The 40,515-nt window shown below is 61.0% G+C and carries 45 protein-coding genes; 18 read left to right on the top strand and 27 right to left on the bottom strand.

The window, feature by feature from the left end:
* Positions 1-109: 109 nt before the first annotated feature.
* The 4 genes from IV098_RS10330 to IV098_RS10315 form a co-directional block, all read right to left on the bottom strand.
* Positions 110-1,054: a DMT family transporter gene (locus IV098_RS10330; protein ID WP_296889326.1), complete on the bottom strand. Its 945-nt coding sequence runs from the start codon at positions 1,052-1,054 to the stop codon at positions 110-112.
* Between the two features lie 169 nt (positions 1,055-1,223).
* Positions 1,224-2,624, bottom strand: coding sequence for an efflux transporter outer membrane subunit (locus IV098_RS10325; protein WP_296888826.1), 1,401 nt, complete (start codon positions 2,622-2,624; stop codon positions 1,224-1,226).
* A gap of 16 nt (positions 2,625-2,640) precedes the next feature.
* Positions 2,641-5,730 carry an efflux RND transporter permease subunit gene (locus tag IV098_RS10320; RefSeq protein ID WP_296888824.1) on the bottom strand — a complete coding sequence of 1,030 codons (3,090 nt, stop codon included), beginning with the start codon at positions 5,728-5,730 and terminating at the stop codon, positions 2,641-2,643.
* Positions 5,731-5,741: 11 nt separating this feature from the next.
* Positions 5,742-6,881, bottom strand: a complete 1,140-nt coding sequence (locus tag IV098_RS10315; protein ID WP_296889325.1) for an efflux RND transporter periplasmic adaptor subunit — start codon at positions 6,879-6,881, stop codon at positions 5,742-5,744.
* A 345-nt stretch (positions 6,882-7,226) separates the two neighbouring features.
* On the opposite strand from IV098_RS10315, the gene IV098_RS10310 reads away from it, so the two are divergent.
* Positions 7,227-8,120 carry a LysR family transcriptional regulator gene (locus IV098_RS10310; protein ID WP_296888822.1) on the top strand — a complete coding sequence of 298 codons (894 nt, stop codon included), beginning with the start codon at positions 7,227-7,229 and terminating at the stop codon, positions 8,118-8,120.
* A gap of 132 nt (positions 8,121-8,252) precedes the next feature.
* On the opposite strand, the gene sigJ is transcribed toward IV098_RS10310, so the two are convergent.
* Positions 8,253-9,182, bottom strand: coding sequence for an RNA polymerase sigma factor SigJ (gene sigJ, locus IV098_RS10305; RefSeq protein ID WP_296888820.1), 930 nt, complete (start codon positions 9,180-9,182; stop codon positions 8,253-8,255).
* A gap of 166 nt (positions 9,183-9,348) precedes the next feature.
* Positions 9,349-10,416: an alkene reductase gene (locus IV098_RS10300; protein ID WP_296888818.1), complete on the bottom strand. Its 1,068-nt coding sequence runs from the start codon at positions 10,414-10,416 to the stop codon at positions 9,349-9,351.
* A gap of 74 nt (positions 10,417-10,490) precedes the next feature.
* Between IV098_RS10300 and IV098_RS10295 the strand changes: the two genes are divergently transcribed.
* Positions 10,491-10,976 (top strand): MarR family transcriptional regulator, encoded by a 486-nt coding sequence (locus tag IV098_RS10295; RefSeq protein WP_296888816.1) that lies wholly within the window; start codon positions 10,491-10,493, stop codon positions 10,974-10,976.
* A gap of 118 nt (positions 10,977-11,094) precedes the next feature.
* Here the strand turns inward: IV098_RS10295 and IV098_RS16350 are convergent, their stop codons facing one another.
* The 7 genes from IV098_RS16350 to IV098_RS10270 all read right to left on the bottom strand — a co-directional run bounded on the left by IV098_RS16350 (position 11,095) and on the right by IV098_RS10270 (position 14,247).
* Positions 11,095-11,478 (bottom strand): DUF4260 domain-containing protein, encoded by a 384-nt coding sequence (locus IV098_RS16350; protein ID WP_367114184.1) that lies wholly within the window; start codon positions 11,476-11,478, stop codon positions 11,095-11,097.
* A 25-nt stretch (positions 11,479-11,503) separates the two neighbouring features.
* Positions 11,504-12,034 carry an alpha/beta fold hydrolase gene (locus IV098_RS10290; protein ID WP_296888814.1) on the bottom strand — a complete coding sequence of 177 codons (531 nt, stop codon included), beginning with the start codon at positions 12,032-12,034 and terminating at the stop codon, positions 11,504-11,506.
* A 46-nt stretch (positions 12,035-12,080) separates the two neighbouring features.
* A complete protein-coding gene (locus IV098_RS16345; protein WP_367114183.1) occupies positions 12,081-12,272 on the bottom strand; it encodes a DUF1330 domain-containing protein in 192 nt (63 codons plus the stop codon).
* Between the two features lie 122 nt (positions 12,273-12,394).
* On the bottom strand, positions 12,395-12,715 hold the full coding sequence (locus IV098_RS10285) for an antibiotic biosynthesis monooxygenase (RefSeq protein ID WP_296888812.1): 321 nt from the start codon (positions 12,713-12,715) through the stop codon (positions 12,395-12,397).
* 85 nt (positions 12,716-12,800) lie between these two features.
* The gene (locus IV098_RS10280; protein WP_296888810.1) at positions 12,801-13,394 is read right to left on the bottom strand and encodes a DUF1697 domain-containing protein; all 594 of its coding nucleotides are present in this window, start codon (positions 13,392-13,394) and stop codon (positions 12,801-12,803) included.
* The gene (locus tag IV098_RS10275; RefSeq protein ID WP_296888808.1) at positions 13,378-13,779 is read right to left on the bottom strand and encodes a VOC family protein; all 402 of its coding nucleotides are present in this window, start codon (positions 13,777-13,779) and stop codon (positions 13,378-13,380) included. Before IV098_RS10275 ends, IV098_RS10280 begins: the two co-directional genes overlap by 17 nt.
* Positions 13,780-13,818: 39 nt before the next feature.
* Positions 13,819-14,247, bottom strand: a complete 429-nt coding sequence (locus IV098_RS10270; RefSeq protein ID WP_296888805.1) for a nuclear transport factor 2 family protein — start codon at positions 14,245-14,247, stop codon at positions 13,819-13,821.
* A gap of 6 nt (positions 14,248-14,253) precedes the next feature.
* Between IV098_RS10270 and IV098_RS10265 the strand changes: the two genes are divergently transcribed.
* From IV098_RS10265 to IV098_RS10240, 6 genes are all read left to right on the top strand, one after another.
* Positions 14,254-14,706 carry a MarR family transcriptional regulator gene (locus IV098_RS10265; protein WP_296888802.1) on the top strand — a complete coding sequence of 151 codons (453 nt, stop codon included), beginning with the start codon at positions 14,254-14,256 and terminating at the stop codon, positions 14,704-14,706.
* 168 nt (positions 14,707-14,874) lie between these two features.
* Positions 14,875-15,387 carry an ABC transporter permease gene (locus IV098_RS10260; RefSeq protein WP_296889323.1) on the top strand — a complete coding sequence of 171 codons (513 nt, stop codon included), beginning with the start codon at positions 14,875-14,877 and terminating at the stop codon, positions 15,385-15,387.
* Positions 15,384-16,442, top strand: coding sequence for a spermidine/putrescine ABC transporter substrate-binding protein (locus IV098_RS10255; protein ID WP_296888799.1), 1,059 nt, complete (start codon positions 15,384-15,386; stop codon positions 16,440-16,442). The genes IV098_RS10260 and IV098_RS10255 overlap by 4 nt, the downstream gene beginning before the upstream one ends.
* A gap of 210 nt (positions 16,443-16,652) precedes the next feature.
* Positions 16,653-17,015, top strand: coding sequence for an MTH938/NDUFAF3 family protein (locus tag IV098_RS10250; protein ID WP_296888796.1), 363 nt, complete (start codon positions 16,653-16,655; stop codon positions 17,013-17,015).
* 238 nt (positions 17,016-17,253) lie between these two features.
* Positions 17,254-18,978 carry a DNA polymerase/3'-5' exonuclease PolX gene (gene polX / locus IV098_RS10245; RefSeq protein WP_296888794.1) on the top strand — a complete coding sequence of 575 codons (1,725 nt, stop codon included), beginning with the start codon at positions 17,254-17,256 and terminating at the stop codon, positions 18,976-18,978.
* A 2-nt stretch (positions 18,979-18,980) separates the two neighbouring features.
* Positions 18,981-19,982 (top strand): CapA family protein, encoded by a 1,002-nt coding sequence (locus IV098_RS10240; protein WP_296888790.1) that lies wholly within the window; start codon positions 18,981-18,983, stop codon positions 19,980-19,982.
* A gap of 49 nt (positions 19,983-20,031) precedes the next feature.
* Here the strand turns inward: IV098_RS10240 and raiA are convergent, their stop codons facing one another.
* From raiA to IV098_RS10200, 8 genes are all read right to left on the bottom strand, one after another.
* Positions 20,032-20,580, bottom strand: coding sequence for a ribosome-associated translation inhibitor RaiA (gene raiA, locus IV098_RS10235; RefSeq protein WP_296888788.1), 549 nt, complete (start codon positions 20,578-20,580; stop codon positions 20,032-20,034).
* A gap of 206 nt (positions 20,581-20,786) precedes the next feature.
* The gene (locus tag IV098_RS10230; protein WP_296888785.1) at positions 20,787-21,596 is read right to left on the bottom strand and encodes a hypothetical protein; all 810 of its coding nucleotides are present in this window, start codon (positions 21,594-21,596) and stop codon (positions 20,787-20,789) included.
* Entirely contained in the window at positions 21,577-23,877 is a 2,301-nt protein-coding gene (locus IV098_RS10225) for a Lon protease family protein (RefSeq protein ID WP_367114182.1), read from the bottom strand. Before IV098_RS10225 ends, IV098_RS10230 begins: the two co-directional genes overlap by 20 nt.
* Positions 23,878-24,000: 123 nt before the next feature.
* Positions 24,001-25,353: a nicotinate phosphoribosyltransferase gene (locus IV098_RS10220; RefSeq protein WP_296888778.1), complete on the bottom strand. Its 1,353-nt coding sequence runs from the start codon at positions 25,351-25,353 to the stop codon at positions 24,001-24,003.
* Entirely contained in the window at positions 25,350-25,964 is a 615-nt protein-coding gene (locus tag IV098_RS10215) for an isochorismatase family protein (RefSeq protein ID WP_296888765.1), read from the bottom strand. Before IV098_RS10215 ends, IV098_RS10220 begins: the two co-directional genes overlap by 4 nt.
* A gap of 10 nt (positions 25,965-25,974) precedes the next feature.
* Entirely contained in the window at positions 25,975-27,405 is a 1,431-nt protein-coding gene (locus IV098_RS10210; RefSeq protein WP_296888763.1) for an RtcB family protein, read from the bottom strand.
* Between the two features lie 25 nt (positions 27,406-27,430).
* The gene (locus IV098_RS10205; protein WP_296888761.1) at positions 27,431-27,853 is read right to left on the bottom strand and encodes an archease; all 423 of its coding nucleotides are present in this window, start codon (positions 27,851-27,853) and stop codon (positions 27,431-27,433) included.
* Positions 27,854-27,897: 44 nt separating this feature from the next.
* On the bottom strand, positions 27,898-28,077 hold the full coding sequence (locus IV098_RS10200) for a hypothetical protein (RefSeq protein WP_296888759.1): 180 nt from the start codon (positions 28,075-28,077) through the stop codon (positions 27,898-27,900).
* Between the two features lie 78 nt (positions 28,078-28,155).
* Here IV098_RS10200 and IV098_RS10195 point away from each other — a divergent pair, with 78 nt between their 5' ends.
* The gene (locus IV098_RS10195; RefSeq protein WP_296888757.1) at positions 28,156-29,142 is read left to right on the top strand and encodes a ribose-phosphate diphosphokinase; all 987 of its coding nucleotides are present in this window, start codon (positions 28,156-28,158) and stop codon (positions 29,140-29,142) included.
* A gap of 203 nt (positions 29,143-29,345) precedes the next feature.
* Here IV098_RS10195 and IV098_RS10190 read toward each other — a convergent pair whose 3' ends face one another.
* The gene (locus IV098_RS10190; RefSeq protein WP_296888755.1) at positions 29,346-30,356 is read right to left on the bottom strand and encodes a hypothetical protein; all 1,011 of its coding nucleotides are present in this window, start codon (positions 30,354-30,356) and stop codon (positions 29,346-29,348) included.
* A gap of 184 nt (positions 30,357-30,540) precedes the next feature.
* On the opposite strand from IV098_RS10190, the gene IV098_RS10185 reads away from it, so the two are divergent.
* From IV098_RS10185 to IV098_RS10160, 6 genes are all read left to right on the top strand, one after another.
* A complete protein-coding gene (locus IV098_RS10185) occupies positions 30,541-31,041 on the top strand; it encodes a hypothetical protein (protein WP_296888753.1) in 501 nt (166 codons plus the stop codon).
* A 27-nt stretch (positions 31,042-31,068) separates the two neighbouring features.
* Entirely contained in the window at positions 31,069-31,233 is a 165-nt protein-coding gene (locus IV098_RS10180) for a hypothetical protein (RefSeq protein ID WP_296888751.1), read from the top strand.
* A 28-nt stretch (positions 31,234-31,261) separates the two neighbouring features.
* The gene (locus tag IV098_RS10175; protein WP_296888750.1) at positions 31,262-31,771 is read left to right on the top strand and encodes a type 1 glutamine amidotransferase domain-containing protein; all 510 of its coding nucleotides are present in this window, start codon (positions 31,262-31,264) and stop codon (positions 31,769-31,771) included.
* Positions 31,772-31,806: 35 nt separating this feature from the next.
* A complete protein-coding gene (locus IV098_RS10170; RefSeq protein WP_296888748.1) occupies positions 31,807-32,301 on the top strand; it encodes a BCAM0308 family protein in 495 nt (164 codons plus the stop codon).
* Positions 32,302-32,757: 456 nt separating this feature from the next.
* Positions 32,758-33,339: a LexA family transcriptional regulator gene (locus IV098_RS10165; RefSeq protein WP_296888746.1), complete on the top strand. Its 582-nt coding sequence runs from the start codon at positions 32,758-32,760 to the stop codon at positions 33,337-33,339.
* Positions 33,340-33,349: 10 nt separating this feature from the next.
* Positions 33,350-34,633 carry a Y-family DNA polymerase gene (locus IV098_RS10160; RefSeq protein ID WP_296888744.1) on the top strand — a complete coding sequence of 428 codons (1,284 nt, stop codon included), beginning with the start codon at positions 33,350-33,352 and terminating at the stop codon, positions 34,631-34,633.
* Between the two features lie 70 nt (positions 34,634-34,703).
* Here the strand turns inward: IV098_RS10160 and IV098_RS10155 are convergent, their stop codons facing one another.
* The 4 genes from IV098_RS10155 to IV098_RS10140 form a co-directional block, all read right to left on the bottom strand.
* Positions 34,704-35,243 carry an MOSC domain-containing protein gene (locus IV098_RS10155; RefSeq protein ID WP_296888742.1) on the bottom strand — a complete coding sequence of 180 codons (540 nt, stop codon included), beginning with the start codon at positions 35,241-35,243 and terminating at the stop codon, positions 34,704-34,706.
* Positions 35,244-35,341: 98 nt separating this feature from the next.
* On the bottom strand, positions 35,342-35,836 hold the full coding sequence (locus IV098_RS10150) for a L,D-transpeptidase (RefSeq protein ID WP_296888740.1): 495 nt from the start codon (positions 35,834-35,836) through the stop codon (positions 35,342-35,344).
* Positions 35,833-36,306, bottom strand: a complete 474-nt coding sequence (gene tadA / locus IV098_RS10145; RefSeq protein ID WP_296888738.1) for a tRNA adenosine(34) deaminase TadA — start codon at positions 36,304-36,306, stop codon at positions 35,833-35,835. Before tadA ends, IV098_RS10150 begins: the two co-directional genes overlap by 4 nt.
* Positions 36,303-37,286, bottom strand: a complete 984-nt coding sequence (locus IV098_RS10140; protein WP_296888736.1) for an integron integrase — start codon at positions 37,284-37,286, stop codon at positions 36,303-36,305. Before IV098_RS10140 ends, tadA begins: the two co-directional genes overlap by 4 nt.
* 135 nt (positions 37,287-37,421) lie before the next feature.
* Between IV098_RS10140 and IV098_RS10135 the strand changes: the two genes are divergently transcribed.
* Positions 37,422-38,018, top strand: a complete 597-nt coding sequence (locus IV098_RS10135) for a hypothetical protein (protein ID WP_296888734.1) — start codon at positions 37,422-37,424, stop codon at positions 38,016-38,018.
* 64 nt (positions 38,019-38,082) lie between these two features.
* The gene (locus IV098_RS10130) at positions 38,083-38,523 is read left to right on the top strand and encodes an SMI1/KNR4 family protein (protein WP_296888732.1); all 441 of its coding nucleotides are present in this window, start codon (positions 38,083-38,085) and stop codon (positions 38,521-38,523) included.
* Positions 38,524-38,865: 342 nt separating this feature from the next.
* Here IV098_RS10130 and IV098_RS10125 read toward each other — a convergent pair whose 3' ends face one another.
* A complete protein-coding gene (locus IV098_RS10125; protein WP_296888730.1) occupies positions 38,866-39,897 on the bottom strand; it encodes an IS110 family transposase in 1,032 nt (343 codons plus the stop codon).
* 118 nt (positions 39,898-40,015) lie between these two features.
* On the opposite strand from IV098_RS10125, the gene IV098_RS10120 reads away from it, so the two are divergent.
* Positions 40,016-40,408: an SgcJ/EcaC family oxidoreductase gene (locus IV098_RS10120; RefSeq protein ID WP_296888728.1), complete on the top strand. Its 393-nt coding sequence runs from the start codon at positions 40,016-40,018 to the stop codon at positions 40,406-40,408.
* The last annotated feature ends 107 nt before the right edge of the window (positions 40,409-40,515 follow it).

The raw sequence follows: 40,515 nt of genomic DNA, 5'->3' as shown, positions 1-40,515 counted from the left end.
GACTTCGGCAGTGAGCTGACCACAACTGCATGAGGCAAGGCGGTTTGGCATGCGAGTCTTTCAGGCACCTAACGTAAAGTGTCCATCCTAAATGACGCTTTATAAACCGTCATTCGTGATGGCGTTTCGGAAAATATGATTCACCGGCCCGCACCATGACGCCTTGCCGCGCGGGGAGGATCGCGATAATCATTCCTGTCAGCACTAGAGCGCCGCCGGTAATTTGCGCCGAGTTGGGCCACTCGCCGGCCGATGCGCCGACCAGCATGGCGAACACCGGCACGAGGTTCAGGAACAGTGAGGTCCTGCCGGCGCCGAGTTGCCGAATTCCAATGCCCCAGAAAAGATACGCCAACACCGTGCCGGCGATAGTCATGATGACGAGCGCCGAGAACGCCTGTGGTCCCGGCATGGAAAGGGCAGCCCCGCTAGCCGCCGCGATCGCCAACAACACCAGCGCACCAGTGCTCATCATCAGCGCCGTATTGGCGATGGCCGATGCATTGGGCGAAAAACGGCGCGAGCAAATATTGAACGCCGCCCAGGTCAGGTTAGCGCCCAGCATGAGCAGATCGCCCTCCACGATCTGAAGATGCTGCAAGCGGGCCAGTTCGCCATGGGTGATAACGATGGCCACACCAGAAAGCGCGATCGGTAGGGCTGCCCAATGCTTCGCGCTAACACGCTCACGCAGCGTTGCCGCCGCGAGCAAGGTGGTAAGCAGTGGGTTGGTCGCCATGATGAGCGCACCGTTGTCCGCCGAGGTTGTCTGCATGGCCCTAAAGAACAGGAGGTTGAAACCGACGATGCCGACCAGTCCTAGCAGCAGATAGTTCGCTGCATATCGCCGCGCCAGGCCAGCCAGATTTTCGCCTCGCCACCAGGCAAGGACGGACATCAGCCCGGCGCCAAACAGGAAACGCAACGCGCTGGCCCAATCGGGTGACAGATCCTCCAGCACCCAACCTGCAAGTACGAAATTCGCGCCCCAGAAGAAGGTGGTGATTGTGACGGCCAGGTAGACCCTGCCCGTCGGGATCGACATACGGGTCATATCCAATTCAGCAGTTCCTTTCTCGAATTCAGTAGGCCCCACCGCGACAAACGAGCCGGCCAGCGGGCCGATCCCCCTCGCAAGTGTTGGTCGCCATGGCACCTGGACCGATGCGGTGGATTTGGACGTTGCGCCGCGTATCTCCGCAGATCGCACGCCAGCCGTGACCTCAGCTCCATCCGCCGCCCAGCGCCTTGTAAAGCGACACCTGGTTCGCGAGACGCGTCAGCTGCACCGCGATCAGGCCCTGCTGGGCCGCATACATCTCGCGCTGCGCGTCCAGCACCTCCAGGTAGCTCTGCTCACCCTGGCGGAAGCGGATCTCCGAAAGTCTGAAAATGTCGGCCGTGGCCGCCACCAGCGACTCCCCCGCTTCCAACTGCTGGCCCAGCGTGCTGCGCACCGCCAGACCGTCGGCCACCTCGCGGAAGGCGCGTTGCACAGCGCCTTCGTACTCCGCCAGCAATATCCCGCGTTCTGCCTCGGCCACCTCCACCGCGGCCCGGCGCCGCCCACTATCGAAAATGGGCAGCGTGACCAACGGCACGAAGGCCCAGGCGCCGGAGCCGCTCTTGAAAAGCTCAGACAGCGCGCCACTGGCCACCCCGCCACTCGCGGTGAGCGTAATGCTGGGGAAATAGGCCGCGCGCGCGGCGCCGATCTGTGCGTGCGCGGCCTGCAGGCGGTGCTCGGCGCTGCGGATGTCCGGCCGGCGCTGCAGCACCTGCGAAGGAACACCCACCGGCAGGGTGTCCAGCAAGGCCACCGGCGCCAGCGAATCCGGCAACAGCGAGGGATGAATCGACCCACCCGCCAGCAAGGCCAGCGCGTTCTCCGCTTGCGCGGCCTGAGCGGTATATCGCGCAAGGTCGGCACGGGCCGTGTCCACCGTGGTCTGCGAGCGGCGCAAGTCGATCTGCGAGGCCACGCCAGATTCGACAAGGCGCTGGATCAGCGCATGGGCGTTGCGCTGGTTGTCCAGCGTCTCGCGCGCGAGCCGCTGGTGCTCGCGATCGGCCGCGAGCGTGAGGTAGGCATTGGCCACTTCGGCCACCAAGCTGATCTGCGCACTGTCACGGGCCTGTTCGGTGGCCAGGAACTCCTGCAGCGCGGCCTCGTTCAGGCTGCGCACGCGGCCGAAAAAATCCAGCTCGTAGCCGCTGATGCCGACGACCACGTCATAGCGACGCTCCGTCTCCGCCGCACCGCTGGCTGTGAGGCTGCCTGGTGTGCGGTGTACCGCGATGCCTGAGCCCACGCTCACCGTCGGTAGCCGGTCGGCCTGCTCGATACGGTACAGCGCCCGTGCTCGTTCGATGTTGAGGGCGGCCACCCGCAGGTCGCGGTTGTGCTCCAGCGCCTGGCCGATGAGCTCCCGCAACCGCTCGTCGGTGAAGAACTGCTGCCACGTCCGGTCGGCCACGGCATCACCCGCGTGGGCGGACGTGCCCCCAGTTTCCGACGGCCACGCCTGAACCACCGGCGCCGTGGGGCGCTGGTAATCCGGTGCCAGACTAGCGCAACCGGTGATCATCAGCGACATGGCCAGTAACGAAAGAGTCGTCTTCATCACCTGCTCCTTTTCATCAGCTCGCTACCGCGATGGCGCCAGCGGCAGCAGGTGCCGCCGCTTCATGGGCGGCCTCGCCGCGACGGTCCTTCGCGATCAGCATGTAGAACACCGGCACCACCACCAGCGTGAACACCGTGCCGATCACCATGCCGGTGACCAGTACCGTGCCGATGCTGTTGCGCGCCTGCGCACCCGGGCCTAACGCAAGCACCAGCGGCAGGTGGCCGAACACCGTGGCGGCCGAGGTCATCAGCACCGGCCGCAGGCGCGTCAGCGTCGCTTCGCGCAGCGCGGACAGCTTGTCCAACCCGCGCTCCTGCAGCGTGTTGGCGAATTCAACGATCAGAATGCCGTTCTTCGCGATCAGGCCAACCAGCGTGATCAGGCCCACCTGCGAGTAGATGTTGATGGTGGTGAGGTCGAGGAAGCTGAACACCAGCGCACCGGAGATGGCCAGCGGCACCGAGCCCAGCAGTACGATCAGCGGATCGCGGAAGCTCTTGAACTGCGCCGCGAGCACCAGATAAATCAGTACCAGGCTGAAGCCCAGCGTGACGGCCAGCGACGAGCCCTCGTGACGGATCTGTCGCGATTCTCCGGCATAGTCCAATACCACCCGGTCGCCACCAACCATGCGCGCCGCGTCCTCCAGCACGCGCAGGCCCTCTTCCTTGGTGACACCCGGCGCGACGCCGCCAAATACCTTGAGCGCGTTGCGCTGCTGGAAACGGTTGAGTGCGCGCGGCGAGGTGCTGGTTTCCACATGCGCGAAGGTGGAAACCGGCACCAGCGCACCGCCAGGCGTCTTGATCTTCAGGTCGAGCAGTGGTGCGATCGAGGCGCGGCCGTCGTCGCCGATCTGCGGGATGACCTTGTAGCTGCGGTCGAACCAGTTGAAGCGGTTGACGTAGTTTCCGCCCAGCAGCGTGCCCAGCTCGCGGCCCACGCTGGCGAGGTCCAGCCCCAGGTCGGCGATGCGGTCGCGGTCGAGCACCACGCGCGCCTCGGGCATGTCGAGCTTGAGGTCGGTGTCTACGTAGAGGAACTTGCCGCTCTTCATGCCGGCCTCGATTACACGCGAGACGATGGCCAACTGCTGTTCCGGCGGCTCGTCGCTCTGCAGCACCAGCTCCACGTCGTACTGGCCGGGTGTCGGCAGTGGCGGGTCCAGACGTGGAAACACGCGCAAGCCCGGCACCTGAGAGACGGCGCCATACACTTCGCCATACATCGCCTCGGTGGAGCGGTTGCGCTGCGTCCAGTCCTTCACAACGATGCCGCCGAAGCCACCCCAGTTGGCGGTGAGCGACCAGGTGAACTCGGTCTCGGGAAATGCACGCACGGCCTTCACCACATCGAGGTGGTCACGGTTGGTCGCGGCCAGCGACGAATCGGGCGCCGCCTCGTAGAACAGGCTGATATGGCGCTGGTCCTCCACCGGCGCCAGCTCCTGGCGCGAGAAGACATAGAGCGGATAGGCCGCGGATGAAATCAGCAGTGCCGCCAGCACGATTGCGGCTCGCATGCCGAGCGTCACATCGAGCACACGGCCATAAGCTGCACGCACACGGTCGAACTGTTTGTTCACCCACACGGTGAGTCGTGTCTGGTGCCCGCCTTCGCGCACGAAATGCGCGCTCATCACCGGCGACAGGGTCACCGCCACGATACCCGAGACCACCACCGCTGCGGCGAGCGTAATCGCGAACTCGAGGAAAAGCGCGCCAGTCAGCCCGCTCTGGATGCCGATGGGCGCGTACACCGCCGCGAGCGTGATCGTCATCGCTACGATGGGCCCGAACAGCTCGCGCGCACCGGCCAGCGCGGCCTCCATGCGCGCCTTGCCTTCGCGCACGTGGCGCTCTACATTCTCGACCACGACGATAGCATCGTCCACTACCAGTCCCACGGACAGCACGATCGCCAGGATGGTGAGCAGGTTCAGACTGAAGCCGAAGGCATACATTACTGCGCCGGCGCCGATCAGCGAGACGGGCATCGCCACCAGCGGCACCAGCGCCGTGCGTGCGGAACCGAGGAAGAGGAACACCACCACCGCGACGATGGCGACTGTCTCGGCCAGCGTCTTGCTGATCTCCTTGAGCGCATCGCGCATGAACATCGTGCCATCCCACACCAGGCGCATCTCGATGTCCTTGGGCAGCGTGGGCGCGATCTCCGCCATCTTGGCGCGTAGGCCCGCGGCCACCTCCAGTTCATTGGCTCCCGGCACCGGCCAAATACCGAGATACACCGCCTCCTGCTCATTGTATTTGGCGGCCAGCTGTGCCTCCTCAGCGCCCAGCTCCACACGCGCCACATCGGCCAAGCGCACCACCGAGCCATGCCGTTCGGCCACGATGAGCTGGCGGAATTCCTCCACCGAGCGGAGGTCGGTGTTGGCCAGCACGTTCACCTGCACCTGGTCGTTGCGCGTCTGGCCTACCGCGGCGAGGTAGTTGTTGCGCTGCAGCGCGGCCTGCACGTCTCCGGGCGTGAGGTTCAGTGCAGCGAGCCGGCCGGGATCGATCCACACCCGCATCGCGAGATTGCGGCCGCCCTCGTTGTTGGTCACACGCTGCACGCCTTCGATGGTGGCCAGTCGAGGCTGTAGGTTGCGCATCAGGTAGTCGGTGATGGCCGAGACGCTGCGCTCCTTGGAAGCGAAGCTCAGGTAAAAGGTGCCATAGGGCCGGTCGGCCCGTTGCACCTCCACTGCCGGCGGCTCGGCCTCGCCCGGCAACTCGGAGCGCACCTGCTGCAGCCGGGCCGTCACCTCCGCCAGCGCCGCCGTGGAACTGTGATTGAGCTTGAGGTGCACGGTGACGGCGCTCACGCCGGCACGGCTGCTCGACTCCACATGGTCAACCCCCCCGATGGCCGATACCGCGCGCTCGATCGGCGTGGTGAGGAAACCGCGCACGGTCTCGGCACTGGCGCCGGTGTAGACCGTAGTGATGACGATGGACGAACTCTCGAGGCTGGGGTACTGCTGCACCGGCAGCGCTGACAAAGCGCGCCAACCGACCAGCACGATAATCATATTCACCACCACGGCGAGCACCGGGTGGCGGATGAAGAGGTCGGTGATGGATGAACGCATTGCTTGCTCCTTCAGCCGCCGGTTGCGGTATTCGCCCTGGCCGACGGGGTGCGCGCGGTGCCTGCGTTCGCCACCGCCACCAGAGCCGCGTCGCGAAGCTTGAACGAGCCTGACGTGGCGACCAGCTCACCCGCCGCGAGGTGGCCGGCCACCAGAACTTCATCGCCCAGCATCGCGCCCACCTTGACAGGGCGCTGCTGCACGCGCAGTTGTTTGTCGCCGCCAGTGGCGATCACGTAGACGTGATCGCCTGACGGCCCCCTGCGCAGCGCAGTGGCAGGAATCGCCACGGCCGGCGCTGGCTCGCCTATGCCCAAACTCACGCGCACAGAAGAGCCCGGCGCCGGCAACGCCCTCATGGCGGCTGTGTCATGGCCAAGCTGGATGCGGGCGCGCACCATGCTATTGCGCGTGGCCGGGTCAACCCGCGCATCGACGGCTACGACGCGTGCTTGGATGGGACCCGCTGTCGCGCTGTTGCTGCTGTCCGAGAAGACGCCCACCCGGTCGCCCGGCTTCAGTGCCGCAGCTACGCCCTGTGGCACCGCAAAGTCGACATGCAGCGCGTCGTCCACACTCTGCAGCGTGGTTATCTCCGTGCCTTCGTTCAGGTACTGGCCTACGTGTAGATCGGCTAGGCCCACGCGTGCGCGGAACGGCACGCGGATGATCTTGCGAGCGATCAGCGCCTGCGTGCGCGCGACCTGCGCCTCGGCCACGTCGCGCTCGGCGCGTGCCTTGTCGAGGTCGATCTCGGAGATGGCGTCGAAGCCGCGCAGCCGCTCCAGACGCCTAAGCGTGGCCTCGGCCAGGCCGAGCTGCGCCTCCTGCGCCTTCAGGTCTGCCTGCTCCACCGACACATCCAGCGCCACCAGCACGGTTCCCGCCTCGACGACGGCACCGGGCTGCAGGTTCACCTGATGCACTGTGCCGGGTAGTTCGTTGCGCAGGGTTACAGAGCGCAGCGCGAGCACCGTGCCGATGACGTTGGTGACAGTGCGGTATTCGCGCGCCATCGCGGTAGCGGCAGAAACCACTACCGCCTGTTCAGGTTGTGCGGCAGAGACCTGAGAGTCCGCGTCGAACTTCCAGGCGGCCATCGCACCGCCGATGCCTACCAAGGCAGCGAGCAGCACGCCCGATCGAATCATGTTGTTCACTGAACCACTCCTTCACGTTGTGCATTGAGACGTATCCCAGCGCTTGGGCATGGCCTGCTGCACGCCGGGGCAGCGTGTTGATGATTGATTCTTGCTTGCATGGTCTGCACTCCTGTCAGTTGTGTGAAACACTCCACGATCAAGACGTCAACCGAGGCACTTTTGTGACAACCCCTGGCTCGACATGAGCCAGCTTGCTCAACTAGTGCAAGTTGTAGATCGCCAGGACGCAATCGCCGCCGGTATCCAAGGCAGGTATGACTACATTGGATGCAGCGCACGATAAGTCTTCATCCGGTATATTGGAAATGAATTTCCAATATCCCAGGTATTGCCATGAATAATCTTAAAAGGCTGGATCTGAATCTGCTGCTGACGCTCGACGTCTTGCTCAAAGAGCACAATGTGACCCGCGCAGCGGAACGCCTGAACCTCGCTCAACCGTCGGTCAGCGTCCATCTGTCCAAGTTGAGGAATATCTTTGGAGACCCGCTATTGCTGCCCGGGCCGCGAGGAATGCGGCCTACCGCAAGGGGCGAGGCGCTGCGCGAACCGCTGCGGCAAGCACTGGATGCGCTTGCGCGCGCGGTGTCGCCTGCCGACCCCTTTGATCCAGCTAAAGCCACGCATACCTGGCGCATCGCCGCGGCTGGCTACACCGACTCGTGCATCTTGCTGCAGGCGTTGAGTGTTTTGCGTTCGGAGGCGCCAGGTACCCGGCTGGCAATCCTTCAGATAAGCCCATCACACATTGCCAGGCACGCGGAACAGGGGGAGATCGATCTCGCCTTTCATAAAACCGAAGGGGCTCCGCCCGGCTTGCACCAGCGTGTACTTTTCACGGAGCGGTTCGTCCTGGCCGGCCGTGCAGGTCATCCGCGCCTGAAAAGACGACCGACGCTTTCGCAATTCTGCAATCTCGATCACGTCATCATGTCGCCAGAAGGCGGCGGGTTTCAGGGCGTCACGGACGAAGTGCTCTCGGCGCTGGGCTTGACGCGCCGGGTGGTGCTTTCCGTGCAGAACTTCCTTTTCTTGAGGTCGGCCTTGGCAAGCACCGATCTCGTGGCGATGCTACCGTCTCGGCTGGCGTGCAACGACGGAGCTCTACAAATCGTCGAGCCACCGGTCGAGGTGCCGGGATACGAGATATCCATGCTCTGGCATGAACGCGTCCATCGCGATCCCGCGCATCAATGGCTGCGTGAGCGCATCGCAGACTCGGTGTAATTCCAGGCCGCCATCATTGGGATCATCCAGGCGCCAATCAAACGACCGCGTTCAAGATGGCGCCTCCTCGGGCTCATTGTCGCCAAGAGAGCATCGTCCGCCCGTTTACGCCGTACTTGCCTGTTTTTTTCTTCAGCCGGTGGAACCGATGGGGCCCAGCGCAGACAGCACGCCCTGTAGTTTGTCGGGATTGCGCTGTATGTAGAGCGCGCTGATGCGGCCCGGCTCGGTGATTGAGGGCGCTAGCGCGATGGTTTGGACCAGCTGGTTGGTCTCGTCGTCGAAGACCAGACAGCCGGGCAGGCCGTTGATACGCGCCAGCTCCAGGCGCCAGCGGCTGGTCGGCAACCTTGCGAAGCCGATAATGGTCTTAGCGATCAGCGCGCCGCCCTGCAGCGGACGTGGCACCGCACTGACCTTGCCTCCCCCGTCGGACAGCAATACTGCGTCTTCGCTCAGCACCCTGGCCAAGCCATCCACGTCGAAATTGCGCACCGCCTCGCTGAAGGCAGCGAACAAGCGCTCGCGTTCTTCCTCCTCCACTTCTCGGCGCGCGTAGTCGGCCTTTACATGGTTGCGCGCGCGGCTGGCCAGCTGGCGACAGGCGGTCGGGCTGCGCTGCAGGTGCCGCCCGATTTCGTCGAAGTCCAGGTCGAACACATCGTGCAGCATAAAGGCCGCGCGCTCCAGCGGCGACAGCCGCTTGAGCGCAAGCATAAAGGCCACGGACACGTCCTGCGCAAACTCCGCCTGCACCTCAGGGCCGGGCGACCAGCCGGCCTCTTCATCCAGCAGCGGCTCGGGCAACCACACGCCAACATACTGCTCGCGCTTCGCTGCGGCCGAGCGCAGTTTGTCCAGGCACAAGTTGGTCACCAGGCGCGAGAGATAGGCGCCAACATGCTGGATGATGCTTTCATCCACTTGGGTCCAGCGCAGCCAAGCCTCCTGAATGACATCCTCTGCTTCGGCGCGCGAACCGAGCATACGGTAGGCCAGAGCGCGCAGACTGCGCGCATGTTCGCGGTCGTAGCGCAGGGCGCGTTCGGCAAGAGTCGTCATGATGGCTGGGTTCTCCCTGGTTCAGAAAGTGGATCACATATCACCTGTAGACGGGACAGCCCGGCCGTTTGTGACATGCAGCGGTGCCAGAAAGCGACAAACTACGGCCCCAACTGGAGGGTCGTGCATCCCGCTTTCGCTGCCCAGGGAAATCGCATCCGCTCGGTTAGCCCGCTTGGGCACCTTCTAACGCAGGATAATCCGTATAGCCCTTTGGTCCCTTGGCATAGAATGTTTCGGACTGCGGTGTGTTGAGCGCAGCATCTGTGCGGAAGCGTTCCGGCAAATCCGGATTGGCGATGAACAGCTTGCCGAATGCGACGGCATCAGCTTCACCTGCGGTGATTACCTGCTGTGCGGATTCACGCGTAAACCCTTCATTTGCGATAAAAACGCCGCCGAATGCAATTTTGAGTTCATGCCCGATACGTCCTTCGCCCATGTGTTCACGGGCACAGACAAACGCAATCTTGCGTTTACCCAGTTCACGGGCAACGTAAGAAAAAGTTGCAAGCGGATTGGAGTCGCCCATTGTGTGTGCATCGCCGCGCGGCGCAAGATGCATTCCTACACGTTTTGCGCCCCACACAGAAATGACAGCATCGGTCACTTCCAGCATCAGGCGCGCCCGGTTTTCAATCGATCCGCCATATTCATCCGTGCGAAGATTGGTGCTGTCCTGCAGGAACTGATCGAGCAGATAACCATTCGCACCATGAATCTCCACGCCATCAAACCCGGCTCTTTTCGCGTTCTCCGCGCCTTTGCGGAAGGCTTCGATAATGCTCGGTATTTCGGAGAGTTCCAGCGCACGGGGAGTGACATAGGCTGTTTCCGGGCGCACGAGGCTGACATGCCCTCGAGGAGCAATCGCGCTGGGAGCCAGCGGCAGCGCTCCGTTCAGGTAAAGCGGGTGAGAAACACGCCCGACGTGCCAGAGCTGAAGAAAAATGCGCCCGCCCTTTTCATGCACGGCTTTGGTGATGAGCTTCCAGCCTTCCACCTGCGCCTCCGACCAGATGCCTGGTGTATCGGGATAGCCGACGCCCATCGGGGTGACCGATGTCGCCTCGCTGATAATCAATCCTGCCCCGGCGCGCTGGCGATAATATTCCGCCATCAGCGTGTTCGGCACACGACCCTCGCTGGCGCGGCAGCGGGTTAGCGGGGCCATGATGATGCGGTTGGGTAAGGTGATGTCACCAAGAAGCAGGGGGGCGAAGAGAGAAGCCATAAATGTATCCTTGCGGCGCATATTAGTTATGTGCATAATATTATTCGCATAACTAATCTGTCAATGGGGTGCCCGTGGACTTCAAGCAAGCTGACGCCATCAACCAAGCCATCCGCCTCCTGAGTCTCCGCCACCGAGCCAGGGCCGCGGCGTTGCTGGCCCCGCTCGGCCTGCACCCCGGCCAGGAAGCGCTTCTGCTCGAGCTCGCCCAGAGCGGCCCGAGCATCCAGGCGCAGCTCAGTGAGGCGCTCGGCTGTGAGCCGCCCAGCGTCACGCTCATGGCCCGCAAGCTCGAAGCCTCCGGCCACATCCGCCGCAAATCCGCCCCGTCCGACGGGCGTGCCAGCATCGTCGAACTCACCGACAGCGGCAAGGCGCTGGCCGACCAAGTCAAGCAGTTGTGGTGCGCTCTGGCGGAGGAAACCGTGACCGGCCTGCCCGCCCAGACCGTGGCAGAGCTACCCGGCATCCTCAAGACCCTGACCAACAACGTCGACAGGTTTAAGCGGGATAGCCTAGGTCGAGCCCGGCCAACACGTCCGCGACGCACTGCCTCGTGAGTGGCGTTGCGGACTAACCGGGCATAGGTTTCCAAAATCAATTGGGTCAGGAAGCAAGCTGTGCAGGCCGGTGAACCCCTAACAGCTGGGAGCTGTTACCAACCCACCACAGTGGAGATCACCCAGGAAACCGCCCAATGCGGCCAAGATGAGTGAAGCCAAAACCCTCCTCGTACTTGAGACCATAACCAAGCGCTCTGTCGAATCCGATGTGAGCACACCAGATAATTCCGGCGCAAAGAAGTGTTGGCGCCGGAAGAACGGAACCCGCCACAAGACAAGCGACAGCCCCAATATATGAGTGCGCCAAGTTGTAACTAACGGCGCCGACCTTTGGGCCTGCGAGATAGCCAAGGAATGAAAGGTCCGGTGTAAAGAAGAAAAGTGCGAACGCACCCCAGCCAAGGCCGAACTTGGAGTAGCCCACCGAAGCCGCGATGAGCACGCATAACCCTTCGAGCCGAAGCACGACACGAACACCACCTGTTGTAGCACCCGGCATGCGACCTTTTTCCAAGCCGGCGTTGTTATGCGGCAAGTTGTTGAAGCAAGGAAAAGCCCTTATGCCATTCTCCAAGACCGCTTTCTGAATTGATATGGCCTGCGGGACCGATACTTTCAAAGCGGCTACCCCAGGCAGAAGCCGCAGACTTGGCAAACGTTAAGCTTCCGTAGGGATCGTTGGTGCTCGCCACGACGAAACTCTGGAATGGAAGTGGCTTCAGCGGCAACGGCGAGAACCCGACCGCTTCTCTCGGAAAGTGGGGTCCATCGGGATTGGGCGGGGCGACCAACAACGCGCCTTTAATCGTGAGATTTGTGTTCACCGCCCAATGAGCTACGAGAGCGCACGCCAGACTATGCGCTACCAGTACGACATTCGTACCAGAACGAGCGACCGATTCTTCCAAAACATCGAGCCATTCTTTACAAACCGGATAGTCCCAGTCGCGCTGCTGCACGCGGGCAAACGACGGATTGGCCTTTTCCCAAAGGCTTTGCCAATGCTCTGGGCCGGAGTTGCCAATGCCGGGAAGAATGAGAACAATCGAATTCATGGCTTTCGTTTCATGCTGCATAACGTAAAGTTGGACCTTGGATGCATTAACCAAGAATGTCGGTAGCCTTGTGTGTATCTGAGACGCCAGGCACAAGAAAAACATCACCGTCAGTATTGTTCGCACGCAAAGATTTAATTGCTTGGTAGGCAGGTGACATGTACCAGCCAGTGGCCTGCTCTAGGCTACTTGAGTATCTTCGACCAGTGCGAAGTCGAGTTTTCCGACAAAGAACGATAGTGCTTCATCGTAGTCGCGCACCACTAAGGAGATAAGGCCGAGCGATTGATTGATGGATATAAGGCAGTGAAAAGTAAGTCCGCAGTTCAGAACCCAAGCTGTTCGAGAGATTTAACAACTTTAGAGATCAATTGCCTTGTAAATGGCAAGGTCAGCCTGGATTCCCAGCCTGTCGAGCATTTCCTGCGGGTTAAAATTATTCACCTCACGCAGGGCATCAAGTTCTTTTTTTGCTGATTCAATCGCCTCTGGAGTCGCCCATTCGGCGATGGTTACGTAGTTGAAAGAGCCATTTCCGGCAGTCTTTTCGACCATGATATTGCTTACAAATCCAGGTAACGTGCGAAGTATTTCGTGTGCCTCGCGCACACGACTTAAAAATTCTTCCTTCGCATGGTCTGGAACGATGAATTTATCGATTCTATAAATTTTATTGGTCATGTTGGCTCCTGATTCAGGTTGATGTAGCCGACCTTGCGCGTCTTCTTGCAAGGCCAGGTGGAATGCCAAGTTGGGCGGTAGTGATCTATTCCCTCAACAGCTCTCTGATTTTGCAAACTGATCTCCAGTTTCGATCTGTCATTGGAACACCGAGCAATTTCTCGGTGCTTGCCGCGAGCCTAGATCTACCCACCCCTTCCGGCGCATGGAGATAAAACACGTTATCGCTCAAATGAAACCTCTCACTCGCCTTCTTGAGGCTATTGAGTTTCTCCAGGTCGGGGTTCTTGGGTGTAGAAGCCAGAAAACCCAGATGCAAACGACTGGGATCAGCCTCTGCTTCTGGGAATGGGTTTCTCGCTATTGCCATATTTATTGCTTCAGGGCCGAGAAGGAGGACATGGGGTTCAAAGCCGTGACGCTTTCTTATTTCAGTGGCCAATTGTTTGGCGAGTTGCGAAGCATTCTTTTCGGGACTGAGGAAAACTGCGTTGCCGCTCTGGATATAAGTTCTGACCTTTCTCGCACCCATTCCTTCGAGCAGGACAACAAGCTCTTTCATCGGCAGAGAGCTGTTCCCGCCAACGTTGATGCCTCTGAAAAGCGCAATGTAAGTATTCAGCGGCCACCGGCTGCTATTGGGGGAGTCGATATATGCAGTGTTAGACCTCTTCGGCACGATGACAAACAGCCTCTACTCGATTGCCGAACGGGTCTAGCAAAAAGGCACCGTAGTAGTGTTGGTGATACTGAGGGCGAAGACCGGGCGGTCCATCGTCTTTTCCGCCATGTGCCAACCCAGCGGAATAGAAGGTGCGAACTTGGACTCTGGTGGTCGCTTTGAAACACCAGTGACGCTTTGAGTCGAGATTCGCCTCGGAAGATTGATACACCGCAATACATGAGTGAAAGTCCTCAATGGCGTTACACCTCACGCCATAACCGAGAGCGTCGGCTCGATCATAGACCTTTGCAACACCGAGGGCGTCCATTACCGCGTCGTAGAACGCGCGGGCGGCGTCAATGCTGGGGACTGATAGGGAGACGTGGTCGAGTACGAGCATGGTGGATGATAGGTCTAACTTTCAAGGCACCTTCTGGGATTATGGCTGAATGGTGTAGCAGGCATGCGACGCCTTCACCTTGCCGGACTTGTCGAAGAAAAAGCTTTCGGCTGCCATGCCACGGTGGCCCAGGTAGTAAAGCGTCAGGCAGTCCACCCCGGTCAGCACGTCGTTCAGATCGAAGTGCAAATCGGGAATACGCTCAAGGCCTTTGCGCCAATACGCGCGTACCGCCGCTTTCCCGTGCAGCACTCCGCTCGGCTCTTCGGCAATTGTGGTAACGAAAGATGAGGAAAATGTGAAATCTTCCGTGTAGTGGCTCAGAACCGCGTCGAGGTCGTGCTGATTCCAGGCCTCGATCCAGCGATGAGCGAACTCGACAGCGAATTCGCGGCTAATAACAGGCATCGCCCTCTCCATTTGGTCAGCATTGTTGACGTATAAATCATAGGTATCCAGTTCTATCATGTCAACATGACTGACCTAATAACCTCATCGTCGGAGAGAGAACGAGAACTCAATGAAGCCCTGGAAGCGTTGCATTTCACTTTTCGCGCTGTCGTTGCGAAACCCGACGCAGTGTTGGCGGAGCATGGACTCTCCCGGGTTCACCACCGCATCCTGTATTTCGTTGGGCGCAATCCGGGCTTGAGCGTCAACGAGTTGCTGGCGATCCTAAATGTAAGCAAGCAATCGTTGAATGCGCCCTTGCGGCAGCTCATCGATCAGGAATTGGTTGCGTGGGCACCCGACCCGGCGGATCGACGCGTCAAGCGTTTGCGTTTGGCAAAAAAAGGCGCAAAGTTGGAGGAAATTCTATCGGGAGATCAACGCCGACGCTTCGAGCGGGCATTTCGTCAGGCGGGCAAGGAGAGCGAGGCGGCTTGGCGGAAAGTTATGCACCTGTTGGCGGAGAACAAAACCTGACTACTGTGCGGGACGGTCAATCACGATCACGGCCATAGACGTGATATCGGCAAACGCCGCCGCACGCAATGCGGTGGGCAACGCCGCTGTCGCGACTACCGAACTCGCCAACGACGGTGAGTTCACGCTTTCGCTACCGGCGGACGCAGCCAGACCGACAGCCGCGTCCTGCCCGTCCTCACCCTCGCCCCGGTGGCCATGCCGGAAATCCTGCTCGGGGTCAGCCTGCTGCTGTTCTTCAATCTGGTGTTCCGGCCCTGGCTCGGCCTGGAACTGGGCCTGTGGTCGGTCATCGTTGCCCACATCACCTTCTGCATCGGCTTCGTCGCCATCGTCGTGCGCGTGAGCCTGCTGGGACTGGACAACAGCATCTTCGAGGCCGCCCGCGATCTTGGCGCGACGCCCTGGCAAACCTTCCGCCTGGTGACCCTGCCCCTCATCCTGCCGGCTGTGGTGGCGGGGGCGCTGATGTCCTTCGCGCTGTCGCTCGACGACTTCGTCATCACCTTCTTCACCGCGGGCGTGGGCGTGTCCACGTTGCCGCTGCAGATCTATTCCATGATCAAGATCGCGGTCACGCCCGAGGTCAACGCCGTCTCCACCCTGCTGATGGCTTTCACGCTGAGCCTGATCGTGCTCGCCACGCGCATCCACCGGGGCGCCCTCGGCGGACGGACATGAAGTTTCTCATCGCCTGCCTCGTGCTGCTGCTGACCGGCGTGGCCCATGCCGCGGACGTGCTGCATCTGTACAACTGGAACAACTACATTTCCGACCGGACCCTCGCGCGCTTCGAGGCCGCCTGCCGCTGCCGGGTGGTGCAGGACTATTACTCGGACAACGAGGAAATGCTCGCCAAGCTGGCGGCGGGCGCGTCCGGCTACGACCTCATCGTGCCGACCGGCAATGCGGTCGAATCGCTGATCAAGTCGCAGCAGTTGCGCCCGCTCGACACGCAGATGCTGCCCAATCTGAAGAACGTCGACCCGGCCTACCTCGATGCCTTTTTCGATCCGGGCAACCGCTATTCGGTGCCGTATGCGTTCACCATCACGCTGCTCGGCTACAACGCGCAGAAAATGCGCGAACTGGGCCTGCCCACGGACACCTGGGCGGTGATCTTCGAGCCGAAGTATCTGGCGAAGCTGAAAGGCCGCGTGACCGTGCTCGATTCGCAACGCGAGCTGATGGCCGCCGCGCTCAAGTATCTGGGCTATTCCGTCAACGATACCGACGAGGCACACTGGCGCCGCGCGCGCGACCTGATCCTTCGCGCCAAGCCCTACTGGGCCGCGTTCAACGCCTCCAGCTACATCAAGGAACTGACCGTGGGCAACATCTGGCTCGCCCACGGCTACTCCAGCGACATGTTCCAGGCCCAGCAGGACGCCCTGCACGCCGGGCGCCCCTTCACCATCGGCTACGCGACGCCCCGCGAAGGCGCGGTGCTCGCGCTCGATTCGATGGTGCTGCACAAGACCGGATCGCGCCCCGACCTCGCCCTGCGCTTTGTCAATTTCATGCTGGAAGGCCGCAATTCGGCCGAACTCACCAACCTGATCGGCTCGGGCAACCCCAACCGCGCGGCCTTGCCATTCATCGAACCCGCCATCGCCGCCAACCGGACCATTTTTCCCACACCCGACATCCAGCGCCGGCTGGAGATGCTGAAAGATATGGACCGCACCCAGCGCCGCGTGCTGTCCCGCATGTGGACGGAAATCAAGGTGCGATAGAATCGCCAGCCTTTAAAACATATTTTGCCTAATGACCGTTCCTGGCCGCCTGCGAATTAGTTGGGCTTTTAATATTTCTTGGTGACATATCCGAAGACGGCCTCTAGTAATCCCAACTTGGTCAGCCCCTGGCTGATTGTGCTGACTTGGAGTTGCTGCGCCATTCACCGCATTGAAGTGCACCATCGCCATTGAGCCTGGAGGCCTGCCATGAAAATCGATTCCACCGAATTCGGCAGCATTACCATCGATGGCAACACCTATTCACACGATGTCCTCATCCGCCTGTCGGGAGAGGTGGCCAAGCGCAAGAAGAAGCTCTCCAAGAAATATTACGGCACCTCACACATCATTTCGCGGGATGAGGCGGAATTCATTTACGAAAAAGGCTGCGACACATTGGTGTTGGGCTCAGGGCAGTACGGCAACGTGAGGCTGTCGCCGGAGGCCGCTGATTTCTTCGAGCATCATGATTGCCGGGTGATCCTGCTGCCTACGTCCGATGCCATCGAGACCTATAACGATACCAAGGGCAAGGCCAAGACCATTGGCCTGTTTCACGTTACCTGCTAAGCAATTGCCGACTGAAACCAGCGATGCCGTTCTCTAACTCAAAGCACAGGCTATCTAAACACTCATTCCATCGCGGCAGCATCTGCGCCCAGCAAGCGTAGTTGCTATTACCCATCCCTATCCGGTCGACTATGGTTCAAACGAGCGTGCGCAATAAATTGGGGATGCCGGGCGTGGCCAGCCTGTCCCAACCGCCGATCAGCGCCGCGCTCGTACATTCAAACGCATCATTCCGGTCATGCCAACACACAACGCCGACATCGCCGCTGTCTTCGAAGAAATCGCCGACCGGCTTGAAATCCAGGGCGCCAACCCGTTCCGCATCCGCGCCTATCGCAATGCCGCCCGCACACTGGGTGAACTGCCCCAGGAGGCGCGCGCGCTGCTGGAAAAAGGCGATGACCTGACACGGCTTCCCGGCATTGGGGATGACCTTGCCGCCAAGATCCATGAAATCGTCACGACCGGCTACTGCAGTCTGCTCGAACGGCTGCGGCGCGAACTGCCGCCCGCGGTCACCGAGCTGCTGCAGATTCCCGGGCTGGGCCCAAAACGGGTCAAGGCGCTGTACCACGACCTTGATGTGCAGACCGTCGAGCAGTTGTACCGGGCCGGGCGCGACGGCCGCATCCGCGCCCTGCCCGGCTTCGGCGAAAAGACCGAACTCAACATCCTGCAGGCGGTTGAAGCGCACGCCAGCCAAACGCGCCGCTTCAAGCTGGCGGTGGCGGCGCAGTATGCCGATGCCCTCACCGCCTTCCTGCAAGTTGTCCCCGGCGTCGAACAGGTAACGGTGGCCGGCAGTTTCCGCCGCATGCGCGAGACCGTAGGCGATCTCGACATCCTGGTGACGGCTGCCGCCGACAGCCCGGTCATGCAACGCTTCACCGCCTACGACGAAGTGGTCGACGTGCTGTCCGCCGGCCCCACCCGCGCCAGCGTCATGCTCAAGTCCGGCCTGCAGGTCGACCTGCGTGTGGTGGAGGCCGCAAGCTATGGCGCGGCGCTGTGCTATTTCACCGGATCCAAGGCCCACAACATCGCGATCCGCCGCATCGCGCAACAACAGGGTCTCAAGATCAACGAATACGGGGTGTTTCGCGGAACCGGGCGCATCGCTGGCGAGGACGAGGCATCGGTCTATCGCAGTGTCGGCCTGCCTTTCATTCCGCCCGAGCTGCGCGAGAACCGCGGTGAAATCGAAGCGGCGCACAGCGGACGTTTGCCGAATCTGGTCGTGTTCGCCGACCTGCGAGGGGACCTGCACGCCCACACGCGCGCGACCGACGGCCACGACAGTCTGCGCGAGATGGCGCTGGCAGCCAGGGCGCGGGGACTGGAATACCTGGCCATCACCGAGCACTCGCGCCACCTGACCGTGGCGCACGGCCTCGATCCGCTGCGGCTGATCCGGCAATGCGAGGAAATCGACCGCCTCAACACGGAACTCGACGGCCTGACGCTTTTGAAGGGCATCGAGGTCGACATCCTCGAAGATGGCAGCCTCGATCTGCCGGACGAAGTACTGGGCAGACTAGACTTGGTGGTCGGCGCAGTGCACAGCCAGTTCCATCTGTCGCGCGCGAAGCAGACCGCTCGCATCCTGCGCGCGATGGATCATCCTCACTTCACGATGCTGGCGCACCCCAGCGGCCGTCTGATCGACCGGCGCGAACCCTACGATGTCGACATGCTTCGCATCATTCGTCATGCAAATAATCGCGGCTGCTTTCTCGAACTCAACGCACACCCCGATCGCATGGATTTGCTGGATAGCCACTGCCAGATCGCAAGGGAAGAAGGCGTGCTGATCAGCATCAATTCCGACGCGCACAGCACTTTCGATTTCGCCCATCTCGAGTACGGCGTCGGCCAGGCCCGGCGCGGCTGGCTGGAAAAGAACGACGTGCTCAACACCCGGCCGCTGGCAGCGTTGCGGCGGTTGCTCAAGCGCACGATGTAGCGATGCTGAGCCTGGCTCTCATCGGCGACGTGATGCTCGGCCGCGGCGTCGACGCGGCACTCAAGTACATGCAGCCTGCAGACATGTGGGGCGACGTGCTGCCGCACCTGCTGCAGGCCGACCTGCGCATCGCCAATCTGGAATGCGCGCTGACCCGGCATGCGCAGCCGTGGACACGCAGCTGGAAAATGTTCCACTTCCGCGCCGATCCTGGTGCCGTGCGCTTTCTGCAAGCGGCGCGCATCGACATCTGCTCGCTGGCCAACAACCATGTGCTGGACTTCGAAGCACGCGGGCTGCGCGACACGCTGCGCACGCTGGACACCGCAGGCATCCGCCACGCCGGCGCCGGCCTCGATTCGGCTGCGGCTGCCGCGCCCGCCCTGGTCGAGGTGCACGGCGTATCGCCCTGCCGCGTGGCGCTGCTTGCGTTCACCGACAACCAGCCGGATTTTGCCGCGTCCGCGCAGCAGCCTGGAACCCAGTATCTGGAAGTCTCGCTGCATGCGGACACGCTGGCGCGCGTGGCAGATGCGATCACCCGGGCACGAGACATGGGCGCGGATCTCGTGGTGTTCTCAAATCACTGGGGCGCCAATTTCGTCGAGCGACCTGCTGTGGAATTCCGTCGGTTTGCCCACCGTGTGATCGAACTCGGGGCCGACGTCTACTACGGCCACAGCGCGCATATCTGCCAGGGAATCGAAATCCACCAGGGCAAGCCCATCCTCTACGACACGGGGAATTTTATCGACGACTATGCGGTCGATCCGGTGCTGCGCAACGACCGCTCCTGCCTGTTCCGGCTGCTGTTCGATCAAGGGCGGCTGCAGTGCATCGAACTGATCCCGGTTCGGCTTACCGTGGCGAAGGTCAGACTCGCGCGGGGCGAGGATTTCGCGGCCATTGCCACGCGCATGGAAGGGCTGTGCGCCGAGCTGGGCACTCCGCTCGAACATCAGGCCGACCGGCTGGTTTACACGCACCCGCCAGGAGCGCAATAGCGCAGGGCGAATGAGTGAGGTGCCGCGACGGGCGTTCGCGTTGGCCGGTCTACTCCGGCAGGTGGTGATGGCCAACGCTTACGCGTTTGGCCTGCGGCCTATCGGCGGACAGATCCTCAATGAATTGCACGGCGTCGCCCTCACTGAGCTGATTGAGCGTGATGTTCACCAGACTGTCGCCATTGAAATACAGTTCGTCGCCGTCGGCGCGCTGGATGAAACCATAACCTTCGTCGGGAAACAGCCGCGCCACTTCGCCGATGTATTCCGTGTCATGGGTCTTGACCTCGCGATGCAGGCGCCGGGCATAATCTTCGAGCTGGCGCTTGGCCGCATCGAACCCGTCGCGCAGCGCGACATACACGTCTTCGTGCTGGTCGCGGTTCACCATGATTTCACTTCCCGGCACACCGATGTCGATGCGCACGTTGAAGAACTTGCCCTGTTGCTTGTGCTGGTGCGGCATGTCCACGACCACCCGGCAGGACATGATCGGCTCAAAGAAAGTCTCCAGTTTTTCTGCCTTTTCGCGGATATGCGCTTCCAGCACGTCGGAATGTTCAATGTCGCGAAACGTGATCTGCAGAGGTGTTTTCATCGTGTCATTCTTCCTTTCAAGGTGCCATTACACCGGTCAGTGCCAATTCTTGATTGAGGCCTTAATACAGACGCGGGGCATGCCAAATTGCATCTGCCTGCTTTCTTGTTGAAGTTCATCCCTCCTCCCCCATTCACTTTCAATCTAGCCCAAGTAAATTGATACAAACGCACCACCGCTTGATGGGGGAGTTGATCCAGCACTTATCAGGTCAGCACCACCGGGCACTCGATCTCATCCAGCATCCGGTCAAATCCAGCCTGCATCAGAAAGCGTTTCCTGTTGGCCAGCACCAGGCAGCTTGCCGCTTCACGATGCGCCACCCCAAGCAGGTGTGGCGCATCCAGCGTGGTCAGCCAGACACATCGTCCAGGCAGGTTGCGCGCATTCAGCACGGCCAGGGCGGCAGCGCACGCCGTTCGATACGCGTTCTCGCTATTGGCACTCACCAGCAGCACGAGTTCGGCGTTGTTCCGGCGCGCCAGTCTGACGCCCAAATCCAGACTGGGCGTGGCACTCGAATCCGCCTCGTATAACACCAGTACCGGCCCCACGTGCGGATGCGCGCGGGTGAAGCGGGGCTTGGCTGGGGCAGTAGCCGTGACGCCGATGCCCGAGTGCTGGCCCAGCACGATCAGGTCGAATGCCTGGGCCAGCGTATTGATCTCGGCCGCCACCCGGCCACGCGCCACCCGGAACGACCAGCGCAGACGCATGCGCTCGGCTGCCTCGGCCAGCAGATGCTGCATGCTCTCCGCTTCGCGCCGCCAGGTACGCTCCATTTCGCCTTGCGACAAGGTGCGCCCCGCCCCGGTCAGCAGGCTGAACTCGCGTGCAAACGGCAGGCCGATCAGGTGCTGCAGGTTGATGTTCTCGACAAACAGTCCGGCCAGCTCGGCGTCCATTTCAGCGGCCAGCGCAGCGGCCGCCGTCAGCGCCGCGGCACTGCATGGCGACTCGTCGAGTGCCACCCAGATGCGGATGCTGGCAGATGGTTCACTCGTCGCTGTTCGCATGGCTGTCGCCGGAATCGGATTTGTCCTTGCCGGCAAACTTGCGCCGCAATTCGGCCAGCTGCTTGAGCCGCTGCGCCACGCGCTGGTTGAGGCTGCCCGCCTCATCGGGGGTGCCGACAGGAAGGCCGGTCAGCAGTTCGAGCGCCTGATCCACCGTTTCCACCGCGTAGATGTGGAAGTGCCCGGCTGCCGCCGCGTCCACCACATCCTGCCGCAGCATCAGATGCATCACGTTGGATGCGGGAATCAGCACGCCCTGTTGGCCAGAAAGGCCACGTTGGCTGCAGATATCGAAATAGCCTTCGATTTTGTCGTTCACTGCGCCGATCGCCTGCACCCGGCCGAACTGGTCGACCGATCCGGTTACTGCCAGCGACTGGCGGATCGGCGCATTGGCCAGCGAGGACAACAGCGCGCACAACTCTGCTACCGACGCGCTGTCACCTTCGACCTGGCCATAGGTCTGTTCGAATACCAGGCTGGCTCCCAGAGAAAGCGGCTGCTCGGCGGCGTAGCGCGATGCCAGGAAGGACGACAGGATGAGCACGCCCTTGGAATGGATCGAGCCGCCCAGCTTGACCTCGCGCTGGATGTCGACCAGTTCGCCGTCGCCCAGACGGGTATTGGCGGTGATCCGCGACGGCTGCGCAAAGCTGAAATCGCCGAGCTGGAACACCGACAGGCCATTCACCTGCCCCACCGCTTCGCCCTCGGTGTCGATGTGCAGGATGCCGCGCAGGATGGCCTCATGCGAACGATCGCGCAGACGGTCGGAGCGTTTGATCTGGGCCGCGATCGCGCGCTCGACATCGCCTCGCGCCACCGCGTCCCGCTGGTCCTGCGCGGCCCAGTAATCGGCCTCGCGCACCAGATCGGCCAAGCTCACGATGTGGGTGGAAAGCCTCTCGGCATCCTCGGCCCGGCGCGCGCTATGCTCGATCACGCGCGCCACCGCCCCGCGGTCAAACGGCCGCAGCTTTTCGCGGCGCACCAGGGTGCCGATCATGCGCGCATACAGCAGATCGTTGTCGGCGCTGCGCTCAACTTCGTCCTCGAAATCGGCCGCCACCTTGAACAGCTCGCCAAACTCCGGATCGTATTGCGCCAGCAGGTAATACAGCATGCGATTGCCGATCAGGATCACCTTGGCGTCGAGCGGGATCGGCTCCGGTTCCAGCGAGACGGTGCTGACCAGGCTGTACATCTGGCCGAGCGACTCGATGCGGATTTCGTGGGTGGACAGCGCACGCTTGAGCCCTTCCCATGAAAATGGCTGGGTCAGCAGCTTGAGCGCGTCCAGCAGCAGATAGCCGCCGTTGGCCATGTGCAAGGCACCCGGCTTGATCAGCAGGAAGTTGGTGACCAGCGCGCCCAACTGCGAAATGTGCTCGACCCGTCCGATCAGATTCTGGTAGGTGGGGTGTTCTTCATAGACCACCGGCGCGCCTTCAATCGAATCACGCCCCACCAGCAGGTTGACGCGAAAGCGGCTGAAATCGGGCATTTCGCTGGTGATGGCGGCGAGTGCGGACATGCCTTGCTTGGGATGGCGGAACTCGTCTATGCTTTCGATGACGTTCTGCTGCGCCTCGTTGAGATAGCTGCACACCGCCGGGTAGTCCGCATAATCGCTGCGCAACGAATCCATCAGATGGCCAACGGCAAACAGGACGGCCTCTTCGTTGAGCGTTCGCACTCGATCGAGCCGCTCGCGCCGCCATTGATGAACTTGATGGATCACCTTCTCCAGCTGTTCTTGCAGGCTGCTGACTTCCTGTTCGATGTGCTTTTTTTCCTCGTCCGGCAACTTGTCATAGTCGTCCGGGCTCATCACCTCGTCGTCTTTGGCCGGCGCGAACGAAAAGCCGCTCGGAGTGCGCAGCAGGGCCACGCCATGCTGATTGGCCTCGTCACCGACGGCACCGAATGCCTGGGTCTGACGTTCGTTGTACTCGTCGTCGATCTGGCTCAGGCGACGGCGATATTCCTCGCCCTCGAACACAGCCGGGATGGTGGCCTGAAGTTCGGCCACCAGTTGCTGCATGTCGGCATGGAAACGTGTACCCATGCCGCCGGGCAACTGGATCGCGCGCGGCTTGTGCGGTTGGGAAAAATTGTGCACATAGCACCAGTCGGCAGGATTGGCCTCTGCCCCCACGCGCTGATCAAGCAACTGGCGGATAAGGGTGTGCTTGCCGCTGCCGGTGTGCCCCATGACATAAAGGTTATAGCCCGCATGGCGCATGCCGATGCCGAAATGCGCGGCATCGATGGCACGCATCTGGCCAATGCCTTGCGTCAGGTCTTCAAGCTCGGCGGTAGTCTTAAACGTGAATTGATCGGTATCACAGGGTCGATACAGTTGGTCTGGCGCAAGGGGGGAAATAGGGATCATATTTTCAATCTAGTCGCTATGGCCAGGAAAGGTAGCGCGGTCGACCTCGGCAGCCAGCTCGTGCAACGCGGGCGCAATCTCCACTCGATAGGCAACATCTTCCTGCAAACGTCGTAGCGGTTCCGGCAGCCGAGCCAGGTTTTCTGATGCGTGATAGCGAATGGCCTGCAAGGTCGGGGTAGGCGCCAGGCGTCGACCGCCACGCATCACCGGGATCAGCAGCGGCTCGCCCGGCTGGTTGTCGGCTTCCAGCGTCACGACATCGCCTGCCATGTTGCCGTCGGCATCGTGATTGCGGAACACCTGCTTGCGTCCTGGCCAGGTGGCCTTGCCCTCGGAGCGCTTGCGGCGCGCACGGCCGGCATATTCCTGCAGCTTGTAGGCACAATCGAGAAAAGGCACATCGCACGAGGTGTCGATTCGCGTGCCAACGCCAAAGCCATCCACCGGCGCGCCGGCGGCCAGCATGTCGCGCAGGGCATATTCGTCGAGATCGCCACTGGCAAAAATGATGGCGTCCTTCAGCCCGCCCGCGTCGAGAATGCGCCGCACCCGGCGCGCATGCTCGGCGAGATCGCCGGAATCGATGCGCACCCCCTTGATGCGGATGCCGTCACGCGTCAGTTTCGGCGCCAGCGCCACCACCTTGCGGGCGGCCGCCTCGGTGTCGTAGGTGTCGATCAGCACCACCACGTTGTCGGGCTGAGCATGGGCGAAATGCTCGAAGGCCAGCGCCTCGTCGTCGTGCGCCTGGATGAAGGAATGCGCCATGGTGCCGAACAACGGCATGCCGAACTGCTGGCCGGCCAGCACCGTTGAGGTTCCCGTGAAACCGGCGATATAGCTTGCGCGCGCCGCCAGCAGGCCTGCCTCCGCCCCGTGCGCGCGGCGCAGCCCGAAGTCCACCAGCAGCTTGCCCGGCGCCATTAACACCGAGCGCGCCGCCTTGGAGGCGATCAGCGTCTGCAGATTCAGCAGGTTGATGAGACGCGTTTCCACCAGTTGCGCCTGCGCGATCGGCGCGGTCACGCGCAGAATCGGCTCGTTGGGAAAGAACACCGTGCCTTCTGGCATCGCGTGCACGTCGCCGGTAAAGCGCAGCGTTTCCAGGGTGGCGAGGAAACTCTGGCTGAAACGACCGGTGGCCGCCAGCCACTCAAGTTCTTCCGGTGCAAAGCGCAGCTGTTCGAGAAATTCGAGCGCCTGTTCCAATCCTGCCGCCATCAGGAAACCGCGGCCCGGACGCAGCTTGCGTACGAAGAACTCGAACACCGCGGTGTCTTCCATTGCACAGTCGTGATATCCCTGCAGCATGGTGAGCTGATAGAGGTCGCACAGCAGGGGGCTGGTCGCGGGATTCACACGGCCAGCCCATTGAGCGTGATCGGCTGCGCGCCGAGCCCGACCATTTCCGCCACAGCCTGCTTGCCGCCGCTGTGCTGGACATCCACCGCCCGCATCGCATCGGTCAGCAGCATCACTTCGAAGCCGAGCCTAATGGCATCGCGCACTGTATTGAGCACGCAGTAGTCGGTAGCCAGCCCGCCAACAAACAGCCGGCGGATGCCCGCAGCATGCAGGCGCTGATCCAGATCCGTATTCTGAAAACCGGAGTAGGCATCCTCATCGGGCGTGGTCGCTTTGGAGATCACCACAGCATCAGGCGGTAGCTTGAGCCCCGCCGAGAATTCTGCGCCGTGTGTGCGCGCCACACAGTGCGGTGGCCAGAGCCCTCCCTGCTCGCGAAAGGAGCAGTGCGCCTTCGGATGCCAGTCGCGCGTGGCGTAAACCGGCAGGCCATGCGCCACGAATGCGCCGATATAGCCGTTGAGAACCGGCACCACCTCGTCGCCACCCTTCACCGCCAGACTGCCGCCTGGCAGAAAATCGTTTTGTACGTCAACAACAAGCAGTGCATCACCCGGCTGCGGTTGCAGCGTGTTCTGATCGAGTGGTTCGGTGGCGTAGTCCATGCTGCGGCCCTCAGCCCTTGATGCAGATGATCGGTTCCAGACGCGCCACCTTGCGCGCCAGGCCGGCATGCTCAGCCGAATTCACCACTTCACTCACATCCTTGTAGGCGCCTGGGGCTTCCTCCGCCACCCCACGCGAGGATGGACTGCGAATCAGGGTGCCGCGCCTTGCCAGTTCATCGACGACGTGCCGACCGTTCCAGTTGCGCAATGCCTGATGTCGGCTCATCGCCCGCCCCGATCCGTGACAAGCGGAACCGAAGGCCCGCTGCATGCTCGCGCGCGTGCCTGCCAGAATGTAGGACGCCGTCCCCATGCTGCCGCCGATCAGTACCGGCTGGCCGGCCTCACGCAGCGCTGCGGGAAGATCGGGGTGGCCGGGACCAAACGCACGCGTGGCGCCCTTGCGATGCACAAAGAGTTTCTTCGGTTGTCCATCCACAGTATGGGTCTCCAGCTTGCAGGTGTTGTGGGATACGTCATACAGCAGCGGTAGCCTTGATTGAGGCAATAGCCGCGAAAACACCTGACGCGTGAGGTAGGTCAGAATCTGTCGATTGGCCAGGGCGCAATTGATGCCCGCCCGCATGGCGCCAAGATAGTTTTGACCCAGCGGCGAATGGATCGGGGCACAGGCCAATTCACGATCAGGCAATTCGATGCCGTAGCCAGGGGCGGCGATCACCATTTGCCGCAGGAATTCGGTGCCGATCTGGTGACCGAGTCCGCGCGAGCCGCAGTGGATGCTGACGACGACATCGCCCGGTTTCAGGCCATATGCAGCGGCGATGTCTGCGGCGTAGACCTCGGTCACCTGCTGGACTTCCAGATAATGGTTGCCTGAACCGAGCGTGCCCATTTCGTCGTGCTGGCGTTTTTTGGCCTGTTCGGAAACCTGGGATGGGTCTGCACCGCGCATGCAGCCGCCCTCTTCGATGCGCTCCAGGTCTGCCGCTTCGCCAAAGCCCTGCTCTATCGCCCAGCGGGCGCCTCCGCGCAGCATGGCATCCATCTTCGCCGCGTCCAGCCGAATCGCACCGGTGCTCCCCAGGCCGGCAGGAATGCTGTGATAGAGCGCGTCTGCGAGCCGCGTTTTCAGCGACTCGATGTCCTTGAGTTGCAAGCCGGTATGCAGGGTACGCACACCGCAGGAGATGTCGAATCCCACGCCGCCCGCCGACACCACACCGCCATGGTCCGGGTCGAACGCCGCCACGCCGCCGATGGGGAAACCGTAGCCCCAATGCGCGTCCGGCATGGCGAAAGACGCTTCGACGATACCCGGCAGCATGGCGACATTGGTCACCTGTTCGGCCACCTTGGCGTCCATCTCGCGCAGCAGTGCCTCGCTGGCGAAGATCACGCCCGGTACCTGCATCCTGCCAAACGGCTTGATCTGCCATTCGAATTCGGACTTGCGTTCAAACCGTGCAATATCCATGCAATTCCTTCGCTTCCAGCTGCCGCTACACGTCCACCACACATTGGGCGAGCCAGTCACCATCGGCCTGCTGGGCTACCTTAAGCGCCGTATAGGTCGCCCCCTTCACTTCGACTGCAGGGTGGTGGCGAGCTACATCCAGCACTTCTCCCCATGCTGTCGCACTCAAGTGTTTTCCTTTCAGCCTCACTTCAAAGCGGCTGAACAGCATCTTGCGCGTCGCCATTTCGTATATCAGCGCGTTGAGCCAGTCCACCAGCAGCAACTCGACATCGGGCGCCTCGCACGTTAGCCGGATCATTTTTTCGGGGGTCACGAGAGCCGGATCGGTCACCACCGCTGTCAGGCCCAGCGCAACTTGCTCGAACGCCTGATCGAGCGAAGCGCCTGCTCCACGCACGCCCATATCGGCTTCATGCGAAAAATGCTCCCAATGTCCAGTAAGCATGCCTGGCATCCCCGATGAACGCCGGTTTTAAACGTCCTCAGGCCCTAATGCAGTTCTTCGTCTTCATCGTGGTGAAAAACCAGATCCGCCAGTTCGACTTTTATGGGCTCGCCCAGCAGTTGCTCGTGCACATCCACTGCCTGGAACATCCACTGGTCATGCTCCAGCCAGCAATAGCCAAACTGATCCTTCAGAAAACATTCCTTGGTTTCCATGGTTCTCATCTTTCCTGTGAACAACACCTGTTTTCAGTCTGGCATATTATTTAATCGATGCCAGCGTTAGAAAAAGGGGAACGGTCGATGAATCACGATCATCTTTGCCTGTTCGCGCTCGATGCCAGCCGCGCCTATGGCGAGCGCGTGGCCTCGGCGCTGGAGATTGAGCTTGCCAGCCACGAGGAACGTGAATTCGAGGACGGCGAGCACAAGGCGCGGCCACTGGAAAACGTGCGCGGCAGGGATGTCTATGTGATCCATTCGCTCCATGGCGAGCCGGGCATGAGCGCCAACGACAAGCTGGTTCGCCTGCTGTTTTTCATCGGCACATTGAAGGATGCCTCGGCCGCCCGCGTCACTGCCATCTGCCCCTATCTGGCGTATTCCCGCAAGGACCGTCGGACCCAGCCGCGCGATCCGGTCAGCAGCCGCTATGTCGCCCTACTGTTCGAAGCGGTGGGTACCGACCGCGTGGTGACGCTCGACGTGCACAACCTGGCCGCCTATCAGAATGCCTTTCGCATCCCGGCCGAACACCTGGAGGGCCGCGGCCTGTTTGTTGCCTGGTTCGCGGCACGGCTGCGTGACGAAGCCATCGTGGTGATGTCGCCGGACATCGGCGGAATCAAGCGGGCAGAGGTCTTTCGCGATTCCCTTGCGCGCGCGCTCGGCCGTCCCGTCGCCGTCGCATTCATGGAAAAGCGCCGCAGCGGGGGCGTGGTGTCGGGCGAGGCGGTGGTGGGCGACGTCGCCGGCAGCACCATCCTCATCATCGACGACCTGATCAGCAGCGGCACCACGCTGGCGCGGGCGGCCGCCGCCTGCAAGGCGCTGGGCGCCAAACGGGTGTTAGCCGCAGCCAGCCACGGCCTGTTCGCCGAGGCGGCGGCCGAAGCGCTGGTCCACCCGGCCCTGGAAAAGGTACTGGTCACCGACAGCATTCCCCCCTTGCGGCTGCTGCCGGCGCTGCTGGGCAGCCGGGTGGAGGTGCTGGATTCGGCGCCCCTGTTTGCAGAAGCCATCCGCCGCCTGCACAGCGACGGCTCGCTGGCCGAACTGCTGCAGGACTAGTGTCGTGAATCAGAAATAGCGGGACAAATAAAACGGATGGATTTTTTTGCATGGCATACCCGACGGCCTGTCGGCCTGGACACAAGAGGCGCGAGGAGGCGACATAGCGGGCTCTATGGCAACGACGAGTAACGCCGCCATGCGGAAAAAGACACCGTTTTATGTTTCGATATTTCTGATTCACGACACTAGGCAGGCGCGCGTCAGCTTCCTGCCGCATCGGCATGCCGCTGCGCCAGGTCGAGGTAGTCCCTGGCCGTTGCCAGCCAGCGGCCCGGCGGATGTCGCCCGTCGTCGCGCAGGTGCCAGACGGCAAGCTTGGCACGCAGGACCGCGCGGCAGCTCTGATAGAAATGAATCAGGGCATCGGGCGGGGCATCGCCACTCGCCTCGCGATAGCTTTCCAGCAGCCAGCGGCCTACCTGCGGCGCATGCAGCCGCTCGCATTCCAGCGCCAGATAGCCCAGTTCGTCGACCGTATCGAGGATGCGGAATTCGCGGTTGAATTCCAGGCAATCGATGACCACCGGCTGCGCTAGCAGGCACACGTGCTCCGGCCGCAGGTCGCCGTGCCCCTCGACAATGCGATGCTGCCGCACGCGGGCGTCGAACAGTTCGGCGTGGCGTTGCAGGAAACTCAACTGAAGGCCGGCAAGACGCTGCATCTGATCCGGGTCGAGGCCGAATTCCGGGCTGCCGAGTTCACGCAGGTTGTCCTCGATCCGTTCTGCCAGGCCTTGCCGATAGGCTGCGGGCGTAATGGCCTCGGCAGCCGCTTCCGCATAAAAGCGGGCGAGCCGGCGGGCGAGCTGAATGATCTCCGCCTGTTCGACCGCGCCGCTGCGCAGCAGTTGATCGAGCATGCGTTGCGCCGGCAGCCGCCGCATCTGCACCAGCCAGTCCACCGTCTCCCCCGTCCCGCCCAAGTGCAAGTGCCCGTTCGAATCGCGCACCAGCGGAATCACGCCCAGGTAGACATCGGTGGCCAGACGCCGGTTGAGTTGCACCTCCAGCTCGCAGTCCAGGCGCCGCGCCTCGACCGTGCCGAAGTCGAGATAAGGGTAGCGCACCGGTTTTTTTAGCTTGTAGACATGGGTGGCGGTGAGGAACACCCAGGACATGTGGGTTTCCACCCGCTCCACCCGCGCGGGCGCCTCGGGGTAGGTGCCCGGTCGTCCCAGCAAGTCGAGCTTGGCCGCGAGGGAGGCATCCATTGCTGATCCGGTTGAATCTGGGGAGTGGCTTTTATCCATCCCTGAATAATATGCGAGCCACACGAACGCGCCTGCTGTCCCGGTCCGGACGACAGGCCGAAAGTCCATCTGCTATACATTGAAATGGATAGTGAGATTCAAGAGTTGAGTTTGACCATGCGGCATCGGACAAAAAGGAAAGGCCATGACGCGAAATCCCATTGATATTGCCAGCCGGGTCAGCCCACGCCTGTCGGCACTGCTTCGCAGCCGGGTCAACAATCCGGCGTGCGAGCAGCCCGTCAGCCTCATGGCGGTGCGCCGCTTTCTCGCCGATCTGTTACCCGAGGACTTCAAGGAGGCCGAGCAACTGCATCACTTTGATGTCAGTGAATCGCCACTCGATGAACTGGATGCCCTCATCGAGGAATTCGGCGCAACCGCCCTTGCCATCGATTTTGTGCAGGCCAGCGCCAGCGAACCGCTCTCGCGCGTGATCGAGGCGGTGGTCAACGACGAGAACCGCGAAAATCCGCCTACGCTGGCCGTGATCAGGGACGCCCTCCTTGCCGGCCTGGGCGCAAGCCTGGTCGGCGACGGCGTGCTGGAAGAGGACGAGGACGACTCCCTGTTGCAGGAGATCGACGCGCTGATCGAACATGCTGGTGCCGACAGCCTCGCGGAAGCGTTTCTGCGTTATGAGTAAGCGGCCCATGTCCGAGGAACATTCATCATGTTGAGAAAACAGCGTTCGAGGCGCGTTCTGGCTGGGGTTCTGGTGGTGCTGGGTGGCGTGCTGATGTTCATGGCACCCGCAGCAATATGGGCCGGCCTGATCGTGCTTGCGCTGGGCGTTGTCATTGAACTGGCTGGCATTGCGCTCGAGCGCCAAGCCTAGCCCAACGGCTGCCAGACCTGGAGTTGCCATGAGAGCACTGATTATCGGCGCGGATCATTTCGAGGATTCCGAACTCCTGTTTCCCTTTTACCGGCTGCAGGAGGAAGGCGTGGAGGTGTACATCTCTTCCATTGCCAGGGGGAAAATAAACGGCAAGCACGGCTACGAGGTCGCCGTGGATATAGCAGTGCGGGATGTCGACCCGACTAACTACGACCTTCTCGTTCTCCCCGGCGGCAAGGCCCCCGCGAAACTACGCAAGGAGCCGGCTGTCATCGCGATCACGCAGGATTTCATGCATCGCAACAAACCTGTCGCCGCCATCTGCCACGGCCCGCAGATTTTGATCTCGGCTGGTGTGCTGCAGGGGCGACGCGCCACCTGCTACCACTCGGTTGCCGAGGAACTGCAAGGCGCAGGTGCGCTGTACGAAGATACGGAGGTGGTGGTAGACGACAAGCTGGTCACCTCCAGGCAGCCCTCCGACCTGCCTGCCTTCATGCGTGAAATCGTCAAACTTTTGGGTCACCCCCGATAGCAAGGTTGTTTTTTTGTTAATTACAGGTGCGAAAAATGAAAACCCGATTTACTGGATTTGAACCCGTTCGACGCGACCGCTTGGTTCAGGAAGCCCGGCACGACACCTACAAGGCGAAGCACAAACTGCCGGAACCCACGGTTTGCCCGCGATGTGGCGCTGTGTTCCACGATGGTCGCTGGCAATGGCTGGTTAAACCTGCGCAGGCACACGAGGCAATGTGTCCGGCATGTCACCGCATTCATGATGTGTTCCCGGCCGGTTATGTGACCGTGAGAGGGCCATTCTTCAAGGATCACCGCGAAGAATTGCTGCATCTGGCGAAGAATGAGGAAACTCGCGCCAAAGCCGAGCATCCCCTGAAGCGGATCATGCAGATCGAGGATCAGGATGACGGCGTCCTGATCACCACGACCGACATCCACCTTGCACGCGGCATCGGCGAGGCGATGCATCACGCCTATCAGGGTGAACTGGAATACCACTACAACGAGCAGGAAAACCTGTTACGCGTGGTGTGGGAACGCTAGGCAAAGCGCTTGCCCTTTAGACCCGGTTGCGAGCCCCGAAAGGAGCGCGTTTCAAAAAATTACCCTTGGTGGGGGATGGACTCGGCTGCGACATCGAGTTTTTCAACAGAATCGCCGAACAACGGCCGCTCGCTGCTCTCACCCAGGCTGTCCGCTTAGGGAAGGTGGGGCAAATTTTCTTTAAAAAAGGAATTTGCCAAAATCAGGTTGCAAAATCAGAGCGGAGATCAACCTTAAGCAAAAAGGTCTTTGCCTAAGTTATTGATTATTTGGAAGCTGAGTTAGCAGGTTGCTCTGGCTCCTACAGCGATCGCCTGTGCACTCCCGATGCCGGATTGACACATCCGTTTTCATATCCATTTCAAATACATATTGTTACAAGACACTCCAGACAAATCACTGGAGACGTTTTCCTTTGCCGGCAGCATTCATCTTGATTGTTGTTACAATAATCGAATGCCTTCTGATCACTTGCCAGCCCGTGGCGGTCGCCGTCCCGGCGCCGGACGCCCGGCCAAAGAACCGACCCGGGTGATCCGCTTGCCGGAACGCCTGTTGCCACTGGTGACCCAGCTCGCCGCGATCGGCCCCGGCCAGGGATTGCCACCGGGCGCCTGGGCGCTGGACAACCATGGCCAGCCATTGGCACTGCCTTTCTTTGCCACCCCCGTGCGCGCCGGTTTTCCGTCGCCGGCCGACGATCATCAGGAAGACCGTTTGGACCTGAATCATCATCTGGTCCGCCATCCCGAGGCCACGTACTACCTGCGGGCCAAGGGCGATTCCATGACCGGCGCCGGCATTCACGATGGCGACCTGCTGATGGTCGACCGCGCCATCGAAGCGGCGCCGGGCATGATCGTGGTGGCCGCGGTGGACAACGAATTCACGGTCAAGCTGCTGGAGTCCACGCCAAACGGGCTCTGTCTGGCGCCCGCCAACCCGGACTATCCGAAGATCGTGTTGAAGGACGCTCAGGAGCTGACCCTGTGGGGCGTGGTGATCCATGTCATCCACCCGGTTTTCCCGCGTGGCTGAGCCTCCCGTTATGAGGCCGTCGCGCACCTTCGCTCTGGTGGATTGCAACAATTTTTTCGCCAGTTGCGAGCGGGTGTTCAATCCGGGCCTCAGAGGCAAGCCGCTGGTGGTGCTGTCCAATAACGATGGCTGCGTGGTGGCGCGCTCGCAGGAAGCCAAGGCACTCGGCGTCAAGATGGCCCAGCCCTGGTTTCAGTGCGCGCATCTGGCCGGGTCGCATGGCGTGATTGCCCTGTCATCCAATTACACGCTGTATGTCGACATGAGCCGTCGGGTCATGGCGATTCTGGCCGGTTTTTCGCCTGAACAGGAAGTCTATTCAATCGACGAATCCTTCCTTGCCTTTGCCAGCCGGCATGAACAAAACTACCGTGAAATGGGGATAAAGATCCGGGAAAAGGTGCTGAAATGGACGGGATTGCCGGTCAGCGTCGGTTTCGCGCCGAGCAAGACCCTGGCCAAGCTGGCCAATCACTGGGCCAAAACCCGGCCTGAGTTTGCCGGAAGTTGCGATTACAGCGCCCTGCCTGGCGCCCAGCAGCGGGCCTTGCTGAAAGCTACGCCGGTTGGCGAGGTCTGGGGGGTGGGTCGCCGTCTTGCGGAAAAGCTCGCCGAACTGGATATCCACAGCGTAGCCGACCTGCAGGCAGCCGATCCGGCCTGGCTGGGACAACGGTTTTCCGTGGTTCTGGCGCGCACGGCCACGGAGCTGCGCGGCGTGTCCTGTCTGGCGCTCGAAGACGTTGCACCGCCCAAACAACAGATCATGACCAGCCGTTCCTTCGGCACGCGGGTAACGGGCCTGCCGGAATTGCACGAAGCGATGATGGCTTACGCCACGCGAGCCGCAGAAAAGCTGCGGGCGGAAGGCCAGCTGGCTGGCGAAATCCAGGTCTTTATCCGCACCAGCCCGTTCCTGGCCGATGCCGCGCAGTATTCCGCGGCGCAGTGGCTGCGCCTGCCCGAGCCGACCGACGACACCCTGCGCCTGGCCAAGGCGGCCTGCTTCCTGTTAAAGCGGCTTTACCGCGCGGGGTTCCAGTACCAGAAGGCAGGCATCCTGCTGAGCGCCTTGCAACCCGCCGGCCTGCGCCAGACGACGTTATTCGGCAGCGCCCAAACTCGCCGGCGCGACAAGCTGATGACGGTGATGGATCAGCTGAACCGGGAAATGGGCTCGGGCACCCTCTTCCTCGCCGGCGCCGGTATCGATCCCGTCTGGCGCATGCGGCAGGACAATCGTTCGCCCCGCTACACCACGCACTGGGCCGAGATTCCGCTGGCGCGCGCCTAGCAGGCCACGAACAAAAAGCACAGAGTCTACCAGGCAAAAAAAAAACGCCAGACAAGCGTCTGGCCGTGCCCTACTCCCGCTCACAGCTGACCGGGTCGTTCACCCGGATCATGCCGCCCGCTCGGATCCGCGCCTTGACCCCGCCGTGGCCGCGCATCGCGTTGTAGCCACCCGGGCCCAGCACTGTTTCCATGCGCGAACAGGGCGCGCAAGGGCCGGTCACCTCCAACACCACCTCGGCGCCGATGCGCAGCAGCAGCCTCTGATCGCGAAACAAGCCATGCGCGGCCAGCAGGTTCAGCCCCGACACCACCAGATTGCGCCGCAGCCCGGCCGGATCGACATACGTCTGGCCCAGCAAGGCCGCCACTACGGGCAGGTGTTCCGCCTGGATCAGGGTGATTTGCCGGGAACCGCCATCGACGCGGCCCGCCGCACCGCTGGCGTAATGGTCGCCGTGCAGGCCGCATGCGGCAATCGCCCGGGCCTCGTCCACCGACAGCATCGGCGCACGGCGCTGCGGCCGCACGTAAATGGCCTCGACGCGACCGATGCGGGGGAAACGGCTCGCCAGATCGCGCAGCCCGGGCGCTTCAGCTGCGGACATCATTCACCCCCCGGTTTTATCGGCCAGCCGGATTAAATGACGGTTCGGGCCCGTTGCCAATCGTCCGAAGGTGCCGCCCGCGTAGCCCGATTGGGTAGGCGCTAGGCAATCCGCACCTCGGTTCCCACCGGCGCCAGCTTGTACAGTTCCACCACATCCGCGTTGCTCATGCGGATGCAGCCGTGCGATGCCGGCGTGCCGAGCTTGTGTTCTTCATTGGTGCCGTGGATGTAGATGTAACGCGCATGACTGTCCACGCCGTCGCCCTGGTTCTTGCCCGGCTCCAGGCCTTCCAGCCAAAGAATCCGCGTGAGAATCCAGTCGCGCCCCGGGTTTTCCGCGTCCAGCTCTGGCGTCCAGATTTCGCCGGTGGGCTGGCGCGACTTGAAAGCGGTGCCCAGCGGCGCACCCTCGCCAAACTTTTCCGCAACGCGATGGCGGCCGCGCGGCGTGCAATGGCTGCCGGCCTGCTCGCCCGGCCCGTTGGCCGCGGTGGAAACCGGATACTGGCGAATCAGCATGTCGCCATCGGGAAACGCCTCCCACAGATACAGCTGCTGCAGCCGCATATCCACCTCGATAAACAGACCGTTCATTGCGTCGCCTCCTTCTTTTGCTGCCGCCGTGCCTCGAAAAATCCCGAAATCATCGCCGCGCATTCGTCCGCCAGCACCCCGCCGCTGATCTCGCAATGATGATTCAAACGCGGCTCGGCAAACACATCCATGATGCTGCCGTGCGCGCCGGTCTTGTATTCACGTGCGCCATACACCACGCGCGCCACCCGCGCATGCAGGATCGCCCCCGAGCACATCACGCACGGCTCTATTGTTATATATAGCGTGCAGCCCGCCAGCCGGTAATTGCCCAGGCGCCCCGCCGCGTCGCGCAGCGCCATCACCTCGGCGTGCGCCGTCGGGTCGTGGCTGGAAATCGGCTGGTTGAACCCGCGCCCCACGATCTCGCCGCCGCACACCACCAGCGCCCCCACCGGCACCTCGCCTGCATCCCAGCCTTGGCGGGCCAGCACCAGCGCGGCGCGCATGTAATCTTCGTCCGTCATCATCGATCCAGCGGGCTCGTCACCCCGCGCCCGCCTTTGTTCAACACATGGGTATAAATCATCGTGGTCGAAACGTCAGAATGTCCGAGCAGCTCCTGCACCGTGCGGATGTCATAGCCGGCTTCCAGCAGATGGGTGGCGAATGAATGGCGCAGCGTGTGCGGCGTGGCCGGCTTGGCCAGACCCGAAGCCTGGACCGCCCGCTTCATCGCCCGCTGCAACAGCTTTTCGTCGAGGTGATGGCGGCGCTCAGTGCCGCTGCGCGGATCGGTTGAATAACTGCCGGAAGGAAAAATATACTGCCAGCCCCACTCGGTCGGCGCATTGGGATATTTGCGTTCCAGCGCATCAGGCATATACACCGTGGCCTTGCCTTTCTGGCGATCATCGTCGAACAGCGCGCGCCGCTGCTGCAAATGATCCTGCAAAGCCCCCACCACAGAATCGGGCAACATCGTCACCCGATCCTTTGCGCCCTTGCCATCACGAATCAGAATCTCACGGCGCGCAAAGTCCACATCCTTCACCCGCAAGCGCACACACTCCATCAAGCGCATTCCGGTTCCATACAGCAGGCGCGCCATCAGTCCATACACCCCGGCCATGCGATCCAGCACCGCACGCGTTTCGTCACGCGTCAGCACCACCGGCATGCGTTGCGGCCGTTTGGCGCGCGTCACGTCCTTCAGCCAGGGTAGATCGATCGCCAACACTTCCTTGTATAAAAACAGCAAGGCCGACAAGGCCTGATTTTGCGTTGCTGCCGCAACATGACCCTCCACCGCCAGATGCGTCAGAAATGCTTCGGCCTCTGGGGCGCCCATATCCCTAGGATGCTTTTTGCCATGAAACAGGATGAAGCGCTTAACCCACTGAACATATTGCGTTTCCGTACGGATGCTGTAATGCTTGACCCGGATTCGGTCGCGCACCTGATCAAGTAGTTTGGGCGGTGGAGCGGCAGGCGTGTTTTCATTTTGCATTTGCGTCCCCTATCAAGACCAAGACCAATTCAGAACAATAGGTTATCGTGATAATGGTTGCGTTATACACTTCAGTTAATTTTTGTTATACACCGATTCAGGTGTCTACTTAACGTTAGCGCTCAAACATTGCACATGGATAAATACCACTTACATTGGTACACGGATGAAATTCAAATCCATGCCGCTTCTGCAATCGCAAGTTACAAGCTCCTTCTATCGTTGGTCGCAGAAAACAAATCCCGCCAGTCACGGGAGGTCTGGTTTGCACTCGTTTCATTTCTCACTCATGCAGCTATGATTTCAAAGTTCTTTGACCCAATCAAAGCAGATGAGTCCAAAAAGCAGAGAGGAGAAGCGCTACGGACTCACCTGCAAGTTGCAAAAGACTCCCCAATTCTGCCTCGGGCCGCAAGAGACAACTTGGAACATTTTGATGAACGGATAGATAACTGGGTTGAAAAAAAGGAAGACAAAGTGCTGGAGATGGTCTTTGACGATCGAGATGGATTCAATTTCATCAATGAGCCCAAGGGCGCAATCCGGCGAGTTTTGATCGCCGAAGAAATGGTATTTATCTCAGAAGACAGGCACGGCAATCCTGTAGAAACGAAACTATCCCCAGTTTTTGAAGCATTGCAGTCTCTACAGGATGTGTGTCTTCACAAGTTGGCTACGGAGTCACCGTATAACTACAGGCTTGCCCAAGCACTTCGGAACTATGAGCGCTAACCCATCATTCGAGAGGGACGCCTATCGGCGCCCCTCAATTTCACGTTAGACCGCTGAGCCCTCTATGAACACGATTGCCGAGCTCCTTGAAAAACATAGACCGCTTCTCCAAGGCACGAGAATGGAGACTGAAGCCACTCTTCAAAGCGTCGAGTCCCGTCTGCGCGTTACTCTGCCCAGCGACGTTAAGTGGTTCTTGCAGTCGTGCGGCTACGGTCCCGCAAATGCCATTCCCAATATCGTCAGTTCGGTTTCCGCCACTGAGCGATTTCGCTGCGCCGTTGGGCTCCCTGCGCAATATGTCGTCCTTGATGACCGCAATGACGCGGGCACAGTGCTGTTGGACACAACATCTCCCAACGGGCCGGTTCTTTGGGTCGATACTCACGCCCTCCCGAAGGTTGGCAAAAGTCCACTTTCTCCGAGCGAAGCTGAACAATTCGGTAGCTTTGCCTCCTGGGTTGCCTACTGCATTGAGGTCGAGGTAGATGAAACTGCTGTCTAACATGGCGCTCAACCTCGCTCCCTCCGGTCGCTGGACGGCGCTAAAGCGCCGCCGGTTAGCTCTACTACATGGACTCCCCCTATCACGCAACGGTAGTGGATTCTGATTGGGTGTAAGACTGCGGCTCTACATACGGCCTGTTGATGGGCATTGCCCTGGCCTTGATGAAATGCGCTTGGGTGCCGGTCTCATTCGTTAGTCGGCCTTGATGGCCATCGAGTTAAACAGACTTTCACACCCCGGTCTGACCTGTCGTCATCCATTGCCTATGCAGTGATTCGGCGGTTTGCTCCTTTACCTTGCAGACGCTTCAGTCTGCGCTTCGGTTGATCGTGTTGCTGCTCATGCTCGCTGCCCTGCGGGCGTGATCCGATACACCTCACTTCGCACCAGCATCGCCCAGACGATGCGTGCATTCTTCGCGGCCAATGCAACCGCCGCCCGCTTGTAACCCCGGCGCACGACGAGGTCGCGCAGCCAGCAGCTGGTGCGATCCTGTTTGTCCTTGAGCGCTGCCAATACCGAGCGCGCGCCGTGAATGAGCAAGGTACGCAGATACTTGTCGCCCTGTTTGGTGATGCGCCCCAAGCGGGTCTTGCCGCCGGTGCTGTACTGCCGGGGAACCAGGCCGAGCCAGGCGGCCAGTTGCCGGCCGTTGTGAAACTGTTTGGGGTCGGCGATGCTGGCGACAAGTGCGGTGGCGGTGACGGCACCCAACCCTGGAAGGGTCATCAGGCGTTGGGCGGGATTACTGTGGCGGGCGAGGTGTTCGATCTCACGGTCGTAGGCGAGGATCTGCTGGTTGAGGGTCTGGATGCGCTGGTAAATATCGTGCAGCAGCCGTCGCGCCAGACTGGGCAGGCCGTTCTGGGCATCTTCTAGGATGTCGGGAATGTGATGCTGGGCGGGGTAACGACCCTTGGGCATGATGAGGCCGAATTCGCTGAGCAAGCCGCGTATCTGGTTGATCTGGGCGGTGCGCTCGGCAACGACGGCGCTGCGGATGCGGTGCAGGCTCAAGATGGCTTGCTGTTCAACGGATTTGATGGGAACGAAGCGCATGGCCGGACGACTGACGGCTTCGCAAATGGCTTCGGCATCGTTGCCGTCGTTCTTGCCGCTCTTGCGGTAAGGGATGACAAAGCGCGGGGCGATGATGCGGGCGTCGTGGCCGAGACTGCGCAAGGCCCGCGCCCAGTGGTGGGCGCCGCTGCAGGCTTCCATGCCGATGATTGTGGACGGCAGGTTGGCGAAGCATTCGAGCAGCTTGCTGCGCGATACGGTCTTCTTGATGACGACCTTGCCATGGGCATCGACGCCATGCACACTGAATACGTTCTTGGCCAGGTCAATTCCTACGGTAGTCACATTCATGACGGACTCTCCTCCTCTTTCGATTGATCGGAACGACTCCATTCAATCTGGCACATCAGATGCCGTCGGGGGCGGGGGAGTCCATTTCATTCGTTAGACATCACAGGATGCATCGTTCATGGCCAAACATCCGATAGAGCAACTAATCGAGAAAGCCGACTTGGCAATCAACCGAGAGGATTTCGATACGTTGATCGACATCTATTCTGAAGACGCTGTGCTCGTAATAAAGCCGGGCATGAACGCCATTGGAAAAATTCAAATCAGAAAAGCCTTTGAAGCCATTGCTGCGCATTTCAACCACAAGCTAGACGTCAAACAGGCCGGAATGAAGATTCTGGAATCTGATGACACAGCCTTGGTCTTGGCTAAAACAGTAGTTTCAACGCCTGAAGCAGCCCTAATCCATCGGAATGCAACCTATGTGTTCAAAAAGAATCCTGGTGACAACTGGCTTTGTGTAATCGACAACTCGTATGGACATGAGCTCTTTTCGCACGAAGATGCCTAACCTTTCAATCCACCGGACCTGCGCGAAAAGCCGCGCAGGCCGGTGATTTCAGACGTTAGCCAGCCGGAAACCGGATGAATACTGAACCATTCAGCGACGCAAAAATT

It is taken from the genome of Thiobacillus sp., assembly GCF_018780105.1.
Taxonomy (GTDB): Bacteria; Pseudomonadota; Gammaproteobacteria; order Burkholderiales; family Thiobacillaceae; genus Thiobacillus.
This window is presented reverse-complemented; position numbering and strand designations above follow the sequence as displayed.

Bases quoted from the DNA above. Each gene is read 5' to 3' on its own strand.
- IV098_RS10330 (WP_296889326.1), bottom strand. From the start codon at position 1,054: ATGACCCGTATGTCGATCCCGACGGGCAGGGTCTACCTGGCCGTCACA.
- IV098_RS10325 (WP_296888826.1), bottom strand. From the start codon at position 2,624: ATGAAGACGACTCTTTCGTTACTGGCCATGTCGCTGATGATCACCGGT.
- IV098_RS10320 (WP_296888824.1), bottom strand. From the start codon at position 5,730: ATGCGTTCATCCATCACCGACCTCTTCATCCGCCACCCGGTGCTCGCC.
- IV098_RS10315 (WP_296889325.1), bottom strand. From the start codon at position 6,881: ATGATTCGATCGGGCGTGCTGCTCGCTGCCTTGGTAGGCATCGGCGGT.
- IV098_RS10310 (WP_296888822.1), top strand. From the start codon at position 7,227: ATGAATAATCTTAAAAGGCTGGATCTGAATCTGCTGCTGACGCTCGAC.
- sigJ (WP_296888820.1), bottom strand. From the start codon at position 9,182: ATGACGACTCTTGCCGAACGCGCCCTGCGCTACGACCGCGAACATGCG.
- IV098_RS10300 (WP_296888818.1), bottom strand. From the start codon at position 10,416: ATGGCTTCTCTCTTCGCCCCCCTGCTTCTTGGTGACATCACCTTACCC.
- IV098_RS16350 (WP_367114184.1), bottom strand. From the start codon at position 11,478: ATGCCGGGTGCTACAACAGGTGGTGTTCGTGTCGTGCTTCGGCTCGAA.
- IV098_RS10290 (WP_296888814.1), bottom strand. From the start codon at position 12,034: ATGAATTCGATTGTTCTCATTCTTCCCGGCATTGGCAACTCCGGCCCA.
- IV098_RS10285 (WP_296888812.1), bottom strand. From the start codon at position 12,715: ATGACCAATAAAATTTATAGAATCGATAAATTCATCGTTCCAGACCAT.
- IV098_RS10275 (WP_296888808.1), bottom strand. From the start codon at position 13,779: ATGCTCGTACTCGACCACGTCTCCCTATCAGTCCCCAGCATTGACGCC.
- IV098_RS10270 (WP_296888805.1), bottom strand. From the start codon at position 14,247: ATGATAGAACTGGATACCTATGATTTATACGTCAACAATGCTGACCAA.
- IV098_RS10265 (WP_296888802.1), top strand. From the start codon at position 14,254: ATGACTGACCTAATAACCTCATCGTCGGAGAGAGAACGAGAACTCAAT.
- IV098_RS10255 (WP_296888799.1), top strand. From the start codon at position 15,384: ATGAAGTTTCTCATCGCCTGCCTCGTGCTGCTGCTGACCGGCGTGGCC.
- IV098_RS10250 (WP_296888796.1), top strand. From the start codon at position 16,653: ATGAAAATCGATTCCACCGAATTCGGCAGCATTACCATCGATGGCAAC.
- polX (WP_296888794.1), top strand. From the start codon at position 17,254: ATGCCAACACACAACGCCGACATCGCCGCTGTCTTCGAAGAAATCGCC.
- IV098_RS10240 (WP_296888790.1), top strand. From the start codon at position 18,981: ATGCTGAGCCTGGCTCTCATCGGCGACGTGATGCTCGGCCGCGGCGTC.
- raiA (WP_296888788.1), bottom strand. From the start codon at position 20,580: ATGAAAACACCTCTGCAGATCACGTTTCGCGACATTGAACATTCCGAC.
- IV098_RS10230 (WP_296888785.1), bottom strand. From the start codon at position 21,596: ATGCGAACAGCGACGAGTGAACCATCTGCCAGCATCCGCATCTGGGTG.
- IV098_RS10225 (WP_367114182.1), bottom strand. From the start codon at position 23,877: ATGCGTGCCATCGATGCCGCGCATTTCGGCATCGGCATGCGCCATGCG.
- IV098_RS10215 (WP_296888765.1), bottom strand. From the start codon at position 25,964: ATGGACTACGCCACCGAACCACTCGATCAGAACACGCTGCAACCGCAG.
- IV098_RS10210 (WP_296888763.1), bottom strand. From the start codon at position 27,405: ATGGATATTGCACGGTTTGAACGCAAGTCCGAATTCGAATGGCAGATC.
- IV098_RS10205 (WP_296888761.1), bottom strand. From the start codon at position 27,853: ATGCTTACTGGACATTGGGAGCATTTTTCGCATGAAGCCGATATGGGC.
- IV098_RS10200 (WP_296888759.1), bottom strand. From the start codon at position 28,077: ATGAGAACCATGGAAACCAAGGAATGTTTTCTGAAGGATCAGTTTGGC.
- IV098_RS10195 (WP_296888757.1), top strand. From the start codon at position 28,156: ATGAATCACGATCATCTTTGCCTGTTCGCGCTCGATGCCAGCCGCGCC.
- IV098_RS10190 (WP_296888755.1), bottom strand. From the start codon at position 30,356: ATGGATGCCTCCCTCGCGGCCAAGCTCGACTTGCTGGGACGACCGGGC.
- IV098_RS10185 (WP_296888753.1), top strand. From the start codon at position 30,541: ATGACGCGAAATCCCATTGATATTGCCAGCCGGGTCAGCCCACGCCTG.
- IV098_RS10180 (WP_296888751.1), top strand. From the start codon at position 31,069: ATGTTGAGAAAACAGCGTTCGAGGCGCGTTCTGGCTGGGGTTCTGGTG.
- IV098_RS10175 (WP_296888750.1), top strand. From the start codon at position 31,262: ATGAGAGCACTGATTATCGGCGCGGATCATTTCGAGGATTCCGAACTC.
- IV098_RS10170 (WP_296888748.1), top strand. From the start codon at position 31,807: ATGAAAACCCGATTTACTGGATTTGAACCCGTTCGACGCGACCGCTTG.
- IV098_RS10165 (WP_296888746.1), top strand. From the start codon at position 32,758: ATGCCTTCTGATCACTTGCCAGCCCGTGGCGGTCGCCGTCCCGGCGCC.
- IV098_RS10160 (WP_296888744.1), top strand. From the start codon at position 33,350: ATGAGGCCGTCGCGCACCTTCGCTCTGGTGGATTGCAACAATTTTTTC.
- IV098_RS10155 (WP_296888742.1), bottom strand. From the start codon at position 35,243: ATGATGTCCGCAGCTGAAGCGCCCGGGCTGCGCGATCTGGCGAGCCGT.
- IV098_RS10150 (WP_296888740.1), bottom strand. From the start codon at position 35,836: ATGAACGGTCTGTTTATCGAGGTGGATATGCGGCTGCAGCAGCTGTAT.
- tadA (WP_296888738.1), bottom strand. From the start codon at position 36,306: ATGATGACGGACGAAGATTACATGCGCGCCGCGCTGGTGCTGGCCCGC.
- IV098_RS10140 (WP_296888736.1), bottom strand. From the start codon at position 37,286: ATGCAAAATGAAAACACGCCTGCCGCTCCACCGCCCAAACTACTTGAT.
- IV098_RS10135 (WP_296888734.1), top strand. From the start codon at position 37,422: ATGGATAAATACCACTTACATTGGTACACGGATGAAATTCAAATCCAT.
- IV098_RS10130 (WP_296888732.1), top strand. From the start codon at position 38,083: ATGAACACGATTGCCGAGCTCCTTGAAAAACATAGACCGCTTCTCCAA.
- IV098_RS10125 (WP_296888730.1), bottom strand. From the start codon at position 39,897: ATGAATGTGACTACCGTAGGAATTGACCTGGCCAAGAACGTATTCAGT.
- IV098_RS10120 (WP_296888728.1), top strand. From the start codon at position 40,016: ATGGCCAAACATCCGATAGAGCAACTAATCGAGAAAGCCGACTTGGCA.